The following is a 57,165-nucleotide window of genomic DNA, read 5'->3' on the forward strand; positions in this document are numbered from 1 at the left end:
CGAAGATCCTCAGCGCTTGCACGTTCGCTTCGCGGACAAGTCCCCTCCTGCCGGGTTGTGCAGGGCTCGGTAGGACCGGACTTGTCCGGGAAAGCATCGGGTCTGGTGACGAAGATCCTCAGCGCTTGCACGTCCGCTTCGGGGACTCGCTCCCACAGAAGATCTGTGTTTACCGTTCGACTTGCAGCATGATCCACATCACCCCCTATCCAGAACACCTTCAATGCTCGACCTGACCCAAACCCCCGCGCCGCGCAATCTTGAACAACTGCTCGCCAGTCTTGAACTGGTGGCGCCGTTGCTGGATGCGATTCCGGGGGTGGTGTTTTTCATCAAGGACACCCAGGCGCGGTATGCACTGGTCAATCACACGCTGGCGTTTCGCCTGGGCTTCAAGCACAAGAGTGATCTGGTCGGGCGCACCGCCGAAGAAGTGTTCCCCGCGCGCTTCGGCCCGCAGTACACCGAGCAGGACCGGCGCGTGCTGGCCGATGGCAGGCAGCTGACCGATCAACTGGAACTGCATCTTTATTATGGCAACCAGCCGGTCTGGTGCCTGACCCACAAACTGGCGTTGAGAGATCAGTCAGGGGCAATCATCGGCCTGGCGGGAACATCCCGTGACTTGCAGCTCCCGCAATCGACGCATCCGGCCTATCCCAAGCTGGTCGCGGTCGATGCCTATATTCGCGAGCATTTCGCCCGGCCCATCACCCTTGCCGAACTGACGACCATCGCTGGCCTGTCCATCGCGCAACTGGAGCGGCAATGCAAACGCATCTTCCAGCTCACGCCCCGGCAGATGATTCACAAAGCACGTCTGGGTGAGGCTTCGCGGCTGTTGCTGCAAGACATGTCCATCACCGAAATCGCCCTGCGCTGCGGTTACACCGACCACAGCGCGTTCAGCCGTCAGTTCCGCGCCCTGACCGGATTTTCCCCGAGCCAATACCGCGAGTCGCATGTGGGGTAGGAGGACGCCCCGCCACCTGTGCACCAATGAAGCACCCCGCCCACTATTTGCTCCCTTATGTAACAGCCATGTCCTGCCGAATTTCCCGGTAAACCGCTGAGACCGCTGCTTATAGCCAATCTGTTAAAACAGGCACAACCTGTGCATATCAAATATCGTATACGAAATTACTTATCCTGATTTCTTCACTCACATCACGAGGCGTTTATGAAAAATCCAGCTGTCGCTGCAGCCCTCTTTGCCGCAATGAGTGTTTCCCTGATCAGTACCGCCCAGGCCGACAAGCTCGATGACATCATCGACTCCGGCAAGCTGCGCTGTGCGGTGACGCTGGACTTCCCGCCCATGGGCCTGCGCGATGAAAAGAATGTCCCGGTCGGCTTCGATGTCGATTACTGCAACGACCTGGCGAAAGTACTGGGCGTGACCGCCGAGATTGTCGAGACACCATTCCCCGACCGGATTCCGGCGCTGGTCTCTGGCCGCGCCGACATCATCGTGGCGTCGACGTCAGACACCTTGGAGCGGGCCAAGACCGTGGCGATGAGCGTGCCGTATTTCGCGTTTTCCATGGTGGTGCTGACCCGCGAGAACACCTCAATCAACAGCTATGAAGACCTCAAGGGCAAACCCGTCGGCAATACCAGCGGCACCTTTGAAGCCATCGCCCTGGAAAAAGACCAGAAGAAATGGGGCAGCGGCAGCTTCCGCGCCTATCAGACCCAGAACGACACGATCCTCGCCGTGGCCCAGGGCCATATCGATGCGTCGGTGGTGACCAACACGGTGGCCGCCGCGACCATCAAGTCCGGCAAATACAAAGGCCTGAAAGTCGCGGGCAACGCGCCATATGTCATCGATTACGTGGCCCTGGCCGCCAAGCGCAATGAATACGGCCTGATCAACTATTTGAACCTGTTCGTCAACCAACAAGTGCGCACCGGGCGCTACGCTGAACTGTATGAAAAATGGGTCGGCGGCAAGCCGGTGGATTTGACGGTGCCGGGGGTTTATCGCTGATTGCTGCAACCCCTCGAGGCTTGCTGTAGGACCGGCTTTAGCCGGGAGGGCGATTGAGGCTCTCGCGACTAAAGTCGCTCCTACGGTCGCGCCTACAGCCAATTCGCGGGCAGGTCGGAACGCAGCACGCTCACGCCACCAGAAACCGTATTTTTCAGGAGCCAACCCATGCCGGATGTTTCACTCAACGCCCGCTGTCTGGTCAGCGGCTCAGCCCAGGGCAAGTTGCTGTGGGCCGAGGTTGGCTTGAGTTTTTGGGGCGGGGTCGATCCGTTCAGTGGTGAGGTGATTGACCGCCATCACCCGCTGAGCGGGCAGATCATCAGCGGCCGCATTCTGGCGATTCCCAGCGGTCGCGGCTCCTGCACCGGCAGCAGCGTGTTGCTGGAGCTGATCCTCAACGGCCATGCACCAGCGGCTCTGGTGTTCGAACAGGTCGACGACATCCTGACCCTGGGCGTAGTGATTGCCGAGCAGATGTTCGAACGCTCAATCCCGCTCATCAGCGTCGGGCACGACGGGTTCGCGGCACTGCGCGAACTGTCCTGGGTCCAGGTCGAAGCAGACCGGCTAAGCGGTTTTATCGAGCAGCCAGCCGTCGCGCTTGAATCAACCCAAACACCTGTCGAAATACATTGGCAGCCAAGCCTGAAGCTGAGCGAAACCGACCAGCATTTTCTCGACGGCAGGCATGGCAAAGCGGCGCAAGTGGCGATGGGCATCATCTTGCGCATGGCCGAACTGCAAGGCGCCCGCGAATTGCTGGACATCACTCAGGCACACATCGACGGCTGCATTTACACCGGCCCGGCGAGCCTGCGTTTTGCGCAACAACTGGTGCAATGGGGTGCCAACGTGCGCGTACCGACCACCCTGAATTCCATTTCCGTCGACAAGCGCCGCTGGCGGGAGCTGGGCATTGACAGCGCGCTCGGCGAACCCGCCAGTCAACTCGGCGATGCCTACCTGAACATGGGCGCGACACTGAGCTTTACTTGCGCGCCGTACCTGCTCGACAGCGCGCCCAAGGCCGGCGAACAGATCGTCTGGGCCGAATCCAACGCGGTGGTCTACGCCAACAGCGTGATCGGCGCTTACACCCTGAAATACCCGGATTACCTCGACATCTGCATCGCCCTCACCGGCCGCGCGCCGTTGACCGGCTGCCATCTGGCCGAGCAACGCCACGCTCGGGTACGCATCGAGTTGCCGCCGCTGGCCGATCTGGACGACAGCTTCTACCCGCTGCTGGGCTATCACGTCGGGCTGTTGTGCCGCAGCGAAATCCCGCTGGTGTGCGGTCTGGAACAGGCGCGGCCGAGTCTGGATGACCTGAAAGCTTTCGGTGCCGCGTTCGCTACCACCTCCGCAGCGCCCATGTTCCACATCGCGGGCGTGACGCCAGAAGCCAACACTGCCGAACTGGCCATGGGCGGGCATGCGCCGACACGCACGGAACACGTCACCCGCGCACAGCTACTGAATAGCTGGCGCGAACTGGACAGCGCGCCGGACCCGCAAGTCGATTTGATTTCCCTGGGCAATCCGCATTTTTCAGTCAGCGAATTCTCCGCGCTGGCCCGACTTTGCGCGGGCAAGCAGCGCCATCCGGACGTGCCGCTGGTGATTACCTGTGGCCGCGACGTGCTTGAAAAAGCCCGGCGCGCGGGCGATATCGCCGTGCTGGAAGCCTTCGGCGCGCAATTTGTCACCGATACCTGCTGGTGCATGCTTGGCGAACCAGTGGTCCCGGTCGCGGCGCGGACCTTGATGACCAACTCCGGCAAATACGCGCATTACGCCCCGGGTCTGGTGGGCCGCAAAGTGCATTTCGCCAGCCTTGCCGAATGTGTCGCGACGGCGTGCAGCGGCGTGGCCAGCGGTCACTTGCCCACCTGGCTCACCCAACCGGAAGCGCCAGCGGAGCTTGCTTATGTTTGATTACAACTTCCACTGGCGCGCGGCTTTCAAGGCTTTGCCGGACATGCTCGGCGGCGCATGGGTAACGTTCGAAACCGCTGCCCTGTCGATGATTCTCGGCGTATTGATCGCCTTGTGCCTGACCTTCATGCGCCAGGGCAAGAATCCGCTGCTGCGGGGCTTTTCCGCCACCTGGATTTCCATCGCGCGCAACACGCCGTCGCTGTTTCAGGTGTACATCCTGTATTTCGGCCTGGGTTCGTTCGGCCTGCATATCAGTTCCTGGGCGGCGTTGCTGGCGGGAATCACCATCAACAACGCGGGCTATCTGGCCGAGAATTTTCGCGGCGGGCTCAAGGCGGTGCCTGACACCCAACTGCGTGCTGCGCGGTCGCTGGGCATGAGCGCGCCGCAAGCCTATCGCTTGATCGTCATCCCGCAATTGCTGCGCATCGTGTTCTATCCGCTGACCAACCAAATGGTCTGGGCAGTGCTGATGACATCCATGGGCGTGATCGTCGGGCTCAACGATGACCTGACCGGCGTCACCCAGAACTACAACGTGATGACGTTCCGCACCTTCGAATTCTTCGCCATCGCGGCGGTGCTCTATTACCTGATCGCCAAGGCCATCGTGTTCCTCGCACGGCTGATGTCCTGGCGGCTGTTCCGGTATTAAGGGGAGATCGACATGTTCACTAGCAGCTTTACCTGGAACGACATGCTGTTCCTGCTGGACGGCGCGAAAGTGACGATCCTGCTGACCCTCGCGTCGATGGCCATCGGCACCCTCGCCGGGGTGATCTGCGGTTTCCTGCGAGCCCTGCTGCCTCGTTCGACGATCCCGCTGGCGTGGCTGCTGGACGTGTTTCGCAGCGTGCCGTTGCTGATTCAGTTCGTGCTGTTCAATGCCCTGAAAAGCATCGTCGGCCTGAACTGGTCGGCGTTTGCCGTGGCCTGTGTGGTGCTCGGCTTGTATGTCACCGCGTATTGCACCGAGGTCGTGCGCAGCGGCGTGCTGTCGGTGCCGTTGAGCGTGCGTCGCGCCAGCCGCTCGCTAGGTTTGACCTACTGGCAGGACTTGCGCCAGATCGTTTTGCCCATGGCGACGCGCGTGGCGTTTCCCGGCTGGGTCAACCTGCTGCTGGGCGTCATGAAGGACACGTCGCTGGTGATGTGGATCGGCATTGTCGAGTTGCTGCGCGCCTCGCAAACCATCGTTACCCGGATTCAGGAGCCGCTGCTGGTGTTGTGCATCGCCGGCGCGATTTATTACGTGATGAGCCTGGTGGTTGCCCGCCTCGGCGCCCGACTGGAAGCAAGGTGGCAGGAAAATGATTGAGATCGACAACGTACACAAATCGTTCGGCGAACTTGAAGTCATCAAGGGGGTGAGCCTGACCGTCAACAAAGGCGAAGTGGTGTCGATCATCGGCGGCTCGGGCTCGGGCAAATCTACCCTGCTGATGTGCATCAACGGCCTTGAATCGATCAAGAGCGGCAGCATTCGCGTCGATGGCACCGAGGTTCACGCCAAAGGCACCGACATCAACAAATTGCGGCAGAAGATCGGCATCGTCTTTCAGCAATGGAACGCCTTCCCGCACCTCACCGTGCTGGAAAACGTGATGCTGGCGCCGCGTACCGTGCTGGGCAAAAGCAAGGCCGAAGCCGAGGAGTTGGCGGTCCGGCAACTCACCCACGTCGGGCTGGCGGACAAGCTCAAAGTGTTCCCCGGCAAACTGTCCGGTGGCCAGCAACAGCGCATGGCCATTGCCCGCGCGCTGGCGATGTCGCCGGATTACATGCTGTTCGACGAAGCCACTTCGGCCCTCGACCCGCAACTGGTGGGCGAAGTGCTGGACACCATGCGCATGCTTGCCGAAGACGGCATGACCATGATTCTGGTGACCCATGAAATCCGTTTTGCCCGCGACGTGTCGGATCGCGTGGCGTTTTTCCGCAACGGCCTGGTGCATGAAATCGGCACGCCGGATCAGGTCATCGGCAACCCGCAGCGGCCGGAAACCGCTGATTTCCTCAAGTCCATCAACTAGCAGGAGGCCCGCCTGATGCGTTCATCGAAAGTCATTCATGTGGTCAGTTGTCACGCCGAAGGTGAAGTCGGCGATGTGATTGTCGGCGGCGTTGCGCCACCCCCCGGCGAGACGATCTGGGAACAGTCGCGCTGGATCGAACGCGACAATGTGCTGCGCAATTTCATGCTCAACGAGCCGCGTGGCGGCGTGTTCCGGCATGTGAATCTGCTGGTGCCGCCCAAGCATCCCAAGGCGCAGATGGGCTGGATCATCATGGAACCCGCCGACGTGCCGCCGATGTCCGGCTCCAATTCGCTGTGCGTCGCCACGGTGCTGCTGGACACCGGAATTCTGCCGATGACCGAGCCGGAAACCCGGCTGGTGTTGGAAGCGCCCGGTGGCTTGATCGAAGCCGTGGCGCAATGCAAGGACGGCAAAGTGCAAAGCGTCGAAGTGCGCAACCTGCCGTCGTTCGCCGACAAGCTCGGCGTCTGGATCGAGGTGCCGGGTATCGGCTCGGTCCAGGTCGACACCGCCTATGGCGGCGACAGTTTCGCGATTGTCGACTCGACCAGACTGGGTTTTGCCCTGACCGCTGACGAGGCGAAGGATCTGGTGGAAACCGGCCTGAAAATCACCCTCGCCGCCAACGAACAACTGGGCTTCGAGCACCCGTTGAATCCGGACTGGAAACACATTTCCTTTTGCCAGATCGCCGCACCGCTGCATTACGAACAAGGCGTCGCCACCGCCGCCAACGCCGTGGTGATTCGCCCTGGCAAGATCGACCGCTCGCCATGCGGTACCGGCTGTTCGGCGCGCATGGCGGTGTTGCATGCCAAAGGCGAGCTGGCGGTGGGCGAACGCTTTGTCGGACGTTCGATCATCGGTTCGCAATTCAACTGCCGCATCGACAGCCTCACCGACGTTGCCGGGCGCACAGCGATTGTGCCGGCGCTGTCCGGTCGGGCGTGGATCACCGGCACCCATCAACATTTGCTTGATCCGAGCGACCCTTGGCCCGAGGGCTATCAGTTGTCGGACACCTGGCCGGTGGGGTTGCAGCTTTGAATAAGAATGCTCTGTTGGAGCGAGGCTTGCCCGCGAAACGGTCGGAAAGACCGACGTCTTTGCGGATTTGACACAAAGCCTTCGCGGGCAAGCCTCGCTCCAACGGACAAAATTTGCTTAACCTTAAACGTATACGAAATACCATTCATCCAAAACGGAGTCACTCATGAGCCAACACGTATCCTGGAGCGGCGTTTTCCCTGCCGTCACCACTCAATTCAACGCCGACTTTTCCGTCAACCTGGAAGCTACTCATACGGTCATTGCCAACCTGGTCCGCGATGGCGTTTCGGGGCTGGTCATCTGCGGCACGGTCGGTGAAAACACCTCGCTGAGCGTGGCCGAGAAAATCAGTCTGGTGGAAGTCGCCAAGGACGCATCGGCCGGGCGTGTGCCGGTGATTTCCGGGATTGCCGAGTTCACCAGCGCCAACGCCTGCGATGTCGCCAGACAAGTCGCCAAGGCCGGTGCCGACGGGATCATGCTGATGCCGGCGCTGGTGTATTCGTCCAAACCGTTCGAAACCGCCGCGCACTTTCGCACCGTGGCCGCCGCCACCGATGTGCCGATGATGGTCTACAACAATCCGCCCATTTATAAGAACGATGTCACGCCGGACATCCTGATTTCCCTGGCCGACTGCGACAACATCGTCTGTTTCAAGGACTCGTCGGGCAACACCAATCGCTTCATCGACGTGCGCAACGAAGTCGGCGACCGCTTCATTCTGTTCGCTGGCCTGGATGATGTGCTGGTGGAAAGCGTTGCAGTAGGCGCAGTTGGCTGGGTGTCGGGCATGTCCAACGCCTTCCCGAAAGAAGGCGAAACCCTGTTCCGCCTGGCCAAAGCCGGGCGTTTCGCCGAGGCCATGGCGCTGTACGAATGGTTCATGCCGCTGCTGCACCTGGACGCCCGCCCGGATCTGGTCCAGTGCATCAAGCTGTGCGAAGCCATCATGGAACGCGGCAGTGCCCTGACCCGCCCACCTCGCCTGGCCCTGCCGGATGCGGATCGCAAATACGTCGAAGGCTTGATGGCCACGGCCATGGCCGATATGCCGGTGCTGCCTGAGGTGGGGTTGTAAAAGCGCCGCGAATCGGCCGTACGAGCGACTGTAGGAGCGACTGTAGGAGCGACTTCAGTCGCGAGCCGCTCAATTGCCCTCCCGGCTAAAGCCGGTCCTACGGCACGCTTCGCTTAGCTAGATATTGACGATGCTCACAAACCGCGACGCCGCCGTTTCGTCGATGCGCAGGTTGCTGAAGTCAAACAGGTTGCGGTCGGCCAGTTGTGAGGGTTGGACGTTCTGCAGGCTGCGGAAGATGCTGTCGACGCGGCCGGGGGTCTTGCGTTCCCAGTCCTGAAGCATGTCCTTGACCACTTGGCGCTGGAGGTTTTCCTGGGAGCCGCAGAGGTTGCACGGGATGATCGGGAAATTCTTGAGGTCGGAATAGGCCTGGATGTCTTTCTCATGGCAGTACGCCAGCGGGCGGATCACCACGTTACGGCCATCGTCGGCGCGCAGTTTCGGCGGCATGGCCTTGAGCGTGCCGTTGAAGAACATGTTGAGGAAGAAGGTTTCGACGATGTCATCGCGATGGTGACCGAGGGCCATCTTGGTCGCGCCAATTTCATCAGCGAAGGTGTACAGCGTGCCGCGACGCAGGCGGGAGCACAGCGAACAGGTGGTCTTGCCTTCCGGGATCAGTTCCTTGACCAGCGAGTAGGTGTCTTTTTCGACGATGTGATATTCGACGCCCAGGGTTTTCAGGTAGGTCGGCAGCACATGCTCGGGAAAGCCCGGCTGCTTCTGGTCCATGTTCACGGCGACGATATCAAAGCGCACCGGGGCGACTTTCTGAAAGTGCATCAGCACATCGAGCAATGTGTAGCTGTCCTTGCCGCCGGACAGGCAGACCATCACTTTGTCGCCCTCTTCAATCATCTTGTAGTCGGCCACGGCTTCACCGGCCTGGCGACGCAGGCGTTTCTGCAGTTTGTTCTGATTGACTGAAAGGGTGCCCATGGCGCTGATATCCGGTTGCTGTGACAAGGGGGAGGCTGGAAAGGCGGCTATTTTACGCATAAAGAATTCAGGCATAAAGAATGCTCGCAGTTAACGACTGATAGCAGGCAAAGGGCAATTCGGTACTCATCGGCTATTAACAGCGGGCCTGACATTGCCAATCACTCTAAGCAGCCCGGTTTTCCGGGTTCACGGCTTCCTATACTGCGTGAAGAGGTCGCATCCGTTGATCCATTCAGGCTGTGGCCTTTTACCTGCGGAGCTGTACCTGTAGGGCTTTGCCCCGCGCAGGCGCCCTTGTTGGGCACGGCATACACGAGCGGAAGGAGTGACACGCATGATCCATCACGTCTGGGGACTGTTCACGCATCCCGATCAAGAATGGCAACAGATACGTGGCGAAGAGGAAGAAAGCATCGGCCACATGTACCTCACCCACACCCTGATCCTTGCCGCGATCCCCGCGGTTTCGGCGTATATCGGCACGACCCAGATCGGCTGGGTGATTGGTGATCGAGCACCGGTGATGCTTACCCATGAAAGCGCGCTGTGGATGACGATCATGTCGTACATCGCCATGCTCGCCGGAGTCGCCGTCATGGGCGGTTTCATTCACTGGATGGCCCGCACCTACGACGCCACGCCGAGTCTGGCGCGCTGCATCGCTTTTGCGACCTACACCGCAACACCGCTGTTCCTCGGCGGGCTGGCTGCGCTGTATCCACACATGTGGCTGGGCATGCTGGTCGGCACGGCGGCCATTTGCTACACCGTTTACCTGCTGTACGTCGGGCTGCCGACCTTTATGGGCATACCGGCTGACGAAGGCTTCATGTTCTCAAGCTCAGTACTGGCCGTGGGATTGGTGGTGCTGGTGGCGATCATGGCCTTTACCGTCGTGCTGTGGGGGATTGGCGTAGGGCCGGAGTACACCAATTGATCTAATGAAAACATTGTGGGAGCCAACTTGTTGGCGAGGCGCTGTGTCAGGCCGCTTCGCGAGCAAGCTCGTTCCCACAAAGTTCGCGTATTCAAGAAGGACTATTCGTCTATCCACAACCATTCGGCAGCTCAGGTTTTCGGCTAGCCCCGGCTTTGCGGCATACTTGGCTTCTCTGGAGATCGAGAAAGCATGGCCGAGCAACTCAATACCCGTGTCGAAGTCTGTTATCAACAAGCCGAAGCTTTTTTCAAACGCCCTTTCAAACGCCCGGTGGTCAGCCTGAAGCTGCGCGGCCAGAAGGCTGGCGTCGCGCATTTGCACGAAAACCTGCTGCGTTTCAATCCGCAGCTGTACCGCGAGAACAGCGAAGATTTCCTGCGCCAGACCGTGCCTCACGAAGTCGCGCATTTGATTGCCCATCAACTGTTTGGCGATCGTATTCAGCCCCATGGCGAAGAATGGCAGCTGATCATGCGCGGTGTGTACGAACTGCCGCCCAATCGCTGCCATACCTACGCCATCAAGCGCCGCAGCGTAACCCGCTACATCTACCGCTGCCCCTGCGCCGGCAGCGATTTCCCGTTTTCCGCCCAGCGCCACCAGCTGGTCAGGAAAGGTCGGCGTTATCTATGTCGGAGTTGTCGGCAGACGCTGGTGTTCAGTGGGGAGACGCGGGTGGAGTAGCACTGCCTACGCTTTGTTGGAGCGAGGCTTGCCCGCGAAGAGGCCTTCGCGGGCAAGCCTCGCTCCAACGGGTCCCCACATTAAAGAACACTGCCATCTTCACGCATTGTCCTGATCTGCTCGGCAGAAAACCCCAACTCCACCAACACCTCTTCACTGTGCGCCCCCAGCTGCGGGCCGATATGGCGGGGGCCCGCCANATATGGCGGGGTCCCGCCAGTCCATCCGAGAACTTCAAGGGACAGGCGATTTGCGCCTGGGCAGTGCCATCCTCTCTCGGCACTTGGGTGACCAGCTCCCGCGCCTGCAATTGCGGATGCAGCACCGCTTCGGACAGGCTCAGCACCGGTTCGACACAGGCATCGATCTGTGCAAAACCTGCCTGTAACTCCGCGAAACTGCGCTTTTCGAACTCCATTCTCAGCTCGTTTTTCAGCGCGGCCTGGACCTCTGGCGAAGAAGACAAGCCTTGCGTCGCCAGCTCCGGCCTATCCAGCGCAGCGCACAAAGCCTGCATGAACGCCGGTTCCAGGCTGCCCACGGCAAACCAGCGCCCGTCGCGACTGCGGTAGTAGTCATAAAAGCTGCCACCGTTGAGCAGTTGATTCTCCCGTTCAGGTTCAACCCCACAGGCCAGATAACCCGCGCCGGCCATTGCGTTAAGGCTGAAAGCGCAGTCGGTCATGCTCACATCGACGTATTGCCCCAGCCCGGTTTGCTGGCGCGCGACCACGGCGGCCAGCAGACCGATCACGCCATGCAGCGAACCGCCCGCCACGTCTGCCGCCTGAATACCCAGCGGCACCGGTCCGCTCTCACGTCGCCCGGTGTAACTGGCAACGCCGGCCAGCGCCAGGTAATTGATGTCATGCCCTGCCCTGTCGCGGTACGGCCCTGTCTGGCCATAACCGGTGATCGCGACGTAGATCAAGCGCGGGTTGAGCGCCTTGAGGGCTTCGTAACCGATCCCCAACCGATCCATCACGCCGGGGCGGAATTGTTCCAGGACGATGTCGTAGTCCACCACCAGACGCTTGATCACCTCCAGCGCGGCAGGCTGCTTCAAGTCCAGCGCCAGGCTACGTTTGTTGCGGTTCAGATATGCGTGGCTGGCGGCCGTACCTTGGTCATGCGGCGGCAGGAGGCGCAACAGATCGGGACGGGTTGGCGATTCAATGCGCAGCACTTCGGCGCCCATGTCAGCCAGCAACAGCGAAGCGAACGGGCCCGGCAGCAGGGTTGAAAAATCCAGCACTTTGAGTGACGACAGCGGACCTTGCATGAACGCTCCTTGGCAAGACTGAGGTGCGTTCAGCGTAGCCCCGTTGAACAGCATGCCGGGCAATCGCAGGAATAAAAAAACCCATCCGAAGATGGGTTTTTGGTGCGACGCGTACCCTTAGATAGGTTTACGTGTCGGGATAGGGCGAGTCAGCGGCTCAGGCGCCAGTTCTGCTACGCCCAGATCGTCTACCGGACCGGTGTTGTCGATGCCACGGCCGCCGGAGATCAGCTCCGATTGCAGCTTGTCGTTGTCGAGTTCGCCGACCCACTTGGCAACCACCAGCGTGGCAACAGCGTTGCCCACCAGGTTGGTGAGTGCGCGCGCTTCAGACATGAAGCGGTCGATACCCAGGATCAGCGCCAGACCGGCAACCGGCAGGTGGCCAACAGCCGACAGGGTTGCAGCCAGTACGATAAAGCCGCTACCGGTCACGCCAGCAGCACCTTTGGACGACAGCAGCAATACCAGCAGCAGGGTGATCTGGTGCGTGATATCCATGTGGGTGTTGGTCGCTTGAGCGATGAACACGGCCGCCATGGTCAGGTAGATCGAAGTACCGTCCAGGTTGAACGAGTAGCCGGTCGGGATCACCAGACCCACCACCGATTTCTGTGCACCCAGGCGTTCCATCTTGATCAGCATGCGAGGCAGTGCCGATTCCGAAGAGGAAGTACCCAGCACGATCAGCAGCTCTTCACGGATATAGCGGATCAGCTTGATGATGCTGAAACCGTGAGCGCGAGCGATGCCGCCCAGTACGACCAGCACAAACACGACGCAGGTGATGTAGAAGCAGATCATCAACTGGCCCAGTTGCACCAGCGAGCTCACACCGTAGGCACCGATGGTGAACGCCATGGCGCCGAAAGCACCCAATGGCGCCAGCTTCATGATCATGTTGATGATGTTGAACATCACGTGAGCGAAGCGATCGATGAAGTCCAGGACCGGCTTGCCGTAGGCACCCAGGCGATGCAGCGCGAAGCCGAAGATCACCGAGAACATCAACACTTGCAGGATATCGCCGTTGGCGAAAGCACCGACAATGGTGTTCGGAATCACGTTAAGGATGAAGCCAACGATGCTCTGGTCTTTACCCGCTGTTACATAAGCGGCGATTTTCGAGGCATCAAGGGTGGTGACGTCGATGTTCATGCCGGCGCCCGGCTGAACAACGTTGACCACGACCAGACCGATCAGCAAGGCAATAGTAGAAACGATTTCGAAGTACAGCAGCGCGTAGCCGCCGGTCTTGCCGACCGACTTCATGTTCTGCATACCAGCGATACCGCTGACCACAGTGCAGAAGATGATTGGGGCAATGACCATCTTGATCAGTTTGATGAACCCGTCGCCCAGCGGCTTGAGGGCCTTGCCGGTTTCCGGATAGAAGTGGCCGATCAGAACGCCGATCACGATTGCTACGATCACCTGGAAGTACAGGGATTTATACAGGGGCTGACGAGTCGTCATGTTGAAGTCCTCAAGAGTGTCGTCGGCATCATCCAACTGACGCACGCGGCACCTAACGAGCTAACCCTCCTGCAACTGGAGGGATTTGTTTTGGCGAGCTGCACGGAGCAGACCTCTACCGCACATATCGCAAGGTGCGTGCCAGTTCTGCAAAAGCTCTGGATGTTCAATGGTTGCAGGGGGTTGCTGCTGAATGGACTTTCTGAGCCGCCATTAGCGTGGCGGTTTTCCGCCTATAAGCCGGAAATTATCAGCGACGGTGGCGGGTATCCGCCTCATAAGGCTTTTTTGCAGGGGCCAACTTGTTGACGAAGCAGTGGGCCAGGTGCACCGCTTCACGAGCAAGGTGGATCGCCACCCCGGTCGCTCCCACACACGTTCGCTTCTACGAAAGTCAGAAATGAATCCTGAACGCCGCGCCGCCCAAAGACGAATCCTCCAGAGTCAGGCGCGCGCCATAGCTTTCGATGATGTCCTTGACCACCGCCAGACCGATGCCCTGGCCAGGGTTCTGGCGATCCAGTCGTTCGCCCCGTTGCAGAATGCGTTCGCGCTGGCTTGCGGGTACGCCTGGGCCGTCGTCTTCGACACACAACTCATCGCCATCCTCACCCGAACGCAGGCTGACCCGCACTTCGCTGAGGCACAGGCGATAGGCGTTTTCCAGCAGATTGCCGAGCATTTCCAGCAGGGCGCCCTGCTCCATGGGCACCACGCACTCTTCAGGCAGATCCAGCGTGACTTTGACCTGCTTGTCGCGATAGACCTTTTCCAGCGTGTTGCACAGGCTTTCCACCACCGGCCGCAATGCCACGTGATGCCGCACCAGACCACTCTTGCGCAGGCTGGCGCGTTGCAATTGGTAACCGATCTGCTGACTCATGCGCTCGATCTGCGATTGCAGAATACGCGCCTGTTCCAGGTCTTCCGGGCGCTTGGCCATGGTTTCGCTGACACCCTGCAACACCGCCAACGGGGTTTTCAGGCTATGGGCCAGATCGCCGAGGGAATCGCGATAACGGATGCGTTGCTCGCGCTCGCTGAGCAGCAGACGGTTCAAGGAACCGGTAAGCCGCAACAGTTCGCTGGGATGATTTTCACTCAGGCTGTCCCGCGCGCCGGATTCCACCTGATCAAGCTCCTGACTCAAACCGCGCAACGCGCGCAAGCCCCAGGTCAAACCGATCCAGAGCAGCGCCAATAACACCAACAACGCAGCGCCGAAGCCCAGATAGAGTTTTTCCCGCAGCGCCGCCACGGTTTCCTGATACTCGCGCACCGGTTGCAAGGCAACGATGCTGAACGCGGCATTACGCCCGCCGAGCAGCTTGATTTCGACGTCATAGACGAAGAACTCTTCGCCATTAGGCTCTTTGATCTTGGCGAACTCGCTGCCATTGCCGTCATAACGCGGCTGGTAATCGATGAATTCGTCTTCAGTGGCCAGCGAACGCCAGACCAGTTCGCCCTGACGGTTATAGATGTAACCCAACAGGCGGCTGGACGGCAGGTTGAACTGCTCACCCGGCAGTACCGATGGCATCAGCAGGCGACCGTCTTCGACCCGCGCGGCGGAAATCAGCGTTGTGACGTCCGACGCAAGGCGCTGCTCGATGGAGCCGCGCAATGCCAGGCTGAAAGCGCCTTGCAGGGCAGGCAGCATCAGCAACATGAAAATCACCGCCAGGGTCGCGGCGCCGATCAGCAGCCGCAGGTGCAGCGAACGAATCATTTACAGCGCTCGGAAAACAGGTAACCCAGCCCGCGCACGGTTTCGATAGGTTTGAAGGCGTTGGCCCCTTCGATTTTGCGGCGCAGGCGGCCGACCAGCACCTCGATCACATTGGGATCGCGCTCTTCATCATCGGGGTACAACTGCTCCATCAGGCGCTCTTTGGGCACCACTTGCTGATGATGGCGCATCAGGTATTCGAGAATCCGGTATTCATAGGCGGTCAGCGCCAAGGGTTGCTCGTCCATGGACGCTTGCTTGCGGTTGAGATCGAGCAACAACGGCCCGGCGACAATCGTCGCTTGAATGAACCCGCTGGAGCGCCGCAGCAGCGCGTTAAGGCGTGCTTCCAGCTCTTCGAACTGGAACGGCTTGACCACGTAGTCATCCGCGCCCGCCGCCAGGCCTTCAACCTTGTCCTGCCAGTTGCCCCTCGCGGTCAGGATCAGGATCGGAAACGCCTTGCCCAGGGCGCGCAACTGGCGAATCAGGTCCAGACCGCCCATTCCGGGCAGACCAAGGTCAATCACTGCGAGGTCGTGATTGAACTGTCCAGCCTGGTAAAGCGCCTCCTCAGCATTGGCCACCGCCTCGACCACGTGACCGGACTCGGTCAGACGAGTCAGCAAGTGATGACGCAACAAGGCCTCATCCTCAACCACCAACAACTTCATGACGCTCTCCTGGGCATGCCAGCTCAATTTGATGAAATTCAGTTCGGGAGGATCGGTAGGAGGGGACTTGTCCCCGAAAACTTCACCCCGGACCGCGTTGACTTTCGGTTTCTCAATGCCTGATTGATTGCCATCGGGGACAAGTCCCCTCCTACCGGGTCTCCCGCAGGCCTGATCTGTGAATCACAACCGGTACTGTGTCGGCAGCCAGTCTTGCGGGCTGCTGGTCAAACTCGTCGACGCCTGGACCGAATCGCCTGGGCCGATTGTGCCTGCCCTGAACAGATTAGTGCTGCCAACCTGCACCAGACCCACATCGTAATACCCCGACAGGCTTTCCCGTGCCACCGGCATGCCATTATGCGTGCCGGAAAGATTTTGATAACCGACCGAATAATACGGCTGGCTTGCATGCGGATGATCGGCATTCTGCTGGCTCAAGCCCTGGCTCCACACATTGCTCGTCCCGTGGCGGAGTTCGCTCTCGGTTCGGTCCATGCGCTCGCTGGTCTTGCCCGGCGGCAACGGCGTCAGTTCCAGCGCGCCATCGGCGGCCTGCGCAGCCGCACTGCCACCGAGAAAAGCCAGGGCCAGGAAAAACTTGTTGAATGTCAGCATAGTCACCTCCGCTCGCGCATCGCGCTGTCTGAGTACGGGTTCAGACTAATCCCGGCGCCCTGAACCGACCCTGAACACCCTCGCATAGGTTCTGTACGGCGGCTGAATAACTATCTACCGCATCCGCTGCCACACCGACGGGCACAATCGACTAGGCTTGCCCATCATCCCGCGCCACCGCGTTTATCAAGAGAAGGAGCTGATCATGCGTTTCTGGATTGCATTGCTGATGATGGGCCTGGCAAGCCTGGCCCAGGCGGAAATCAAGACCCGACAGGTGGACTATCAAAGCGCCGACGGCACCAAACTGGTGGGTTATTACGCTTACGACGACGCCATCAAAGGCCAGCGCCCCGGCATCATTGTCGTCCACGAATGGTGGGGCTGAACGACTACGCCAAGCACCGCGCCCGTCAACTGGCCGCGCTGGGTTACAGCGCCATGGCCATCGATAGGTATGGCGAAGGCAAGAACACCGAACACCCCAAAGACGCCATGGCCTTCATGCAGGCAGCGCTCAAGGACAGCAAGGCCGCCGCCCAGCGCTTCGATGCCGGGCTTGAGCAGTTGAAAAAACAGCCACAGACCAACCCGAACAAGGTCGCCGCCATCGGCTACTGCTTCGGCGGCAAGATCGTGCTCGACGCCGCCCGTCGCGGTGAAGCCCTGGCCGGCGTGGTCAGCTTCCACGGCGCGCTGGTCACCGACACGCCCGCCACACCCGGCAGCGTGAAAGTGCCAATGCTGGTGGAACATGGCGCCAAGGACAGCATGGTCACCCCGGAAAACGTCGCGGCATTCAAGAACGAAATGGACAAGGCCGGCGCCGACTATAAGTTCGTCAGCATAGAAGGCGCCAAACACGGCTTCACCAACCCCGACGCCGACCGCCTCAGCCACGGCGAACACGGCGGCCCGGACATCGGTTACAACAAGGCGGCCGATAAGAGCTCGTGGACGGACATGCAGGTGTTTTTGAAGCGGGTGTTTGGGGTTTAAAAACCGCGAAATCGTGGGAGCGAGCTTGCTCGCGAAAGGGCAAGTACATCCGGAAGATATTCCGGACCTCAACCACTGCCTTCGCGAGCAAGCTCGCTCCCACCGCGTATTCACCGCCCTTCCCCATTTCCCATTCCCCCGGCAAAATGCCGACCATGACTCAAACCACGACACTGCCCGCCTGCTGCCCCGCGCTGACTCATCATTGGCCATTGCCTCAAATCCTGGACGGCACGGTGTTGGTGAGCGGTCGTTTCAATCCTGCTCAACTGCTGGAAGGCGATTTCCAGCGCTGCCTGATCTCCCAGCCCGCCAGCATCCAACGCTCGGTCGCCAAGCGGCAGACCGAGTTTCTCGCCGGGCGGTTATGCGCCATGGAAGCCATGCGGCGACTGGATGGGCGGCAATTGGCGCCCGACATGGGTGAAGACCGGGCGCCGATCTGGCCTGCTGATATTTGCGGGTCGATCACCCACAGCACCGGCTGGGCCGCTGCCATCGTGGCCCACAAGCAGCAATGGCGCGGACTGGGGCTGGACACGGAAAATATGCTCAGCCCGGAACGTGCCACGCGACTGGCAGGGGAAATCCTCACACCTGAGGAAATGGCGCAAATGACCGCTGGCCGCGCCGAGCAGATCGCGTTACGGGTCACCCTGACGTTTTCCATCAAGGAAGCGCTGTTCAAGGCGCTGTATCCCATCGTGCAAAAGCGCTTTTACTTCGAACATGCGCAATTGCTGGAATGGTCCGACGACGGCCACGCCCGCCTGCGCCTGCTGACCGACCTGTCCAGCGAATGGCACAACGGCAAGGAGCTGGAGGGGCAATTCAGCGTGCAGGATGCGCATGTGTTGAGTCTGGTGAGTATTGCGGCTTGATAAGGGTTTCACCGATTCCTGACACCACGTTGTCGCGCAGCAGACAATGAACAGGTAGGAGGGGACTTGTCCCCGAAGGCGTCGTCAAATCCCCGACAGTCTCCTTGCCTGACCCATTGCAATCGGGGACAAGTCCCCTCCTACCCAGACTGTGTGAAAACTACTGCGCTCGGCAATACTGCGTTAAAAACAGGCGGAAAATGCTCATTTAGAACACCTAGACTCCGCTTTTCCGCCTGTTTTTGCCTTGTCTTGCCTTCGCTCGTGACGTTTTCACACAGTCTGTACCGATCTTGATCTACGTGCTGCTCGCCAAAAGCGGACAATGCTCACACCGCCCAACCCACTCCACCTGATAACTCAAGCAACAGCTGCGACGCTGACGGCGTGGCGGCTTGCCGATATAGCTCACGGCCTTGAATAACGGGTTAGGCCGTCCATCCGGTCGCTTTTTGAGATTGAGCAGCGCATAGCCGTCATCCAGTGATTGGTCGGTTAACGGGCGCAACTGGTGCAGGCAGGTTTCCAGATAATCCCCGGCGTTGCCCCACAGAACGCTGCTCGCCACACCGCCGTAATCCGCTAATGCCGCAATGAACGGCTGCAAATTGTCATCAAGCAATTCGGCAAAAGGCTCAGGACTTTCAAGTCGACAAACCCGGCCCGCACCGAGCCAGACCCCTGCGGGCAAGCCGCGCTCATCCAGCGCCAGCCTCACCTGTTCAAGCGCCAGCGGCCAGCGCCAGTCGCCCAGCAAACTGCCGACCAGCACCGGCGCAATCAACTGCATGAAGTAATACTTGGACCATTGGGACACCAACACCGGGAAATGGCTGGCGATCAATTCCGGGCCGTAGACCTTCAACAGCAGCGCATCCAGCACCTCGGGCCTGAGCAGTTCCGGCACGCCGTGCAACGGCTGTGCAGTGTCGGCGGCCAGCAGCGTGCGTCCGAAGGGTTGCAGCGCACCCACGAACTTCATTGCGGCTCCTGCGTGCGCGGCCAGGCCAGGCTGAAACATGCGCCGCCCAGGCTGGAACTGCGGCCGATCAAGGCCCGGCCGCCATGCCAATGGATGATGCGCCGAACGATCGACAGCCCCAAACCATGGCCGCCGGAGGCGCGGGTGCGGCTGTCGTCGAGGCGCATGAAGGGTGTGAAGATGCGGTCCCAGGCGCTTTCGGGAATGCCCGGCCCGTCGTCTTCGATATCGATTCGGCAACGCTCCGGCGACAGTTCGAAGCTGATCCGCACCTCGGATTCAGCATGACGCATCGCATTGCTCACCAGATTCTGCAGCGCCCGATGCAGGTAACGCGGCTCGGCCTCAACCCAGGCGGTCTCGCCCTCGGCAAGCTCGGCACAGACGCCGCGCGACACGCGCACATCGGCGCGCAATGGCGCCAGCTCGGCAATCACCTGATCAAGCAAACGCTGCAAATCAATGCTCTGGAAATTCAGGGTCGGCGCGCCCTGTTCCAGGCGCGCATAGGTCAGCATTTCATCAACCAGCTTGTCGAGGTCCTGGATATCGCTGTCCATGCCGACCATGTATTTATGCCGGGTTTCAGGAGTCGTGGCGTCGCCGATCATTTCCAGCCCGAAGCGCAGGCGCGCCACGGGCGTGCGCAGCTCATGGGAGACGGCGCGCACCAGTTCGCGCTGAATGGTCAGGGAGCGTTGCAAGTGCTCGGCCATGCCGTTGAACGCCACTGCCAGCCGACCGACCGAATCCGCGCCGGAGTCCGGCACTCGGGTTTCCAGGCTGCCCTGAGCGATCAACGTGGCGGCGGCCTCCAGCTCCAGCAGGCGTCGCTCAAGGCGACGCACCAGCAAATACACCACCAGACCGATCAAACACAGCCCAAGAAAAGCGATCAACACCAGCAACTCGGGCGGATACGGGCTCATCTGATACAGCGGACCGATTTCCAGCACCCAGGGCGTGTCGACGATGCCAGCAAACACCCGGATCGAATCGCCGCCCTTGCCCAGCGCCATGACCGTATCGCCCTCGTAAACCCGGCGGCGCTGATCATCATCCACGTCGGCCTTGTCCAGCGGGATCAGCTGCAGATCGAAACCGAAGCCTTTGCTCAGGCGCAGCGCTTCGAGGCGGGCCGGCTGCTCGGCGACCGGGAAACGCACCAGTTCATCGATCAATAAGAAAATCGTCGCCCGCGCCAGCTGCTCGGTGATCTGCTGCACTTCGCCGGTCAGCAGCAACGGCTCGCTGTTGCTGATCTGCCGGTAAACCTTGGCGGCGTGCGGGCCAGTCTGCTCCACCACCACTTGCCCGCGTTGCAGACGATTGCGCGTGCCGCCGCTCACGTGCGCCTGCTCGGCGGTTTGCAGGCTCAGCGGTATGCCCAGCAACCGCTCCCACACCGCCAGGGCACGATGACGTTCGATAGCATCCATCAGTTGCAGATTGTCGGCCATCAACGCAAACGTGCCGTGGGCCAGCTGATCACGGTACTGCTCGGTGCGGACCTGATTGAGCAGGTGCAGGCTCAACACGCCCAGCAGTGCGACCAGAACGAGCACGCCCAGCATGCCGCCGTAGATGCGCAGGAAGATTGAGTTCATAAGAAGATGATTTTCTGTGGGAGCGAACGTGTTCGCGAAAGCGGTGTGTCAGGCGACGATGCACTCACTGGTCGGGCCTCTTCGCGAATAAATTCGCTCCTACAATTTCGAAATCGGCGCGGCCCTGTAGGACCGGATTTATCCGGGAGGACGTCGGTGCAGTCAGCGAGACAGCCGGAGCCTGTCCCGGCCTCTTCGCGGGCAAGCCTCGCTCCAACGACGCGTTGCCCATCATGAAAGCGGCATCGCCTGCGCCGCTTCCGGCACGAATAGATAGCCCTTGCTGCGCACGGTCTTGATCAGGCGTGGATGGTCTGGATCGTCGCCAATCCTGGGGCGAATGCGCGAGATGCGTACGTCTATCGAGCGGTCCTGGCCGTCGTAACCGAAACCACGCAGCGCGGTGAAGATTTCTTCCCGGGACAGAATCCGCCCGGCATTGGCCACCAACAACCAAAGCAGATCGAACTCAGCGCTGGTCAGGTCGATACTGCGGCCCTGCAACCAGGCTTCACGCAATGCGTTGTCGACCACCAGCGGACCGAACACCAGCCGCCGCAATTCGCCAGCCGGAGCCTGCGGCGGTTCGCTGCGACGCAACAGCGCATGAATCCGCGCCAGCAGCACGCGCGGATGCACCGGCTTGCAGACAAAATCATCCGCGCCGGTGTCCAGTCCCTGGATTTGATCGGAATCGTCGGTACGCGCCGTGAGCATCAGGATCGGCCCGTCGAAGCGGTCGCGCACCTTGCGACAGATACTCAGGCCATCTTCGCCGGGCAGCATCAGGTCCAGAATCACCAGATCAGGCTGTTCCTCAAGGATCCGCGCAGCCGCCAGGGCGCCGTCACCTTCGATGCTGACCCGCAAACCGTTGTTCTCAAGGTAATCGCGGGTCAGCTCGGCCAGACGCCGGTCATCCTCGACAATCAATACGTGCCAGGCTTCTCGCTCCACAAGGGGCCTCTTGAGCTGTTGTTCTTATTAATGAGCTTTTGCCAGCCGAAATGGGCCAAACCGGAGCGCAATTGGCAGCGAGTGTAGCAACCGTCCGCACCAAGCACACCACATGCCAGATCGGGCTTGCGAGATGCATTTTTTGTGATAGGGTTCGCGCCCGCAAAAAACCCTCGGCAGCTGTAAAAAATCGTTAACAAGCATGACAAACGGTCAGGTCCAGTAGTTCTGCGGCCTACACGCAGTTTGGGCATTTCATACAGGATTTACACACAGCTTTATCCACAGATCATGCGTTGCAATTGATGTCCAAAACGCATTATCTTGTAGCCCGACGCGAAAAAAACCCTACATATAGGGTTTTGCGATAAAAACCCAACACAAGTAGAACGGGAATTTCAAGCATTTTTCTCAAGGTTTGTAGGGTGAACCAAAGGCCCGATTGGTGGCCAAAGCTTCTCCCGCCAGAGCCTGAGCTGCACGTCCCGTTGACTACGGCAGATCAGTACATTTGTTGCAATATAAAACGAGCACGCTTCCAGAGATTTCCCAGAGGTAACGAGCAACGATTCGTTACCTTTTTTGACTTCAAAGCCGGGACGGCGCGATCCGCCGTCCTTTATCCATTTTGAAGTCGTTACAGCCGACCTTTGTCGACTGAATGCCTTCAAGACGGAACGGTGGGTACGGACCAGTACCCAAACAAACTTAAAGAACGTGGAGACACCCATGCAAACAGACACAACTCGCGAGAACTCGCCGAACCCGGCGCCGCAGTCAGGCCAATCGCAACAGGACCTGTCCGCGACCGCTCCCGGCCAGCTGCGCGTGATCAAGCGTAACGGCACCGTCGTCCCGTACACAGATGACAAAATCACCGTCGCCATCACCAAAGCGTTTCTCGCAGTTGAGGGCGGTACCGCCGCTGCGTCTTCGCGTATCCACGACACCGTTGCGCGCCTGACCGAACAAGTCAGCGCTACCTTCAAGCGTCGCATGCCTTCGGGCGGCACCATCCACATCGAAGAAATCCAGGATCAGGTCGAACTGGCCCTGATGCGCGCCGGCGAGCAGAAAGTCGCCCGCGACTACGTGATCTACCGTGATTCCCGCGCCAAGGAACGTGCCGTCCGCACCAGCGAAGCACCGGTCCAGGCGCACCCATCGATCCGCATCACCCGCGCCGACGGCAGCGTTGCGCCGCTGGACATGGGTCGCCTGAACACCATCGTCACTGAAGCCTGCGAAGGGCTGGAAGAAGTCGATGCGAACCTGATCCAGAGCGAAACCCTGAAAAACCTGTACGACGGCGTGGCGCTCAAAGACGTCAACACCGCACTGGTGATGACCGCGCGTACCCTGGTCGAACGTGAGCCGAACTACTCGTTCGTCACCGCCCGCCTGCTGATGGACACCCTGCGTGCCGAAGGCCTGAGTTTCCTGGAAGTCGCCGACAGCGCCACTCACCACGAAATGGTCGACCTGTACGCCAAGGCCCTGCCTTCGTACATCGCCAAAGGCATTCAATACGAACTGCTCAACCCGATCCTGGCCAGCTTCGACCTTGAGAAACTGGGCAAGGCGATCAACCACGAGCGCGATCAGCAGTTCACGTACCTGGGCCTGCAAACCCTGTACGACCGTTACTTCATCCACAAGGATGGCGTGCGTTTCGAACTGCCGCAGATCTTCTTCATGCGTGTGGCCATGGGCCTGGCGATCGAAGAGAACGCCAGGGAAGATCGCGCCATCGAGTTCTACAACCTGTTGTCGTCCTTCGACTACATGTCCTCGACGCCGACCCTGTTCAACGCCGGTACTCTGCGTCCGCAGCTGTCCAGCTGCTACCTGACCACCGTGCCGGATGACCTGTCGGGCATCTACCACGCGATCCACGACAACGCCATGTTGTCCAAATTCGCAGGCGGCCTGGGCAACGACTGGACGCCGGTTCGTGCGCTGGGCTCTTACATCAAGGGCACCAACGGCAAATCCCAGGGCGTCGTGCCGTTCCTGAAAGTCGTCAACGACACCGCCGTAGCAGTCAACCAGGGCGGCAAGCGCAAAGGCGCTGTGTGTGCATACCTGGAAACCTGGCACATGGACATCGAAGAGTTCATCGAGCTGCGCAAGAACACCGGTGATGATCGCCGTCGTACCCACGACATGAACACCGCCAACTGGATCCCTGACCTGTTCATGAAGCGCGTCTTCGATGACGGCCCGTGGACCCTGTTCTCGCCATCGGAAGTGCCGGATCTGCACGACCTGACCGGCAAGGCGTTCCAGGAGCGTTACGAGTACTACGAAGCGCTGACCGAATACCCAGGCAAAGTGAAACTGTTCAAGACCATCCAGGCCAAGGATCTGTGGCGCAAGATGCTCTCGATGCTGTTCGAAACCGGCCACCCATGGTTGACCTTCAAAGACCCGTGCAACCTGCGCAGCCCGCAGCAGCACGTGGGCGTGGTCCACAGCTCGAACCTGTGCACCGAGATCACCCTGAACACCAACAAGGACGAGATTGCCGTCTGCAACCTGGGCTCGATCAACCTGCCGAACCACATCGTCGACGGCAAGCTGGACACCGACAAGCTCAAGCGCACCATCGACGTTGCCGTGCGCATGCTCGATAACGTGATCGACATCAACTACTACTCGGTGCCGCAAGCCAAGAACTCCAACCTGCGCCACCGTCCGGTTGGCCTGGGCATCATGGGCTTCCAGGACGCGCTGTACCTGCAACACATTCCTTACGGCTCCGATGCCGCTGTGGAATTCGCCGACCGTTCCATGGAAGCCGTCAGCTACTACGCGATCCAGGCTTCCTGCGATCTGGCCGACGAGCGCGGCGCTTACGAGACGTTCCAGGGTTCGCTGTGGTCCAAAGGCATCCTGCCGCTGGATTCGCAACAGATCCTGATCGAACAGCGTGGCCAGAAGTACATCGACGTTGACCTGAACGAAACCCTGGACTGGGCGCCGGTACGTGCCCGTGTGCAGAAAGGCATTCGTAACTCCAACATCATGGCCATCGCACCGACCGCGACCATCGCCAACATCACCGGCGTATCGCAGTCGATCGAACCGACCTACCAGAACCTGTACGTGAAATCGAACCTCTCCGGCGAGTTCACCGTGATCAACCCGTACCTGGTCCGCGACCTTAAAGCCCGCGACCTGTGGGATTCGGTCATGATCAACGACCTGAAGTACTACGATGGTTCCGTACAACAAATCGAACGCATCCCGCAGGAGCTCAAAGAGCTTTACGCGACCGCCTTCGAAGTGGACACCAAGTGGATCGTCGACGCGGCAAGCCGTCGTCAGAAGTGGATCGACCAGGCTCAGTCGCTGAACCTGTACATCGCTGGCGCATCGGGCAAGAAGCTGGACGTGACCTACCGCATGGCTTGGTACCGTGGTCTGAAAACCACTTACTACCTCCGTGCCCTGGCCGCGACCAGCACCGAGAAATCCACCGTCAACACCGGCAAGCTCAACGCAGTATCGAGCGGCGGCCTGGGTCCGGACGACACGGCGATCACCGCCCCGCACCCAACCGAAGCCGCCCCGGCCGGTCCAGCGCCAGTGCCTAAAGCCTGCGCTATCGACGAGCCGGATTGCGAGGCTTGCCAATAAGGCAAAGCCCAGCCCGCTCCCACACGCCCGTGGGAGCGAGCTTGCTCGCGAATAAGGCCAACCCCGCCCCCGTTGGAGCGAGGCTTGCCCGCGAATAAGGCCCGCACGATATAACTGTTGGTATACGCAAAACCCGGGAGCATCAAACCCTCCCGGCCTATCACCGCTCCACCATCCTTTCCGCTACACTGAGCTTCTTTCGAACCTGGAGGTCGCCACCATGCCCACCCCCTCCCTTGCCGCAAAAAAAGCCTATTGCGCTAAAACACGCAGATCAAACTACGCAGCAAGCCTGCGCCTGGAAGGCTTTGATACAACGCCACTAGACGCTGAACGCACACTCGCGTCCCGCGAAGAATTGTTGAAAACCTATCGCAACAAGCAGAGCTGATGCTCGACAAGTACGGCGTCGGTCAGGATCCTTATTGCTATCCCGGCACATCGGTCCTGCGAAATCTTCTTGATCTGACTGATGATCAAACGTTGTCAGAAGCTGAGCGTGCCCTTTCTGAGGTCGCTGCGGATGCCATCGAATTTGCACCACCTCCCTACGACCTTTCTTACCTGCAATCCGTGCATCGCAGATTGTTTGCTGACCTCTATGAATGGGCCGGAGAGCTGCGCACTGTCGACATATCCAAAGACTCAACCCACTTCTGCACGACCAGTCGCATCGAACCCGAAGCTAAAAAGCTATTCACTGACCTTGCCCAAGCTAACTGGTTCCAAGGGCTCGATCGCTCAGCCCTTGTCGCTGCAAGCGCAGAGTTGTTTGGTGACTTGAATGTTGTACATCCTTTCAGAGAAGGCAACGGCCGAGCACAACGCATCCTGTTCGAACACATCATCGTCAATGCGGGATACGAAATCAGCTGGTGGGCAGTGGATGCGCAGGTGTGGCTCCAAGCCAATATTGATGCGGTGGTTTGCGATTACAAAGCGCTGACGGGTGTGTTTGAGCGGTGTGTTGGACAACCAATCAGTAGTTAACTTTCATCATCGATCTGAAATACAGCGAAAACCGTCCGTCGTTTTTGAAGGTGGAATCCTCGGCTGAATCCTTGCGCAAAAACCTCCCATCCCCTGCGAAGCCCTTTATCCCCGGCCTCTCGGAATATTGACCTTAATCAAGCCAGGAATTCTTATCCGGAAACGTACGCAACAGCGATTGCCGTCGAATGGCTCACACTATATGCTGCGTTTCGAAATGTAAAAAAACACCACATAAGGGATTCCGCTTCGTTTTTCGCTCATTTCCCTGTAATTGGGAATGAATGCGCAAACGCGAAAGAAAAAGCGAAAGTCGCCTACCAAAACTCAGTCACGGATGAACAAGTGCCGGGCAAAATCTGTATAATCCCGCGCTCGCTCCAGGGTAATAAAATGACCAATTGCCACAGCAATATCGTCTTACCTGAAAGCATCCTCTACCCGCTTTGCTCGCCTGTGAGGCACCGCCGCCGCGGCAGCAAATCCAGTGAGCGACCGCCTGCTTAATAAGCCGGCCAATCACGAGACCCCGAGTGAATACTCGAAAATTCCGTTGCCAGCGTCATCAACACGACGCAGGCACTACATCCTTTCAAATTCAGGAGCTTCCACCATGCTGAGCTGGGACGAATTCGATAAAGAAGACGGCGAAGTAGTCGCCAAAGCGACCAACGCCGGTCACGCCAACGAAGCCAACATGGACCGCCTCGACAGCGCCGGTGGCGCCGCGGCGACCGAAGCACGCAACATCACCGACAAAGACTCCCCTGCCCTGATCCGCGCGAAAAAAGCGCTGGACGCACTGGACGTCGCTGAAGGCCTGGCCGAACTCGAAGGCGCCAGCGCTCGCGTTGCCGTTGACGAAAAAATGATGATCAACTGCCGCGCCGACCTTAACCAGCTCGTGCCCTTCAAGTACGACTGGGCCTGGCAGAAGTACCTGGACGGTTGCGCAAACCACTGGATGCCGCAAGAAGTCAACATGACCGCCGACATCGCCGTCTGGAAAGACCCGGAAGGCCTGACCGACGACGAGCGCCGCATCGTCATGCGCAACCTGGGCTTCTTCTCCACCGCCGACTCCCTGGTTGCCAACAACCTCGTGCTGGCCGTGTACCGCCTGATCACCAACCCGGAGTGCCGCCAGTACATCCTGCGCCAGGCCTTCGAAGAAGCGATCCACACCCACGCTTACCAGTACTGCATCGAATCGCTGGCCATGGATGAAGGCGAGATCTTCAACATGTACCACGAGATCCCATCGGTCGCGAAAAAAGCCGCCTGGGGTCTGAAATACACCCGTTCGATCTCCGATCCGAAGTTCGAAACCGGCACCGTCGACACCGACAAAGAACTGCTGCGCAACCTGATCGCCTACTACTGCGTTCTGGAAGGCATCTTCTTCTATTGCGGCTTCACCCAGATCCTCTCCATGGGCCGCCGCAACAAAATGACCGGCGTCGCCGAGCAGTTCCAATACATCCTGCGCGACGAATCCATGCACCTGAACTTCGGCATCGACGTGATCAACCAGATCAAAATCGAAAACCCACACCTGTGGGACGCCGAGATGAAGGAAGAAGCCAGCCAGATGATTCTGCAAGGCACCCAACTGGAAATCGAATACGCCCGCGACACCATGCCTCGCGGCGTACTGGGCATGAACGCAGCAATGATGGAGGACTACCTCAAATTCATCGCGAACCGTCGCCTTTCGCAAATCGGTTTGAAAGAAGAGTACCCAGGTACGACCAACCCGTTCCCATGGATGAGCGAAATCATGGACTTGAAGAAAGAGAAGAACTTCTTTGAGACTCGGGTTATTGAGTATCAGACGGGTGGGGCGTTGAGCTGGGATTGATCATCAGGGCTGCAAAGCCCTGAAGCGGTAACCAAAAAGCCAGAAGCGTGATGTGCTTCTGGCTTTTTTATGACCGGCGAAAAATGACCTGATCCTCAGCCCCCTGTAGGAGCGAACTTGTTCGCGATGCGATCTACAGCGCAAAAGCGACCTATCAGGCCTGACTAAGGTTGCCTTATGATTTTCGTCCGTTAATCCCTCGAGACTCCCTCGATGATCAAGCGCTGCACTTTACTTGACTACAACGGCTGGCTACCCCTACGCACAGCCCTGTGGCCCGACTCCGCCGCTGATAGTGATCACGACAAACAGACCATCCTTAGCGAACCAGAACGCTACCTTGTCCTCGTCTTCACGGAGGAAAATGACAACGTTCCAGGCTTTGCCGAAGCCTCAATCCGAGCCGACTACGTCAACGGCACCCACTCCTCGCCCGTGGCCTTTCTCGAAGGCTTGTACGTCCAGCCTGCCAGCCGAGGCCAAGGTATTGCGCGCAAACTCGTAGCAGGCGTTGAACAGTGGGCTGTAGAAATGGGATGCACAGAGTTGGCTTCCGATGCGTTAGTGGAGAATCAGGTGAGCCATTCGATGCATGAGGCTTTGGGGTTTGAGGAGACTGAGCGGGTTGTTTATTTTTTGAAGCGGTTGGGTCTGACCGGGAGAGGTGACAACTAGATAGACCAAAATCGAAAACCCACACCTGTGGGACGCCGAGATGAAAAAAGAAGCCAGCCAGATGATTTTGCAAGGCACCCAACTGGAAATCGAAATCGCCCGCGACACCATGCCGCGCGGCGTACTGGGCATCAACGCCGCAATGATGGAGGACTACCTCAAATTCATCGCGAACCGTCGTCTTTCGCAAATCGGTTTGAAAGAAGAATACCCAGGCACGACTAACCCGTTCCCATGGATGAGCGAAATCATGGACTTGAAGAAAGAGAAGAACTTCTTTGAGATACGGATTATTGAGTATCAGGCTGGTGGGGCGTTGAACTGGGATTAATGAATTAAGGTTTTATTGATTATATTAAAAAAGCCAAGAAGCGTTAGCCTCTTGGCTTTTTATTTAAATACAGCCCTATTTACAGCCAAGCCTAAACCGTCAAATCAGCTTTTAAGTAGAGCCAATAGGTATTTATTTCTCAATTGACGAGCCCTAGTACTGTTAACCGCCTCAGTTGCTGCTAATCGGTAATCATCAGGTAGCTCTTTCTCAAATTTATCTAAAGACTCTCTAACTTTGACAGCCTGCAAAATACCACCTTCGTTAGCGACAAGAACAAAGGCAACAATAAGTGAATAAAAATTCGCTTTATTGAGCCAATAGGACTTCCCTCGAAACCCGAGTTTTAGAAACAACTCAGCGGCAGCCTCTAAAGAATCTACGACAAGATCCTTTCCGTCAAACTTTAGAGCATAGTCATCTAGGTGCTGTATTGCTTTCTCATTTCGATTAGAGAACCCGCCAATAACGGCCGCCATGATATTTAAAACATGCATGAGATTTGTTTTTCTGGCAATTTCATGCGCATTGAAAACACCCTTTTCATTCATAAGCTTGGAAAAATTTTTGACTTTTTTAGAATTTGCCCAAGTAAAAAACTCCTCCGGTATATTCGGATCTTCTCTGAAATCATCTTCTCCACTACGCTCCAAAGAGATATGATCAGACAAGAACTTTGCGACAAGCATATAATCCGAAGTGGAGTATGCGGAAGCCAGCTTTTCGATAGAAGTCAATGAATTAGATGTTCGATTTATGCGCTGAAATATGTCTTGGACTTTAGGATCATCATTCTCTAAATCCAATTCAATCACGGCGACTTCATACTTCAAAAACTCAGCTTTTTGAGTTTCCGGCATTTCACTATATTTAAAACCGTCGACATCTAACTCGCCTAGAATAAAAGAAACAATTGCGTTACTTCTTTGCTGGCCATCCACGATGCATGACGTGGTCGACATTGTCTTGACATCAACCTTACCTTTAGATATGAAAATTTGTGGGAATGGAAAGCCCAGTAGAATCGTCCTGATAAATTCACGTTTATGCACGTCACGCCAAACCAAATTGCGCTGAAAATATGCATCCGGAATCAATCTACCGGAGCGAATATCATTAACCAAATTAAGAAGTGATACAGAACGAACACGATATTCAACCATTAGTAAATATCCTTATCCAAAAATAACTTTATAGTCGATCTTTGCTTTTTCTCGAAAAAAGAATGAGACAAATAAAATGCTACATTTATAGTGCTAAAAAGGCTTCCATGCAACGCAGACAGCTGGCCAAAAAAATCATTGACTTCAGCACGTTTATTACCAGAAGGCATCAAATCAGGTCTAAATATCCCCCTAGATAAATAGTCCAAATAGGTGTCAGATGTAGAGACTCCTCTACGAGAAGGAAAGCGCGTTAGATCTGTATAGTTTCTAGTTGTCGCGCAGACAAGCTCCATATACTTAATAAACAGTCCACTATCAATGATGGCGATATCAAGATCAGAAATGCCGGCCGTAAAACACGTTCCTTTGTGGAAGCTGTGACCCGTTTTCGCAGAGCCTGCCACTTGAACGGATGTTATAGGAATATTGAAAAACATTGAAATAGCATTAAATATACGATACTGCTCCTCCTCAGCGCCGACAAAGGCGTGTGTAGGGTAGCTCAAGTACAGTTTTCTAGCTATCTCATGATAAGGAAGGCCGTGTTTCTTACCTAGGCGAATAGCTTCGAGATAATCCATAATCACCATCCCTAACAAATTATAGTTACAGAGCCCATTTCAACTACAAAACTTCCTCTCAAACACATCTGACACTATAGAAGCAATTTTATACGCAAGTAATGGAGGCACCGCATTTCCCACCTGATGATATTGTTGAGATCGATTGCCATGAAAAAAATAGTTATCCGGAAAAGTCTGAAGTCTGGCAGCTTCGCGAACAGTTAAGCTACGGCACTGCTCAGCGTCGTAGTGGATAAAATAGTGTCCATCTTTCGAAATATGACTAGTTATCGTTGTCGAAGGGGCACTAGAGTACTGAACTCTAAATCGGTCACTAAATTTCCCAGACTCCCAATTTTTGTGAGCGGGAGCTAAACCTGGAAAATTGAACTCCTTATGACCTTTAGGTGAATAACCCTTTACTTTCGTAAATACCGCAGCATAGAGATACCGCCGCAAGTCCGAAACCATATGACCACGGGCGTCATGATTCATCCAACACTTCAATCTACGATCGAGATACCAGCGATCTAACTCTCTATTATTAGTTTTTCCATCCTTAGCAGCACGAGGCACTCGTAACCCGCCAACACTAAGACGAGCTTCAGAAAACCTTTCAAATGATGTTGTTAACGCTGAAAGAAGACTTCTAGTCTCAGATGGATAAGCCTTGAAACTAGCCGATAGAAAGTGATACTGAGAGTTAATAGCATGAACCCAATTTTCATCGGAGTCTGTCTGCTTAGTCAAACGACTTCTGATTTTCGGCAAACTCGAAATTATCTGGTCAACGGTGACAGGCTCTAACACATCAAGCTTTTGATAGACGGGTATCTCCTCATTGCTACCAATAGCGATCCCGAGCAATATAACTCTGTGACGAGCTTGCGGAATTCCATGATGTTCAGCACGGATAATGTAGTTACGTGGATCAATATCTAATACAGTAGACGATGAAAATTGTTGATCACTAACGAATGAGCAGATTTTGTATTTTCTGCCGCTGCCAGGCAAGCCAAGGGCCTTATCTGGATCAGACAAATCCTCAAGTATCTTCTTAAAAATACTTTCCCCGTTAACTTTCGAAGAAAGTATACCTTTTACATTTTCCATGACAAATACTGTAGGACTTCGCTCCTGAATAATCCGAAGATAATCTCGGTACAAAAAATGCCTATGATCATTCTCTGGAGTGTAGTTGGCTTTGCCCATATTCCTAGACCGGCCGGCTACAGAATATGCTTGGCAAGGGGGTCCACCAATTAATACCCATGGCTTTTTTTGATTTAGATTTCTATCAAGAACATTGTCTAGCTCGCTGTCTCCTAATTCAGTCCCAAGCGTAATGCAGTGAGCCTCATCTCCAGCTTCCTCCCACTCTGCTTCTGAATTTTCGGACCACGCCTTTTCGGACAGACCGTTACAGAAATTATAGTAGTCAGTAATCGCAGGACTATCTTTATTTTTTAGTATTCTATAAAAAGCACGGAGTCGGAGAGTCATATGGGCGACTGGATCCATTTCGGCTGACGCGATAATTTTAAAGCGACGCCCACCAAAAAAAGCAGAAAACCCCTCGCCCAGCCCACCCGGCCCTGCAAAAAGATCAACAATCTGGATAGGTTCAGAGGTTTTCATAAAGCCTTCAAAAAATGTATCGTTGGACATGAGAAATTTCTGGGTTCCTGCATAATGGACACCGTAAGCACTGAAGTGCGCTCGCGTATGATGGCGAACATTCAGGGGAGAGATACCCAACCTGAACTAAAAATCCGGAAAATTTTGCATGCTGCCGGATATCGTTTTCGCCTACACTATCGAAGACTTCCTGGCAAGCCTGACATCGTACTGCCACGCTACCGACTATGCATATTTGTTCATGGCTGTTTCTGGCACAGGCACGCTGGGTGTAAATATACAACCTTTCCTAAAACCAGAGTTGATTTTTGGGAAAAAAAATTCAATGACACTGTCGTCCGGGACGAAAAAAATGTAAGTAGCTTATTAGAAAAAGGTTGGCGGGTTTTCGAACTATGGGAATGTGGACTGAAAAATCCAACACTAGACCTTATGAATATAATAGATCAGATACCGGCAACTTCTAAAATACATTTAGTTTGGCCAAGCTACTGATTACGATCAGCTTATAATGCCCAAAGAGCGGCCACACGCTAGACCTTGCGCGAACCGCTCTTAGCATTCTATTCCGATGAGAGCCCCGGTGTTCCTATACGGCTGAAGTAACCGCCGAATCTTTCAACTAAGGAGGGCACGAACATTGGCGATAAAGATGCCAACCTATTAGGCAGGAGCTCTTCCAACGCTTCTTTTGCCGTTAACGCGCGAATATCATCGAACTGAACCAACCACGGCCCTCTTTTGTTGGAAGAAAGATCTCGCATAGGTAACAGAAAATGCTGCTTTAAAGATCCGTCGTGTTGAACAAGCTTCTTAAGTTTTTCTTGTGAGCTATTGGAGACAGAAGCGACCAAGGGATCCCATCGACCGGAAATGTCCTCGCATGCAGCAATTAGTATCGTCTTGACCTTCCCCTCATTGGCAAGATCGCATCTTGGGGAAACTACAACCCAGGTGCGCTGCATGTACTCTACTAAGTCACCAGTATCTAACCTAGATTTCATTGGGGGTATAAAGTACGCCTCCTCGGGGTGTGTACTATCGCCACCCGCGATTAAAAGGGCATCGTGCACATGAGCAATCATGTGCCGCGCAACTACTTCAGTAAGATCCCCGCCAGCTGAAGACCAGTTTTGCCACCTTGGCCAAATAGATTTATAGAATATCTTAGCCGTCTCTCGGTTATAGGTAGCTTTGACGCCTCTCAACTTTATAAACACATCAAGATTTGCGTTCAACCACTCAAATATCTGGTCAAACCCATCCCCTTTATCCATGACTTTTACTTGAGGACTGTCATAACTTTCGACTTCAGCATCAGCACTCTGGCCGGTATAAACCGCAACCCCCATGGGCTGGATTTCAATTAGATGGCGGACTATGATATTGCCATCGCTATTATTCCCCGCAACCCCGGCTTCCTTCTGTAAACGGAGATCTACAACTGCCGCATCAAAACGATGCGAGCTCAGAAGTATTTTTGCATTTTTCACTGTTTTTGAACTTACAAACTCAAGCGCATAACCCTGCTTTTCTGCGTCAGCGTTGTGAGACTCAATAGCGTCACTCCATTCATCGAGCTTAGAATCCTCATCTTCGACAACTAAAATCTTCAAGACAGGTAGGTTGTTTGTCATTAAATTGGCGCTCGCTGCATCTCGATTACAAAAGTCGTTTGATCGGCATCAGGATCAAATCCGACGTCTCCCTTACTGGTTCTCATAGCTTCCCTTGCGATTGCCAATCCTATTCCCGACCCTTCTGTCTTCAATGTAAAGCTTGGATTAAACAGCCGCTCATGAAAATTTTCAGGAATTAGCATCCCATTATTGGAAACCGTCACTCTTACATATTTTTTCGATCTGGATATGGCAAACTCTAAAACTTTTTCAGGCTCTGGACTCACACTTAGCCAATGCACGGCATTGTCTATAATATTGATTAGAGCAGCCATCAAATCCGACTCGTACCCCAAGACCAACGCGTCTTCTTCAACATCCGGAATTATCACTTCGACGGATGCTTCTGACAGGTTATCACTGAACAATCCTAAACAGCGACTAACTACCTCAAGAACCTTAAACTGCTTCGGGCGCCCACGTTTTTTGCCCGATATAGGATCCAAAGATTTGAACAACTTACTTAATTGACCTGAGGAATGATTAATTGAATGAGCTTCTTTTCCAAAGATTGATCGAAAATGAGTACCAAAATTCGATTCTTCATGCAGCCTTGGAGCTCCGTCTGAAAGGCGTTTGGACCGGGTAGCTATATCTGACAAAAAACGCCTTCCATCATGGAGGATCTGAGCCACCACTAAACCTAAAGTTGAACGAGATGACAGGGCCTGTTGATATGTTTCAAGTTCTGCGATAGAAGTCTTTAAGGCAAGACTATCAACCTTCATGGCTCGTTCAATTTTGTTTCGATATTGTGCTGGTAAATTTGCAACTGCCCGGGTTGTGGCGCTAAGATTCGCTTTACTTTTTACCGTATCGGTATCTGTTAACGCTTTACGACTAAGTCCAGCTGTTTGACGAAAATCTTGCCTTATGGTTTCAACATGAGTTAAGAGTTCCATCATCTGCCTTTTAAGACGAACAAAAGCTCCATTATGCTCTAGCCCTTCTCGACTGCTGCGCTCAATCAGTCCGGAAAATTTCTCAGACTGAATCTCTACCATTCCCCATACTTGATTCAAACCAAGCTTTTTAGACGGATTTTGTACCCTCAATCGCTCCAACTCAAGCCAATCAGTTTCGGCATCACCATATGGTCGAATTCTAAATCCGCCTCGAAAGATACCTATACCGATATTCTCGTCTAAAACTTTTTTAGCTTGGAGTCTTCCAATGGCTCCTAATCCGAGCTTTTCAAAAAGCTCTATTACCGCACCTCCCTCCCGATCGTAGATATTTAGCCGTAAAGAAACGGGGCCACAGGACTGCTCTTCGGTTGTCAATGCCGTCGAAGAGACGGTTAAGTCTCGACGTTTTCCGTCCCCTCGATAATTTATGAAATGGCCTTTAAACAGGCCATCCTCATCAAAAGCACCTTCAACCATATAGTGAAAAATTTTATTTATTTCGAAAGGTCGGATCTCTGTTGGGTCAAATTTCTCGTCACTATCAACCGCTCCAAACACGCCAGAAACTATGGATTGCCCATCGAAACCATGCACGTCCTTTTGAAAGCCCGACAAGTTGAGAAAAATCTGAAACTCGTCTTCTCTATAATTTATCGGTGAGGTTAAACGTCGAAGCTCTCGAACCAACAACTCGAGCTGGCGCTTCGTCCACTTATCCCGGAGATTGGAGATTTCCAACGTCACGCCACATATATCGCTGGAGGATCCTGGCTGAGTACTAATATCTATATCAACTTCATCTAGATACAACGCCTTCTCGAACAATTCCCAGTCTACAGCGATATGGCTTACTTCCTTGAACCCAGAAGTCTCACTAACTGTACGGAGATTTAGCTGACTCCCCAGCCTTGCTGTAGCAAAGCGACCCACTCCTTTGGCGCCGAGCATTGTTCTTTTATATACGGGACTAGACCTTCGGTTCACTTTATCGCTTGTAGCCGGCTCAAACCATTTCCCCAACAAGTCATCTGAACTCATTCCATGACCACTATCAGCAACTTGAATATTGCCTTCCCCCGAAGCCCAGTTATTGTCACTCGGTGGAATTATCGAAATATGGACAGCGGGCGAATCTGCGTCGAAAGCATTTTTCACCAACTCAATCAGCGCAGCTTCAGGGCCGCTGATTAGCTGATCACCGATTGTTCTAACAATCCGGGCGCGCGGCCTGAGCTTTGGCATTCTATCTCCCTATTGGACAACGTTAATCCTAACAGCACATAAAGTCCGACAAGACACCGAGCCCAGCGCATGAATCACTAATGTACATGAAATGCCATCATCGACAAACCTTAAAGAATCACCGAGTTTTGATCGCGTCCATTTTGCTTGATCACGACGTGGCTCCTTCATCCATGCAACTTTAAGCACCCTCTGAGGGTGTGAGAGATCACTGATGAGTGATCAAGCTATAGACTTTCAGAAACGTCCTACAACCCTGCCCCTTGCCCGCCCCAGCAACGCGCCCTACCCTTGCACCGCGCCTAAGAAACGCCAGTGAAATCCAATGTAGCGGCCTGCCCGCCCCCGATAAAATGCGGCTTTTTTGTACCTGCGGCCTTCGGCTGCGCGTCCTAAAATTTCTACTATGTCGGGAGTGGACCAATACAAGACCCGCAAGGGAAATACGTCCGGCCTTTCTACATTGGGGTTTCTTAACTCCCGACGCCTTAGCTCTAGCAAGCTATTCAATGTAGAGAAAAAAATGAATAACCTCGATTCACCAAGCCCACGAAGGCAACCCACAACCGAAGCCCTCCAACCCACCACCTTCCTGCGCCACAACCGCCAACTACGCACGCTGCTCCTGGAATCCCAGGTCTGGTTCTGTGCTCGGGATTTCAGTCGTTTGATGGGTTGGCCGTTGAATGAGCGCACGACTCGCAAGCTGGATGTCGATCAGCGTCGGGTGATGGTGCTGAGTAATCATTACGGGCCTGAGGAGGAGTTGATGGTGAGTGAGTCGGGGATTTACGAGATGCTGGTGCATCACTGTCATGCAGAGAATCGGCATTTGCGGCGATGGGTTACCAATGAAGTGGTGCCTTGTTTGCGTGACGATCGGGCGCCGGGCAATGACGGTTCGCCGAGTTTGAGTGTGTTGCAGTGGCAGGAGTTGTCGGTGTGTTTGCTGCATTGGCAGAGCGAGCCGTGGATTCGGTTGCGGGATATGCCGAGGATGTTGCCCCATGGGCAGTTGTGCGGGGATTCGGTGCGGGGTAACGGGCGGTTGCCTTGGTGGCGGGCGGTTTGGCGGGGGGTTGGATTTGGTTGAGTCTGTTCGGCGGCGGGGTTGACGTGGAAGTGCCGACCTCTTCGCGAGCAAGCTCGCTCCCACAGATTAGTTGAAGTCCGTTGGAGCGAGCGGGCGCTGCGTTTGCCGTCCGTTACGACCTCTAAGCAGGTTCCTCTAAATCACAGCATGGCTTTAGGCCTTTACTTCAAGCGGGACAATTGCGCACCATTGCCGATTCGCACAGGAAGCTTCTGCTCAGTTCGCTAAAGGCAACGGACATGTCCCGCAAAAATTCGTCGAACCTCCCCGCTCTGCTCTTGGCCGCCAGCAAATTGCCTTGGTGGCTCGGCATCATTCTGGCTGTTGCATCGGGCTTGTATCTGCACTCGGTCGCCATTGAGCCGCTGCCGACTTATGCCGGTACCCGCCAGCTGAGTCCGATGCTGATCAACACAGTCTTTAAAAACATGGCGATGTTTGGCCAGTTTCTGCTGCCGATGATCTTCCTCGGCGGCGCGTTGGTTTCGGTGCTGGGGCGGCGTAAGCGCCGCGAGCTGCTGGATTCCGCCGCCACGCCCGGTGGCAATACGCTGCTGAGCATCAGCTGGCGCGAATTCGAATTATTGGTGGGCGAAGCACTGCGGCGTCAGGGTTTCAGCGTGCAGGAAGCGGGCGGCGCCGGACCGGATGGCGGGATTGATCTGGTGGCGCGCAAGGATGGCGAAAAGTACCTGGTGCAATGCAAGCAGTGGCGTTCGGTGCAGGTCGGCGTACCGGTGGTTCGCGAGCTGTATGGCGCGATGGCGGCTGAAGGTGCTGTAGGCGGTTTCGTGATCAGCAGCGGGCGATTTACCAAAGCGGCCAAGGAATTTGCCTCGGGGCGCAATCTGGAGTTGGTGGATGGCGAGTTATTGAATCGCTGGATTGCCGATGCCAAGCGCGTTGCACCCGCACCGATAACAGAGCCGGTCAACCTTGAGCCTCGGGTCGAACCAGCTGTCGAGCCGGAACTCAAAATCACCACGCCGCTAAGGGAACAACCCGTCGAGCCCGAAGCTCCGGCCTGCCCACATTGCCGCAAAGCGATGGTCATGCGAGTCGCCCGGACCGGGGCGAATGCCGGGGGTAATTTCTGGGGGTGTTCGGCCTATCCGAAGTGTCGGGGGATACGGGCGATATTTGCGCCGATGGTGGTTAAGTAGTCGTAGCAGCGCATTTGCTCCTACGCCAGCTGGCAATGCGGGATGTACATTTCGAGGGATCAAGATTCTTCTCTTGTCGGCTGCGCTCGACGTCCCTGTAGGCATGTTCTTGATAGCGTGTCTGACTCAACACGCGACACTGCTGTGAAGCGCGATCTAAAGCTGTTTGTAGGAAAAATCCCGATCGGAATTACACCGCAACCCTCTTTCTGACAGGCACTTTTGAAGGCCTCGACAGCCTGTATTTCACCGCCTATCTTGCGCCTCTTTTCGACCGGCCTGCGATGCATTCGCTCGCAGTTGCCCAGACGCAGGACATTCAAATGAGCCAGCAACTCTCCGTCGCTAACGAAACACTTGAAAGCGGTTTCGCCGAAGTCGCACTACTGATTAACCACGCTCGCCAAGCTACGCTACAGGCCGTCAACACCCAGCTGATCGAGTTGTATTGGCAAGTGGGTGCTTATATCAGCGAAAAAATCGACAAGGCGGAATGGGGTGAAGGGGTCGTGGCGCAACTGGCCATTTATCTCGCCAGAAGTCAGCCAGGGTTGCGTGGATTTACTCGGCCTAATCTCTTCCGCATGCGGCAGTTTTACGAGGCTTACCGCAATGACGAAATAGTCTCACCACTGGTGAGACAAATACCCTGGACCCATAACCTGATCATCCTCAGCCAGAGCAAGCGTGCTGAAGAGCGTGAGTTTTATCTGCGCATGGCCATCCAGGAAAAGTGGTCAAAGCGGGAGCTGGAGCGGCAGTTCAAAACCGCGCTGTTCGAACGAAGCGTTCTCAGTCCGGCAAAAGTGACACCAGTGGTGTCACAAACTCATCCCGAAGCTCTGAGCATCTTCAAAGATGCCTACATGCTTGAGTTTCTCGGCTTGCCGGGGACGCACGGCGAGGCTGATTTGCATCGTGGTTTGGTGCAACGTCTCAAGGACTTTCTCAGCGAACTGGGCCGGGACTTCTGCTTCGTGGGCTCACAGTATCCGGTGCAAGTTGGCAGTCGTGATTTTGCGCTGGATCTGCTGTTTTTCCACAGGGGCCTGAACTGTCTGGTGGCGTTCGAGCTCAAGGTCGGGCGCTTTGAGCCGGAATATCTCGGCAAATTGGGGTTTTATCTTGAAGCACTTGATCGTGACGAGCGCAAGCAGCATGAAAACCCTGCGATTGGCGTGCTGCTGTGCGCTAGCAAAGAAGATGAAGTGGTCGAGTACGCCCTGAACCGGTCGCTGTCGCCGGCACTGATTGCCGAATATCAGACTCGCTTGCCCGACAAGCAGCTGTTACAGGCCAAGCTTCACGAGTTCTACTTACTGAACACGCATGCGTCTGCGCAAAAGTAACTCCAACGTTCAATCGACGAGCGTTCGACATCCATCCCCCCATTCAGGCAGGATGCCAGCACTTGCTGGCCTGCCATCTGTCACGCCTATTCGAATGCTCTTCATGAGGAAACCCAATGCGGTTTTTCAGCTGTAAAACCGTTCTGTTCGTCGCCGCCATTACCCTCGGTCTGAGCAGCGCCAGCCTGTATGCCGCGACCAAGCATCATGCTGCGCAAAAGCAGCCAACGGGGCAGAAGGTTTCGATGTTGGGCGGCAAGTTTGTGTTTCGGTTGCCCAAGGAATACGTGAAGAGCCCGATGCCGGAGATCGACGCCAAGGCCAAGGCGGCTGGGGTGACGGGTTCGCTGTACATGAACAAGGCCGCCAAACGCGTGGTGATCGTGACCGAAACGCCACTTGAATCAGGCGAGAAGGTGTCGAGCAATGATGGCCCGACGCTGGATGGCGTCATCGCTGCCACCCGTGAGCAACAGAAGGCCAGTTACAAGGACTTCAAAGAACTGGGCGAGAAGAAGATGGTGCGCCGTGGTCTGGGCGTGCGGCAGCTGGATATTGCCGGCAGCGTCGAAGGCGGCAAGGTGTTGAGCACGACCGTGACGGCTGCGTCGGGTAAGCGCATGGCGATGGTCAATGTGATTTCTCTGCAGAAAGACGCCAAGGTTCATGGGGAATTGCTGAAGGCGATTACTGATAACAAGAAGTGAGGTTGCTCAGCGAACACCGGCCCGTTGGAGCGAGGCTTGCCCGCGAAGAACGATTACGCGGTGAATCTGGCCCACCGTGGTGCATGATTCGCGGGCAAGCCTCGCTCCAACGGGGGTTCAATTCGCTCCTGGTATGCGCTAACTCCGCCGCCCTTCCACCAACATCCGCACCGCCAACCCGAACATCACCGTACCCATCAGCCATTTCTGGACCACGGCCCAGGTCGGGCGCTGGGTGAGGAACACGGCGATGGAGCCTGCGCCCATGGCGATCAGGGCGTTGACGCTGAGGCTGACGGCGATCTGGCAGCTGCCGAGGATCAGCGACTGGCTCAGTACGCTGGCACCGTTATCCAGAGTGATGAACTGCGGCAACAGCGAAAGATAGAGCACGGCAACTTTCGGATTCAGCAGGTTGGTCATCAGGCCCATGAGGAACAGTTGTCGATTGCTGTCCTTGGGCAAGTCCTTGACCTGAAAAGGCGAGCGCCCGCCGGGTTTGACCGCTTGCCAGCCCAGGTACAACAAATACATTGCCCCGGCGTAACGCAGGGTGTCGTAGGCATAAGGCACGGCCATGACCAGCCCGGTGATGCCGAACGCCGCGCAGAGCATGTAAAACAGGAAACCCACACCCACTCCACCCAGGGAAATCAGGCCTGCCTTGCGTCCCTGTGAGATCGATCGCGAAATCAGGTAGATCATGTTCGGCCCGGGTGTCAGGACCATGCCCAGGCAAATGAGCGAAAACGCGATGAGGCTTGACAGCTCTGGCATAAAAGGTCCGGGCATGGCGACTTCCTGTTGCCGATAGTTGATGGACGGCGCGGCGTGTAGAACCCGCGAGCAGCATTGCAGCTTAAGGCTGCACGCGGGTCAATGTTCATTTCACGGGTCAGTCCACCCGCAACGACGCCGAAAGCCAGTCAACCAGCTTGTGAACCTTGGGCAGAGACTCGCGATTGCGCGGCCACGCCAGGTGCAGGTCCAGGCCTTCGGTGGCCAGGTGCGGGAGGATTTCCACCAGTTCGCCGCGCTGCAATTGTTCCGTGATCAGCCAGGTCGCCAGCTGTGCAACCCCGCTGCCCGCCACGACGGCTGCGACCTGGGCTTCGGCGTCGCCGACAATGATGCGGCCGTCCATCATGCGCATTTGAATCTGTCCGGCGGCATCGACGATAAGCCACGGGCTGGTGCTGCCATAAGACTTGCCATACAGAATGCACGCGTGATCGGCCAGGTCGTCAACGGTTTGCGGCGCGCCGTGCCGTTGCAGATAACTCGGGGCGGCACAAAAAATCACCCGTTCGGTGCCCAGATAACAATGGCCCAACGTTGAAGGCCAAGCCGACGGGCCGCCGATCCTGACCGCGAGGTCGACGCCCTCCTCCAGCAGATCTACAAAGCGGTCGGTGAAGGACACGTGCGGCCGCAGCTTCGGATGTTGTTCGGCAAATTGCAGAATCAGCGGCAAAACCTGCAGCCGCCCAAAGGATGCGGGCAGATCCACACGCAGATGGCCGGCCGGCTCGGAGCGCTGCGCAGCCAGTGCGGTCTCGGCATCTTCAAGCTCATCAAGGATGCGTCGGCAAACGGCGTAATACGCCGAACCCTCTTCGGTCAGGGAAAGGCTGCGGGTGGTGCGCTCGAACAAACGCATGCCCAAGCGACTCTCCAGACGCGCCACACTTTTGCTGACCGCTGAGTTGGTCAGGTTTAGGCGCTCTGCGGCACTGGTGAAGCTGCCGGCATTGGCCACGGCGACGAAGGTGACGATGCCCTTGAGGCGGTCGGTAGAGATCATGGCTGAGCATCAATTGATGAAATAGATTCCATAGTGCCCGGAAAAACCACCAAAGATAAGAAGTCGTTTCTCTAATAACCTAGCGGCATTCTTAATTTCGGGTCTTGTTTATGCCTTCTTTTGACACCACCGCCACTGGCACAGCCAGCGGCGAGAAATCCACGGGCGCTGGATTGTCCATTGCCATCCTGGCCTTGGCCGGTTTTGTGATCGTAACGACGGAGTTCCTGATCATCGGTTTGCTGCCATCAATGGCACGGGATCTGGGCATTTCCATCTCCGACGCCGGGCTGCTGGTGACGCTGTTTGCCTTTACGGTGATGCTGTTTGGCCCGCCGCTGACTGCGATGCTCTCGCACCTGGATCGCAAACGTACCTTTGTCATCATTTTGCTGATCTTCGCGGCGGCCAATGCCCTGGCGGCGGTCTCCAGCAATATTTGGGTGCTGGCTTTCGCCCGCTTCATTCCGGCGCTGGCTTTGCCGGTGTTCTGGGGCACCGCCAGTGAGACCGCCAGTTTGCTGGCCGGTCCCGAGCGCGCGGGCAAGGCGGTCGCCCAGGTGTATCTGGGTATTTCCGCTGCCATGCTGTTCGGCATTCCGCTGGGAACGTTGTTCGCCGATGCGGTGGGCTGGCGTGGCGCGTTCTGGGCGCTGACCGTGTTGTCGATGTTGATGGCGTTGCTGTTGTGGATCTCCATGCCGTCGCTGGCACCGACCGCGAAAGTCGGCTTGGCCAAACAAGCGAAAATCCTCAGCGACCCGCGCTTTATCGCCAATCTCGTGCTGTCGATCCTGCTGTTCACGGCGATGTTCGCGGCTTATACCTACCTCGCCGATACTCTGGAGCGCATAGCGCTGGTGCCTTCCGCTCACGTGGGTTGGTGGCTGATGGGCTTTGGTGCGGTCGGCCTGATTGGTAACGGCCTTGGCGGGCGCTACGTTGATCGCAGCCCGCTGGGTTCGACCATCGTTTTCGCCGTGCTGCTGGCTCTGGGCATGACCGCCAGCGTTCCTGCGGCAGGTTCGTTGCCGCTGTTGTGCGCGGTGCTGTTTGTCTGGGGCGTTGCCCACACCGCGCTGTTCCCGATCTGCCAGATTCGCGTCATGAAAGCTGCACCGCAAGCTCAGGCTCTCGCCGGCACGCTTAACGTTTCAGCGGCCAATGCAGGGATTGGTCTGGGTTCGGTCATCGGTGGCGTGACCATCGAACACCTCGGTTTGCATGATGTAGGTTATGTCGCAGCAGCGATTGCCGTTCTCGCAATCATTACGGCCGTGCTGACCATGCGGATGAAATCCAACTAAGCACGTCGACCCCCCCTCTAACCGTCGCAAATCACTATGTTTTGTGACGGTTTATTTAATTATGGCAAAAGGCCCTTCCCATAACCGACGCCGGAGGCTCAAACTCCGGTCTTTCGGTCTTGTTCAAGGTTTCAGGCCGGTCAACATTACACCGGTGAACGTGATGAAGAATTACGAAGGCAAAGGATTGTCATTTGCCGAGCGCATCTATTGGTCACGCAGCGTCGGTGTAAGCATCGGTTGCTTCTGCGTCGCGGCCAATCTTTATCCCTTGCACCCGCCGACTTGGATCTGGGTGTTGATGGCGTGCAACGTTCTGGCCTGGCCCCACATTGCGCTGAGGTTGGCAAAACGCTCCGCGCAGCCGTATTCCGCGGAACACCGCAACATTCTTTGCGACTCTATCGCGGGCGGCTTCTGGGCTGCGGCCATGGGCTTCAGCCCGCTGCCTACCGTCACCGTCCTGGCGATGATGGGGATGCACAACATGGCGGCAGGCGGTCAACGCCTGTTTCTGCTGGGCTGCGTCGCCCAGGCCTTCGGCGCACTGATCGCCACACTGCTGGTTTCAACCTCGTTTGTACCTGAAAGCACCGCCCTGCAAATCTACGCCTGCTTGCCGGTACTGGTGATTTATCCGTTGTTCGTCGGGTATTCCAGCTACCGGCTCGCGGTCAAACTGAGCGAACACAAACATATCCTTGGCAAACTCAGCCGCACCGATAGCCTGACAGGTTTGATCAACCACGGTTCGTGGAAGGATCTGCTGCAGATCGAGTTCGGTAATTGTCAGACGCTGGCACGCCAGACCACCGTCGCGCTGATCGATGTCGACCATTTCAAGTCAATCAACGATACCCACGGCCACATCACTGGCGACGCGGTCCTCAAGCAGATGAGCGCCGCACTGGTCGCCAACCTGCGCGAATGCGACCTGGCGGGCCGCTATGGTGGCGATGAATTCTGCGTGATCCTGCCCAACACCAGCGAAGTCCTGGCTCGGGAAATTCTGGAACGGCTCAATCACGAAGTCTCCAGCTACCGCGACAGCGTACTGCCGGACCTGCACATCAGTCTGAGCATCGGCATTGCGACTTATCAGCCCTACCTGATCGACGCCGCCGCCTGGCTCAACGAAGCCGACAAGGCACTGTACGTTGCCAAAACCACAGGCCGTAATCGAATCTGCGCCGCTGAACCCGCGTTAGCCGCCAATGACGAGCCAGAACTGGATATGGAAGCTTCAGTGTCCTGAGCCCGAAAGGGGCAAAATCTGTTGGAGCGAGGCTTGCCCGCGAATGGGCCGGTACTTCCTATCCATAACTTGTTTGAATCAGAAATTACGCCTTCGCGGGCAAGCCTCGCGCCAACAAGTATCATCGCTTCTTATATATCGCCGGACATCTATAGTTTTTCTACAAGAACTCAATCAGCCAGACCGTTTATTAACTGTAGATATATTCTCCAGCAGCCATTCCGGCGAGTGTTCTTCAAGAAGCTTGCTGACCGGTTTATCCAGTTCGAGCTTACCGTAGAGCGTTTCTTCCCGGTCCAGGTGTTTCTGCTGAACCTGACGATAATCGGGCGGGTAAATGCTCTGCTCGATAGGCAGCAAGTGATCAAAATGTTCAAGCAGCCCCTGGAATACAAAGCGTCGCTCGACGGTATTCACCGTAGTCGCGATGAGTCTGAAAAAGAACTGGGCGTCTTGCTGGCGCAGGGCTTCGGACGCGGCATAACGCTCGGCCAGGGTGTAGGGCGCGCCATCGTCGAAAACCACACAACACAGGAGCTCGCGTGTATTGCCGCTGAACGGGTTGTCGCAGGCGGTGCACCTGTCATGCTGGCCGAGAACGAAACGGACCGATTGTTCGGCCAACTCCATGCTTTCGCGATCCTCCAGTTCCAGTACGTCCTCCAGCAAAGGGGCCTGTCTACCGAGGCGCGCGATTTGTCGGCCGAAGTTCATCAGCAATCCCTGCGGCCCCAGCAGTTGCGCCTGCTGATCGCTCAGTTGGGCATTTGACAGCGCAGCTTGCCTGGCCGCCAGTTTATGGAATGCATGAAGATCTCCCCGGCCTTCATGCAGATAATGCCCGGACAGGCACCGTAACGAACCGTCTTCCTTGATAAACGAAACGCTCATGAATCACTCCCTAATCTAAACAGAACTTTTGTTATTGTGTTGTGCAGCGCTTATCGTCCCTGGACCGGGATCTATGGTGTACTTACACTCTTGTGCTACCCGAAGGTTTAAAACTTGCTGCGTATGGCCTCTTACCTCTGCAAAGCCATGAGTTCGACCCGACTGCGGACATTATTCTTTTTCAATAGCGAAGAAACATGATCCCGCGCGGTATAACCGCTTATCTGTAAGTGGCCGGCAATTTGTTTATTGGTAAGCCCCTGCAATAGCAGATTCAAGACTTCCCTCTCTCTACTCGTCATCTCCATGATGTACCTTTTTGCGATTAACTTATTCCACGACTGAAAGGTAGGATCAATCCGAAAAACAACGACTCACAGCGAATATTCCTACAACCAATGCAGAAAATTTAAACTCACGACTTACACCTTGAAGAACAAATTGGCTATCAGGCGTATAGACGGCGAGATTAAACGCGCGAAATAATAATTACAATCATCTGCAACAAATAAATTCAGCAATGAAATTTCTTACACGTCACACTACTAACTACATGTAAGAAACAGGAAGCAGCCCGCATCATGAATAGAAACGGGCTGACAGATATTAAATCTTAACTTTGCTTGAACATCTCTTCGGCGCGCTTGCGAATCTCATCAGGGCTTAGATCCTGCTTGTGAGTCGCAATGAACCAGCAGTGCCCGTAGGGATCTTTCAGGGTGCCGGTTCGGTCGCCGTAAAACATGTCGGCCACTGGCGTCAGTGATTCTGCACCCGCATCGACGGCGCGCTGGTACACGGCATCGGCGTCGTCGACATACAGATGCAGCCCGAACGGCGGTTTAGCGGTTTTATCCGGGCTGCCCAGCGCGCCCTGTTCGCAGGGCTCGGACAGCATCAACATGGAACTGCCGATGCGCAGGGCGGCATGACCGACGCGGCCGTCGGGGGTGTCGAGGCGAAAGTCCTCGGTAGCGCCGAACGCTTTTTTATAAAACTCGATGGCCTGCGCGGCTTCCTTGACGCCCAGATAAACCGTCAGGCTGTGGTAGCCCTCGGGGATGGCTTGAACACTCATTTTTGTTCTCCTCTGTGTTTGGCAAGGCGTCCATCAAGGCTTCAGATCGAACAGTGCCTTGCCGCTTTCCATATCAAACGGCGCTGAAAAATGCTCGTGTACCGCTTTCCATTCACCGTTGATGCGGCGATAACCCGCGCTCGCGCGCATCCAGGATGATTTCAGTTCTCCCTTGTCATCGGTTCCGCCGCAACTGCACAACCAGTGGGCGAAAGCGAGATCGTCATCCGCGTAAATCAGCAGATCCCGCGGTTCGAAGAGCATTGCCCCTTCGCACATGCCCAGACAGAACTCCCAATGTTTGCGGTAGGCCTCGGCGCCTTTGAACTGCAACTGAATGATGGCGTCATACGCGACGATGTCAGGCGCGTAATAGGCCATGATTCCATCCAGATTCTTGTCCCGCACCGCCGCGGTCCATTGTTTGATGAGCGCACCGATTGCTTCGGTGGCGCTCGGGGTATCCAGGTTGGTAGCAGCTTTCATGACGTTCTCCTGTGGTCGTTGCGCTCAGCGGCTTGCCGCCTGAGCAGACTGCTGCACATTCAGGGTTCGAACCGGGCGCACTTCGACGCTGCCCACACGTGCGGCAGGAATATGCGCCGCGATGTGTAGGGCGTCGTTGAGGTCCTTGGCATCGATCAGGTAAAAACCGGCCAACTGTTCCTTGGTCTCGGCAAATGGCCCATCGGTAATCCTCACTTTGCCGTTACGCATGCGCACGGTGGTTGCGGTCTGCACCGATTCCAACGGCTCGCCAGCCAGCATGTGGCCGCTGGCGTGGACGGCTTCGGCATAGGCGAAACACTCGTCATCACGAGGACTGTCCGGATGCGTATGCAGGATCTGTTCGTTGCTGTAGATCAGGCAAAGGTATTTCATGGCGTCCTCCGTTACGGGCTTTGTGCCCTATGCACAGGATTAGTCGTACAACGCCAGCGGAAATCGACAGGATCAGCAGCTGATTTTTCGGCGCCGATAAACGGTTACCGGCGACTCAGGCCTGGGACTCAAGTTCGTGCAGACGCCCTTCGAGAAACTGCCGGTCGACGCTTTGCCGGGATTTTTCGATGGCCATGCGATACGCCGTGCGCGCTTCATCGAGGTGACCTGCACGCCGACACAAGTCAGCCTTCGCCGACCAGGCCAAGTGGTAGTCGCGTAACTCGTCCCTGGTCAGCAGCGCATTGATCAGCGCCAGCCCGGCCTGCGGGCCGCGCAGCATGGCAATCGCAACCGCTCGATTAAGCTCCACCACCACCGAGTCGGTGAGGCGCAGCAATACATCATAAAGTCCGACGATTTGCGCCCAGTCAGTGAGGTCGGCACTGGTGGCCTCCGCATGCACTGCGGCGATTGCCGCCTGCACGCTGTAGACGCCGTGCCGCCCGGAACGCAGGGCTTGCTCGACCAGCGCTTCGCCCTCTTCAATCATTGCCCGATCCCACAGGCTGCGATCCTGCTGCTCCAACATCACCGGTTCGCCGCTGGCCGTCGTTCGTGCAGGGCGCCGGGATTCGTTGAGCAGCATCAACGCCAGTAACCCGGCGACTTCCGGCTCCGGCAGCAGATCCAGCAACAGCCGGCCCAGGCGAATCGCTTCGCTGGACAGGTCATTGCGGGTCAATTGATCGCCGGACGAGGCGAAATACCCTTCGTTGAACACCAGATAGACCACGCGCAGCACAGCGTCCAGGCGTTCGGGCAGCTCGGCGAAAGAAGGCACTTCATAGGGAATGTGGGCGTCAAGAATCTTGTTTTTGGCTCGCACAATGCGTTGCGCGACAGTGGACGGCTTGGTCAGGAAAGCCCGGGCGATTTCTTCAGTGGTCAGGTCGCAGACTTCACGCAAGGTCAGCGCGACTTGGGCGTCGTCGGTCAAGGCTGGATGGCAACAGATAAAGATCAAGCGCAGCCGGTCGTCTTCGACGCTGTCCAGATCGGGTGTCTGCACTTGATCTTCCAGCTCCCGGGCCATCTGGATCAAGGAGGCATTGAAACGCGAGCGACGGCGCAGGCTGTCGATGGCCTTGAAGCGCCCCGCCGATATCAGCCAGGCCCGGGGACTTTGTGGCACGCCGGTTTGTGGCCACTGTTCGACCGCCGCGATGAATGCGTCCTGCAAAGCTTCCTCGGCCAGTTCGAAACTGCCCAGCAGGCGAATCAGCGTGGCCAGAACCCGACGTGACTCCTGGCGGTAGAGACTCTCGACTTCGGCGCTGATGGTTCGCGTGTTTTTATTATTGTGCTCACGATGCTGCTTCATGCCTGACTCTCGCTTGGCGTACGAGAGAGCGTAGCCTGCGCGGCATCAGCGTGACTGCCGCTCCAGACCAAATGCACAAACCAGGCTTAACGCCCCGCCAGCACCGCGTCGACCTGCACGCCTCGGCGCAGGCCGTACACGGCTGCGGTCAACACGCCTACCGTGCCCATCACCGCGCAGTAGACGACACACACCCATGGGCTCCACGGCATCAGCGCGATCAGCATCAAAGGCGTGGTGCTGGCCCAAAGCGCATAGGCAATGTTGTAGGTAAACGAGATACCGGAGACGCGAATTTTCACCGGGAACAGCCCGACCATGACCGAAGGCACCACACCGACGATGCCGCAGGCCAGACCGGCGATGGCATAGGCTATGCCCGGCGTAAGCCACTCACCGATCAGGCTGGCGTACAACGAACCGATGCCCAGCGGCAGCAACAGGCTGTAAAGCATCACGCCGCGCCAGGCGCCAATTCGGTCCACCAGCAGCCCCGCCAGCACGCAACCGATATTGAGAAACACGATGCCTAGGCTGCTCAGCGCGAAGGTGTGGCTGGCGCTCATGCCAAACCGCTGCTGCATGACCGTGGGCGTGATGACCACCAGCACGACTACGGCGGAGGTCAGCACGCAGGTCAGCAAGACCGCCGGAAGCAGAGACTGGCGATGCTCGCGCAATACCGCCTTGAGCGGGAATTCCGCCATTTCGCTCCGCTGCGCGTGCAGGGCCATGAATACTGGCGTTTCACTCAACCAGCGACGCAACCACACGCCAAAGATGCCGAACACGCCGCCCAGCAGGAACGGGATCCGCCAGGCGTAATCGAGGATTTCCGCAGGTGTGAACACTTTCGCCAGCCAGGTGGCGACCAGTGCCCCCAACAGATAACCAAAGGTCAGCCCCGCTTGCAGCACGCCGAGGGCATAACCGCGATGACCCGGCGGCGCATGTTCGGCAACAAATACCCAGGCGCTGGGCACTTCGCCGCCCACTGCCGCGCCTTGCAGGATGCGAAAACCGAGCAGAATCAAGGGCGCCCAATAGCCGATGTGCGCGTAGGTAGGCATCATGCCGATCAACAGGCACGGCAGCGCCATCATCAGAATGCTCAGGCTGAACACTCGTTTGCGTCCGAGCTTGTCCGCAAAGTGGGCCATCAGAATGCCACCCAACGGCCGGGCCAGATATCCGGTCACGAAAATGCCGAAGCTTTGCAGCAGACGCAGCCATTCGGGCATTTCCGGCGGGAAAAACAGTTGGCTGAGGGTCAGCGCGAAGAACACGAAGATAATGAAGTCATAAATTTCCAGCGCCCCGCCCAAAGCCGCAAGGCCCAGGGTTTTGTAGTCAGCGCGCGACAGCGGCTGGGGACGTGATCGGACAATGGCCGTCATAAAGAACCCGAAACGGTGGAAGACAAGGGGGCGACATCAGGTCGCAGGGCGCGAAGAATAGCAAACTCGAGCGCGATGAGTTTGTCACTGCACCGCGCTTGAGCTCAGTGGCCGCGATGACCGCCCTGAGCCTGACTCAATTGCGTCCGGCGCGGCGTTCGGCCACCTGACCCAGGACGGCCAGATCCATGTGACCTTCATCATTGGCCTGAGCATCGAGCAGGCTGCCGTACACCACGTTGGCCACGGGCAACGGCACCGCCACGTGCTCGGCGGCCGCCAGTGCCAGGCCGATGTCCTTGAGCCCCAATGAAGCCTTGAACAAGGCCGGTTCGTAACGACGCTCGGCGATCATGCCGCCATAGCCTTGATAGACCGGACCGGGGAAGATGCTGCCGGAAATCAGCTCGATCAACGTACCGGGTTCGATCCCGTAAGCATCCACCAGAACCGCCGCTTCACCCATGGTTTCGATGGCGGACGCGAGCATGAAATTGACCGCCAGTTTCAGCACGTTGGCCCGCGATGCCTGTTCGCCGAGGGGCCAGGTTTTCTTGCCGATCAGGTTGAACAGCGGTTGCACGGTCTTGATTGCCGCGCCGGGGCCAGCAGCCAGGATGTTCAGCGCGCCAGCGGCAGCGACGTCCGGACGGCCCATTACCGGCGCCGCGATATAAGCAACGCCACGTTCAGCATGCAGGGCCGCCAGTTCCTCGGCGAAGGCGACGGCAATAGTCGCCATGTTGATGTGAATCAGCGGCGCCTTGAGCGTGTCGAGCAGGCCGGATTCGAGCAACACATCACGCAGCGCGCGATCATCGGCGAGCATGCTGAATACCACGTCATTGCCAAAGGCCTGGGCCGGATCGGCGGCGGCCTTGGCACCCAGCGCAACCATCGCCTGTACCGGCTCTGGCGAGCGATTCCAGACCCAGACTTCATGGCCGCCTTTCAATAGATTGGTCGCCATGGCCTGCCCCATGTTGCCGAGTCCTACGAAACCGATTTTCATGAATGTGCTCTCTCCAGGTCAAAGCAAGTGCCCTAGAGTGCGCTTTTGCCGGCCTGAAAAAAATAGTTGTTGGTCTGGCGGGTAGTGAACGCAACAAACAGAGGAGCCGTTGGAGCGAGGCTTGCCCGCGATTGTTTTTCCGGCGAAGAATGCGTTGACTGACCCGACGCCTTCGCGGGCAAGCCTCGCTCCAACGATGCAATTAAACTCAGGACCGGCCGGACTGAAAAAAATAGTTGTTGGTCTGGCGGGTAGTAAACGTAACAAACAGCGGAGCCGTTGGAGCGAGGCTTGCCCGCGATTGTTTTTCCGGCGAAGAATGCGTTGACTGACCCGACGCCTTCGCGGGCAAGCCTCCAACGGATGCCTTTTGAATCAGATGGTGATTTGCAACTTGAGCCACCCCAGAAACTCGCGGACCGGCGACTGCCGCTCGCGACCGGGAGCGCAAACAGCCACGTAGCTTGGGCCCGGCAAGCTGATGTCGGGCCGATAAGGCACGAGCAGGCCTTTGGCCAGACTGTCCGCCACCAGCACATTGCTGGCCAGCACCAGGCCATGACCGGCGATGGCGGCATTCAGAGCGAAATGCTCGTCGTCATACTCACGCAACACGGCTTGAGTCAGCCAATCGGTATGACCAGAGGCCGCGCACCAGGTAGGCCAATCCACCCTGAAACCGCCGGGTATCTGCCAGCGCAGGTTGATCAGCTCAACCCGCGTCTGCTGCGTTGGGTCGGTGTAGCCAGGTGCAACGTAAGCGCCGAAACGCTCATCCATCAAGGGCTGGCTGATCAACCCCGGATCATCGCGTGATGAAGTACGAATCGCCAGGTCGATACTCGAATCACGCAGCAGATCCACCAGCTCGTTACTGGTTTCAACCCGCACATTGATGTGCGGCCAGGCGCGATAGAAATCGCCCAGTCTGGGGATCAGCCATGCCGATGCCAATGCGGGTGTGGTCGAGAGCACCAGCGTGTGCAAGTCCGGTTGCGGACGAAACCCTGCCAGGCTATTGCGGATGTCCAGCAGCGCACGATGGGCGTCGCGATAGAGGCGTTCGCCTTCCGGTGTCAGTTGCACGCCTTTGCCGGTCCGCTCGAACAGCAAAGCGCCCACCCAGGCTTCCAGCGCCTTGACCTGATAGGAAACCGCCGCCGGCGTGACGAAAAGCTCGTCGGCCGCCGCCTTGAAACTTCCTGATCGCGCAGCAGCCTCAAACGTGCGAAACGCGGTAAGCGGTATTTTCGAAAACAAGGGCGGCCCCGTCGTGAACGTCAATTGAATTGATCGGACCTTAATTTATCTCATTTTCCCCGGCTTCGGCCCGACGTCAGGATTGACCTATCGCTATGAACCTGGAGACCACCATGCAAGGCCCGACACGCAAGATTGTGCAGGCAACGCTTTACGAACTGATCGCCATTGGCGTGCTATCCCCGGCATTGTCATGGCTGTACGACGAGAGCCTGGCCTATTCCGGCGCGTTATCGGTAATGCTTTCGGCCTCGGCTCTGCTGTGGAACATGCTCTTCAACTATTGCTTTGAATACTGGGAAGCGCGGCAGGCCCAGCGCAGCAGAACCTGGCAACGGCGCTTGCTGCATTCCCTGGGATTCGAAGGCGGCCTGACGTTGCTCCTGTTGCCGCTGATTGCCTGGTGGCTGGCGATTTCCTGGTGGCAGGCGCTGGCGACCAATCTGGCGTTGTTTGTATTCTTCTTCTTTTACGCACTGATTTTTCAGTGGGCGTTTGATCGGGTGTTCGATGTTCCAGAGTCGGCTAAACAACCGCTGCCAACTGAATGTTCGGTGTGAACGCAGAATTAAGGGTGAATTAAGTCTGGTTGATTAATCTGGCTTCAACCAGACAGCTGAACGTTCCAGCTGCTGATGAATCTACTCCATCAGATAAAACCAGAAGGAAGACCCGATGAAAACTTTACCTGCCCTGTTCGCCGCCCTTGCCCTCACCGCCGCTGCGGGTGTTGCCCAAGCCGATATCGGCCCTGATGAAGTGGTACGCCTGCATAAAGCCGGTACCGTCATGGACTTCGAAAAGCTGAACAAACTGGCGCTGGACAAGCACCCTGGCTTCACAGTGCATGACACCGAGCTGGAAAACCAGGCCGGACGGTATGTTTACCAGGTTGAACTGCGCGATGCCAAAAATGTGGAATGGGATGTAGACCTGGACGCCAAGACCGGTGAAGTATTGAAAGACAAGCAAGATAAGTAATGCAGGAATGCATTACGTAGGACTGGCTTTAGCCAGGAGGAGGCCAGTGCATACGCAGAAGATGCGTTGTCAGAACTCTGGCCCTCCCGGCTGAAGCCGGTCCGATCCTGCAATTGACGTTACTTCAGCCCAACCTTCAATAACTGCCCGTTATCATCATTGAAAGACGAGCAAGATAAGTAATGCAGGAATGCATTACGTAGGACTGGCTTTAGCCAGGAGGAGGCCAGTGCATACGCAGAAGATGCGTTGTTAGAACTCTGGTCCTCCCGGCTGAAGCCGGTCCGATCCTGCAATTGACGTTACTTCAGCCCAATCTTCAATAACTGCCCGTTATCATCATCGGTCAGTACATAAAGATAACCGTCCGGCCCTTGGCGGACGTCGCGAATTCGCTGTTTCAGATCGCCCAGCAGTCGTTCTTCATGAACGATCTTGTCGCCGTCGAATTGCAACCGAATCAACTCTTCCGACGCCAGTGCGCCAATGAACAGGTTGTGGTCCCAGGCCTTGAAGCGTGACGCGTCGTAAAAGGTCATGCCGCTGATGGCCGGGGATTTTTCCCAGACATGGAATGGCCGGATCGTACCTTCGACCACTTTGCCTTTCGCTTCAGGGATAGGCTCGCCGGAGTAATTGATCCCGTCAGTCGCCAGCGGCCAGCCATAATTGCCGCCGCGTTCGACAATGTTCACCTCATCCCCGCCGCGTGGCCCGTGTTCGTTGGTCCACAGTGTGCCGGTCCATGGGTTGAGCGTTGCGCCCTGTTGGTTGCGATGCCCATAGGACCAGATCTCGGGACGCACATTTTTCTGGCCGACAAAGGGATTGTCTGGCGGCACTTTGCCGTCCGGGAACAGGCGCACGACTTTGCCTTGCAACTTGTCGAGATCCTGCGAGGTCGGGCGATTATTGTTTTCGCCCAGCGCGATGAACAGGTACCCGTCACGATCAAACACCATTCTTGAACCGAAATGATTACCCACGGACAACTTCGGTTGCTGGCGGAAGATCACCGTAAAATTTTCCAGTTTGCTCATGTCAGCGGACAGACGACCGCGTCCGGCGGCAGTGCCTGCTTTACCGTCCTTGCCCACTTCGGAGTACGTCAGGTAAACCAGACGGTCATTGGCGAAGTCCGGGGACAGCACCACGTCGAGAAGCCCGCCCTGGCCGCTGGCCCACACCTGTGGCACGCCGGAAATGGGTTGCGACAGCTTGCCATCCGCCGCCACTACCCGCAGATTGCCGGGACGCTCGGTCACCAGCATGCCTTGTTTATCCGGCAGAAACGCCAGCGCCCATGGGTGCGCCAGGCCTTTGGTCACTTGCTCGACAGTGATGCTGCCCTGCTCGCTTTTGAATTCCTGGACATCCGCAGCGTAGGTCGTCAGCGGTAGACTCAGGAAAGCCGTGGCACACAGCGTTGCAATCAAGGTTTTGCGGAACATGAACAATTCCTTATGCAGAGGGATAAGCCCCGTTTGCGGGGTGGCAAGGGATCAGTCGGTGGTCTTGCGGTCGCGATTGGTGTCGTTGGTCGAAGGTCGGGCAGGCTGTTGCCGGGTCGGATAGCCGTTGCCGATGCCGCCATTTTCCAGGGTGGGTGGACGAGGATTGGGCACGGTGTTCGGCCCCCGCAGCGGTGGAATACTCGATTCGGTGCCCTGGCGGCTGTTCGGATTCGCCCGATGGATGGGGCTGTTGTGGGGATTGCTGTTGTTCAGGGTGCTGTTGGGCAAGGTTTGCGCGTGGGAAACACTGACAAGGCCGGCCATCACCAGACCGCCGAGCAAAGGAATTGCAACGCTACGCAAGAAAATGTTCATCGGTTACCTTCTGTTCAGAAACGGTAAGGCCTCAGGCCTTTGATGGCGGTTGCCGACCTAGGTTCGGCGCTAGGCCATTGATGAGCAACGATTGCGGCATCAGGTTTGTAACAAGGATGGTCAGGATGGATAAACGGGCTGGGGTTTTCACCAAATCTCATTGTAGGAGGGGACTTGTCCCCGAAGGCGGCAGTCGATCCGGCACGGCGATGAAGTTATATCCGGCAGATCAAGGTCGGCTGGGCGGGCCTCTTCGGGGACAAGTCCCCTCCTACCGATTGCTTTACGAATCCCATTCATACTTACGCCAGAGACCCACACGACATGACCGAAGTTACCCAGGCCGCACCGGCCTTGAAGGAAATCTTCAACCGGGCACGCCTCCAGCACATCGCCGAACAGACCGCTGCGGTCTACCCCGCATTCGACGTCCCGGCGTTTCTGACCCATGTCAGCGAGGATCTGGACAATCTGTCGCTGATGCAGCGCCTGAACCGCGTCAGCCGTGGCCTGCATGCGTGTTTGCCAGACGATTACGTCGCGACGCTGGACATCCTTTACAAGCTTGCGCCACGCCTGAACAGTGGTTTTGTCACCCTTGTTCTGCCTGAATACGTGGCGCTGTATGGTCAGCATGATTTCGAACGATCCATGCAGGCGTTGAAATACTTCACGCCTTTCGGCTCGTCGGAATTTGCCGTGCGACACTTTCTGCGTCTGGACTTCGGGCGGGCGCTGCAACTGATGCAGGAGTGGGCGCAGGACGATAACGAGCATGTTCGGCGTCTGGCCAGCGAAGGCAGTCGGCCGCGGCTGCCCTGGTCGTTTCGCATCGAAACGCTGATGCGCGATCCGTCGCCGGTATTGCCGATTCTTGATGCGCTCAAGGCTGACAGCAGCCTGTACGTGCGCAAATCGGTGGCCAATCACTTCAATGACATCACCAAGGACAACCCTGACTGGGTGCTGGATCAGATTGAAAGCTGGTCGCTGGACAACCCTCATACGGCGTGGATTGCCCGGCATGCCCTGCGTTCGCTGATCAAGAAAGGCGACCGCCGCGCCCTGACCATCATGGGTGCCGGCCATGCAGCCCAGGTGCGCATCGAACAGCTGAGCGTCAGCCCCGAGCAGGTGCGCCTGGGTGATCGGATCAACCTGTCATTCCGCCTGACTTCCATCGCCGGACACAGC

At 56.7% G+C, this 57,165-nt stretch carries 52 protein-coding genes and 3 pseudogenes (1 of these 55 only partly in view); 28 read left to right on the forward strand and 27 right to left on the reverse strand.

Going from position 1 to position 57,165, the window contains the following annotated elements:
* The first annotated feature begins 223 nt into the window (after positions 1–223).
* From AFK24_RS21060 to AFK24_RS21095, 8 genes are all read left to right on the forward strand, one after another.
* Entirely contained in the window at positions 224–973 is a 750-nt protein-coding gene (locus AFK24_RS21060; protein ID WP_065835070.1) for an AraC family transcriptional regulator, read from the forward strand.
* 207 nt (positions 974–1,180) lie between these two features.
* On the forward strand, positions 1,181–1,993 hold the full coding sequence (locus AFK24_RS21065) for a transporter substrate-binding domain-containing protein (RefSeq protein ID WP_065835071.1): 813 nt from the start codon (positions 1,181–1,183) through the stop codon (positions 1,991–1,993).
* 168 nt (positions 1,994–2,161) lie between these two features.
* Complete coding sequence (locus AFK24_RS21070; RefSeq protein WP_065835072.1) at positions 2,162–3,934, forward strand: aconitase X; 1,773 nt, start codon at positions 2,162–2,164, stop codon at positions 3,932–3,934.
* Positions 3,927–4,592, forward strand: a complete 666-nt coding sequence (locus tag AFK24_RS21075) for an amino acid ABC transporter permease (protein ID WP_065835073.1) — start codon at positions 3,927–3,929, stop codon at positions 4,590–4,592. The genes AFK24_RS21070 and AFK24_RS21075 overlap by 8 nt, the downstream gene beginning before the upstream one ends.
* Before the next feature lie 12 nt (positions 4,593–4,604).
* Positions 4,605–5,255 carry an amino acid ABC transporter permease gene (locus AFK24_RS21080; RefSeq protein WP_065835074.1) on the forward strand — a complete coding sequence of 217 codons (651 nt, stop codon included), beginning with the start codon at positions 4,605–4,607 and terminating at the stop codon, positions 5,253–5,255.
* Positions 5,248–5,970 (forward strand): amino acid ABC transporter ATP-binding protein, encoded by a 723-nt coding sequence (locus AFK24_RS21085; protein WP_020289096.1) that lies wholly within the window; start codon positions 5,248–5,250, stop codon positions 5,968–5,970. Before AFK24_RS21080 ends, AFK24_RS21085 begins: the two co-directional genes overlap by 8 nt.
* A 15-nt stretch (positions 5,971–5,985) precedes the next feature.
* Positions 5,986–7,023 carry a trans-3-hydroxy-L-proline dehydratase gene (locus tag AFK24_RS21090; protein ID WP_065835075.1) on the forward strand — a complete coding sequence of 346 codons (1,038 nt, stop codon included), beginning with the start codon at positions 5,986–5,988 and terminating at the stop codon, positions 7,021–7,023.
* A 166-nt stretch (positions 7,024–7,189) separates the two neighbouring features.
* Positions 7,190–8,107, forward strand: a complete 918-nt coding sequence (locus AFK24_RS21095; RefSeq protein ID WP_065835076.1) for a dihydrodipicolinate synthase family protein — start codon at positions 7,190–7,192, stop codon at positions 8,105–8,107.
* A gap of 117 nt (positions 8,108–8,224) precedes the next feature.
* On the opposite strand, the gene ttcA is transcribed toward AFK24_RS21095, so the two are convergent.
* Positions 8,225–9,049 (reverse strand): tRNA 2-thiocytidine(32) synthetase TtcA, encoded by an 825-nt coding sequence (gene ttcA / locus AFK24_RS21100; protein WP_065835077.1) that lies wholly within the window; start codon positions 9,047–9,049, stop codon positions 8,225–8,227.
* A 337-nt stretch (positions 9,050–9,386) separates the two neighbouring features.
* On the opposite strand from ttcA, the gene AFK24_RS21105 reads away from it, so the two are divergent.
* Entirely contained in the window at positions 9,387–9,989 is a 603-nt protein-coding gene (locus AFK24_RS21105; protein ID WP_065835078.1) for a Yip1 family protein, read from the forward strand.
* Between the two features lie 192 nt (positions 9,990–10,181).
* Positions 10,182–10,676 carry a SprT family zinc-dependent metalloprotease gene (locus tag AFK24_RS21110; RefSeq protein ID WP_065835079.1) on the forward strand — a complete coding sequence of 165 codons (495 nt, stop codon included), beginning with the start codon at positions 10,182–10,184 and terminating at the stop codon, positions 10,674–10,676.
* 80 nt (positions 10,677–10,756) lie between these two features.
* Here the strand turns inward: AFK24_RS21110 and AFK24_RS21115 are convergent.
* The 5 genes and pseudogenes from AFK24_RS21115 to AFK24_RS21135 all read right to left on the reverse strand — a co-directional run bounded on the left by AFK24_RS21115 (position 10,757) and on the right by AFK24_RS21135 (position 16,458).
* Positions 10,757–11,958, reverse strand: a pseudogene (locus AFK24_RS21115) (CaiB/BaiF CoA transferase family protein).
* 117 nt (positions 11,959–12,075) lie between these two features.
* Entirely contained in the window at positions 12,076–13,434 is a 1,359-nt protein-coding gene (locus AFK24_RS21120) for a dicarboxylate/amino acid:cation symporter (protein ID WP_065835124.1), read from the reverse strand.
* Between the two features lie 394 nt (positions 13,435–13,828).
* Entirely contained in the window at positions 13,829–15,166 is a 1,338-nt protein-coding gene (locus AFK24_RS21125; RefSeq protein ID WP_065835080.1) for an ATP-binding protein, read from the reverse strand.
* Positions 15,163–15,840, reverse strand: a complete 678-nt coding sequence (locus tag AFK24_RS21130) for a response regulator transcription factor (RefSeq protein WP_065835081.1) — start codon at positions 15,838–15,840, stop codon at positions 15,163–15,165. Before AFK24_RS21130 ends, AFK24_RS21125 begins: the two co-directional genes overlap by 4 nt.
* Before the next feature lie 183 nt (positions 15,841–16,023).
* On the reverse strand, positions 16,024–16,458 hold the full coding sequence (locus AFK24_RS21135; RefSeq protein WP_065835082.1) for a hypothetical protein: 435 nt from the start codon (positions 16,456–16,458) through the stop codon (positions 16,024–16,026).
* A gap of 205 nt (positions 16,459–16,663) precedes the next feature.
* Between AFK24_RS21135 and AFK24_RS21140 the strand changes: the two are divergent.
* Together AFK24_RS21140 and AFK24_RS21145 are read left to right on the forward strand one after the other, a co-directional pair.
* Positions 16,664–17,457 (forward strand): annotated as a pseudogene (locus AFK24_RS21140) (dienelactone hydrolase family protein).
* A gap of 155 nt (positions 17,458–17,612) precedes the next feature.
* The gene (locus AFK24_RS21145) at positions 17,613–18,338 is read left to right on the forward strand and encodes a 4'-phosphopantetheinyl transferase family protein (protein ID WP_205884877.1); all 726 of its coding nucleotides are present in this window, start codon (positions 17,613–17,615) and stop codon (positions 18,336–18,338) included.
* Positions 18,339–18,636: 298 nt separating this feature from the next.
* Here the strand turns inward: AFK24_RS21145 and fhuF are convergent, their stop codons facing one another.
* The 3 genes from fhuF to AFK24_RS21160 form a co-directional block, all read right to left on the reverse strand.
* Positions 18,637–19,359, reverse strand: a complete 723-nt coding sequence (gene fhuF / locus AFK24_RS21150) for a siderophore-iron reductase FhuF (RefSeq protein WP_065835084.1) — start codon at positions 19,357–19,359, stop codon at positions 18,637–18,639.
* Positions 19,317–20,927 carry an ATP-binding protein gene (locus AFK24_RS21155; protein ID WP_065835085.1) on the reverse strand — a complete coding sequence of 537 codons (1,611 nt, stop codon included), beginning with the start codon at positions 20,925–20,927 and terminating at the stop codon, positions 19,317–19,319. The genes fhuF and AFK24_RS21155 overlap by 43 nt, the downstream gene beginning before the upstream one ends.
* A 231-nt stretch (positions 20,928–21,158) precedes the next feature.
* Positions 21,159–21,884 carry a response regulator transcription factor gene (locus tag AFK24_RS21160; RefSeq protein ID WP_065835086.1) on the reverse strand — a complete coding sequence of 242 codons (726 nt, stop codon included), beginning with the start codon at positions 21,882–21,884 and terminating at the stop codon, positions 21,159–21,161.
* Between the two features lie 729 nt (positions 21,885–22,613).
* On the opposite strand from AFK24_RS21160, the gene AFK24_RS21165 reads away from it, so the two are divergent.
* From AFK24_RS21165 to AFK24_RS21185, 6 genes and pseudogenes are all read left to right on the forward strand, one after another.
* The gene (locus AFK24_RS21165) at positions 22,614–25,526 is read left to right on the forward strand and encodes a ribonucleoside-diphosphate reductase subunit alpha (RefSeq protein ID WP_065835087.1); all 2,913 of its coding nucleotides are present in this window, start codon (positions 22,614–22,616) and stop codon (positions 25,524–25,526) included.
* Between the two features lie 220 nt (positions 25,527–25,746).
* Positions 25,747–25,917 (forward strand): YhfG family protein, encoded by a 171-nt coding sequence (locus AFK24_RS30910; protein ID WP_139110554.1) that lies wholly within the window; start codon positions 25,747–25,749, stop codon positions 25,915–25,917.
* Entirely contained in the window at positions 25,917–26,516 is a 600-nt protein-coding gene (locus AFK24_RS21170) for a putative adenosine monophosphate-protein transferase Fic (RefSeq protein WP_065835088.1), read from the forward strand. Before AFK24_RS30910 ends, AFK24_RS21170 begins: the two co-directional genes overlap by 1 nt.
* A 613-nt stretch (positions 26,517–27,129) precedes the next feature.
* The gene (locus tag AFK24_RS21175; RefSeq protein WP_065835089.1) at positions 27,130–28,377 is read left to right on the forward strand and encodes a ribonucleotide-diphosphate reductase subunit beta; all 1,248 of its coding nucleotides are present in this window, start codon (positions 27,130–27,132) and stop codon (positions 28,375–28,377) included.
* 213 nt (positions 28,378–28,590) lie between these two features.
* Entirely contained in the window at positions 28,591–29,052 is a 462-nt protein-coding gene (aac(6'), locus tag AFK24_RS21180) for an aminoglycoside 6'-N-acetyltransferase (RefSeq protein ID WP_065835090.1), read from the forward strand.
* A 7-nt stretch (positions 29,053–29,059) separates the two neighbouring features.
* A pseudogene (locus AFK24_RS21185) lies at positions 29,060–29,383 on the forward strand (ribonucleotide-diphosphate reductase subunit beta); the annotation flags it as partial.
* 104 nt (positions 29,384–29,487) lie between these two features.
* Here the strand turns inward: AFK24_RS21185 and AFK24_RS21190 are convergent.
* Genes AFK24_RS21190 through AFK24_RS30105 form a run of 3 tightly spaced genes read right to left on the reverse strand, consistent with a single transcriptional unit; the run spans position 29,488 to position 32,780 of the window.
* The gene (locus tag AFK24_RS21190; protein WP_065835092.1) at positions 29,488–30,546 is read right to left on the reverse strand and encodes a DUF262 domain-containing protein; all 1,059 of its coding nucleotides are present in this window, start codon (positions 30,544–30,546) and stop codon (positions 29,488–29,490) included.
* Complete coding sequence (locus tag AFK24_RS21195) at positions 30,546–31,130, reverse strand: hypothetical protein (RefSeq protein ID WP_065835093.1); 585 nt, start codon at positions 31,128–31,130, stop codon at positions 30,546–30,548. Before AFK24_RS21195 ends, AFK24_RS21190 begins: the two co-directional genes overlap by 1 nt.
* Before the next feature lie 39 nt (positions 31,131–31,169).
* Positions 31,170–32,780 (reverse strand): DNA cytosine methyltransferase, encoded by a 1,611-nt coding sequence (locus tag AFK24_RS30105; protein ID WP_240500421.1) that lies wholly within the window; start codon positions 32,778–32,780, stop codon positions 31,170–31,172.
* A gap of 60 nt (positions 32,781–32,840) precedes the next feature.
* Between AFK24_RS30105 and AFK24_RS30110 the strand changes: the two genes are divergently transcribed.
* Positions 32,841–33,245, forward strand: a complete 405-nt coding sequence (locus AFK24_RS30110) for a very short patch repair endonuclease (protein ID WP_346424282.1) — start codon at positions 32,841–32,843, stop codon at positions 33,243–33,245.
* 68 nt (positions 33,246–33,313) lie between these two features.
* On the opposite strand, the gene AFK24_RS21205 is transcribed toward AFK24_RS30110, so the two are convergent.
* Both AFK24_RS21205 and AFK24_RS21210 read right to left on the reverse strand, forming a co-directional pair.
* On the reverse strand, positions 33,314–34,387 hold the full coding sequence (locus AFK24_RS21205) for a histidine kinase (RefSeq protein ID WP_065835095.1): 1,074 nt from the start codon (positions 34,385–34,387) through the stop codon (positions 33,314–33,316).
* Positions 34,387–36,579: a sensor histidine kinase gene (locus AFK24_RS21210; RefSeq protein ID WP_065835096.1), complete on the reverse strand. Its 2,193-nt coding sequence runs from the start codon at positions 36,577–36,579 to the stop codon at positions 34,387–34,389. The genes AFK24_RS21205 and AFK24_RS21210 overlap by 1 nt, the downstream gene beginning before the upstream one ends.
* Positions 36,580–37,102: 523 nt before the next feature.
* Between AFK24_RS21210 and AFK24_RS21215 the strand changes: the two genes are divergently transcribed.
* The 4 genes from AFK24_RS21215 to AFK24_RS21230 all read left to right on the forward strand — a co-directional run bounded on the left by AFK24_RS21215 (position 37,103) and on the right by AFK24_RS21230 (position 40,891).
* Positions 37,103–37,672: a BRO-N domain-containing protein gene (locus AFK24_RS21215; protein ID WP_065835097.1), complete on the forward strand. Its 570-nt coding sequence runs from the start codon at positions 37,103–37,105 to the stop codon at positions 37,670–37,672.
* Positions 37,673–37,911: 239 nt separating this feature from the next.
* Positions 37,912–38,835: a restriction endonuclease gene (locus tag AFK24_RS21220; RefSeq protein ID WP_065835098.1), complete on the forward strand. Its 924-nt coding sequence runs from the start codon at positions 37,912–37,914 to the stop codon at positions 38,833–38,835.
* 323 nt (positions 38,836–39,158) lie between these two features.
* A complete protein-coding gene (locus AFK24_RS21225; protein WP_065835099.1) occupies positions 39,159–40,184 on the forward strand; it encodes a PDDEXK nuclease domain-containing protein in 1,026 nt (341 codons plus the stop codon).
* Between the two features lie 116 nt (positions 40,185–40,300).
* Positions 40,301–40,891: a hypothetical protein gene (locus AFK24_RS21230; protein WP_065835100.1), complete on the forward strand. Its 591-nt coding sequence runs from the start codon at positions 40,301–40,303 to the stop codon at positions 40,889–40,891.
* A gap of 138 nt (positions 40,892–41,029) precedes the next feature.
* Here AFK24_RS21230 and AFK24_RS21235 read toward each other — a convergent pair whose 3' ends face one another.
* On the reverse strand, positions 41,030–41,668 hold the full coding sequence (locus tag AFK24_RS21235; protein ID WP_065835125.1) for a LysE family translocator: 639 nt from the start codon (positions 41,666–41,668) through the stop codon (positions 41,030–41,032).
* Positions 41,669–41,786: 118 nt separating this feature from the next.
* Positions 41,787–42,695, reverse strand: coding sequence for a LysR family transcriptional regulator (locus tag AFK24_RS21240; RefSeq protein WP_065835101.1), 909 nt, complete (start codon positions 42,693–42,695; stop codon positions 41,787–41,789).
* A gap of 110 nt (positions 42,696–42,805) precedes the next feature.
* On the opposite strand from AFK24_RS21240, the gene AFK24_RS21245 reads away from it, so the two are divergent.
* Both AFK24_RS21245 and AFK24_RS21250 read left to right on the forward strand, forming a co-directional pair.
* Positions 42,806–44,002, forward strand: coding sequence for an MFS transporter (locus tag AFK24_RS21245; RefSeq protein WP_065835102.1), 1,197 nt, complete (start codon positions 42,806–42,808; stop codon positions 44,000–44,002).
* A gap of 163 nt (positions 44,003–44,165) precedes the next feature.
* On the forward strand, positions 44,166–45,257 hold the full coding sequence (locus tag AFK24_RS21250; protein ID WP_065835103.1) for a diguanylate cyclase: 1,092 nt from the start codon (positions 44,166–44,168) through the stop codon (positions 45,255–45,257).
* Positions 45,258–45,431: 174 nt separating this feature from the next.
* Here the strand turns inward: AFK24_RS21250 and AFK24_RS21255 are convergent, their stop codons facing one another.
* The 9 genes from AFK24_RS21255 to AFK24_RS21290 all read right to left on the reverse strand — a co-directional run bounded on the left by AFK24_RS21255 (position 45,432) and on the right by AFK24_RS21290 (position 53,161).
* Positions 45,432–46,148 (reverse strand): hypothetical protein, encoded by a 717-nt coding sequence (locus AFK24_RS21255; RefSeq protein ID WP_065835104.1) that lies wholly within the window; start codon positions 46,146–46,148, stop codon positions 45,432–45,434.
* A gap of 131 nt (positions 46,149–46,279) precedes the next feature.
* Entirely contained in the window at positions 46,280–46,456 is a 177-nt protein-coding gene (locus AFK24_RS30115) for a LuxR C-terminal-related transcriptional regulator (protein WP_080482234.1), read from the reverse strand.
* A 305-nt stretch (positions 46,457–46,761) separates the two neighbouring features.
* Positions 46,762–47,226 carry a VOC family protein gene (locus tag AFK24_RS21260; RefSeq protein ID WP_065835105.1) on the reverse strand — a complete coding sequence of 155 codons (465 nt, stop codon included), beginning with the start codon at positions 47,224–47,226 and terminating at the stop codon, positions 46,762–46,764.
* A 33-nt stretch (positions 47,227–47,259) separates the two neighbouring features.
* Positions 47,260–47,712, reverse strand: a complete 453-nt coding sequence (locus tag AFK24_RS21265) for a YybH family protein (RefSeq protein WP_065835106.1) — start codon at positions 47,710–47,712, stop codon at positions 47,260–47,262.
* Between the two features lie 24 nt (positions 47,713–47,736).
* Positions 47,737–48,108 carry a YciI family protein gene (locus AFK24_RS21270; RefSeq protein WP_065835107.1) on the reverse strand — a complete coding sequence of 124 codons (372 nt, stop codon included), beginning with the start codon at positions 48,106–48,108 and terminating at the stop codon, positions 47,737–47,739.
* 115 nt (positions 48,109–48,223) lie between these two features.
* On the reverse strand, positions 48,224–49,492 hold the full coding sequence (locus tag AFK24_RS21275; RefSeq protein ID WP_065835108.1) for an RNA polymerase sigma factor: 1,269 nt from the start codon (positions 49,490–49,492) through the stop codon (positions 48,224–48,226).
* Between the two features lie 86 nt (positions 49,493–49,578).
* On the reverse strand, positions 49,579–50,889 hold the full coding sequence (locus AFK24_RS21280) for an MFS transporter (RefSeq protein WP_065835109.1): 1,311 nt from the start codon (positions 50,887–50,889) through the stop codon (positions 49,579–49,581).
* A 136-nt stretch (positions 50,890–51,025) separates the two neighbouring features.
* On the reverse strand, positions 51,026–51,901 hold the full coding sequence (locus AFK24_RS21285) for an NAD(P)-dependent oxidoreductase (protein WP_065835110.1): 876 nt from the start codon (positions 51,899–51,901) through the stop codon (positions 51,026–51,028).
* 375 nt (positions 51,902–52,276) lie between these two features.
* A complete protein-coding gene (locus AFK24_RS21290) occupies positions 52,277–53,161 on the reverse strand; it encodes a LysR substrate-binding domain-containing protein (RefSeq protein WP_065835126.1) in 885 nt (294 codons plus the stop codon).
* 113 nt (positions 53,162–53,274) lie between these two features.
* Between AFK24_RS21290 and AFK24_RS21295 the strand changes: the two genes are divergently transcribed.
* Both AFK24_RS21295 and AFK24_RS21300 read left to right on the forward strand, forming a co-directional pair.
* Entirely contained in the window at positions 53,275–53,721 is a 447-nt protein-coding gene (locus AFK24_RS21295; RefSeq protein ID WP_065835127.1) for a PACE efflux transporter, read from the forward strand.
* Positions 53,722–53,836: 115 nt separating this feature from the next.
* Positions 53,837–54,142, forward strand: a complete 306-nt coding sequence (locus AFK24_RS21300; protein ID WP_065835111.1) for a PepSY domain-containing protein — start codon at positions 53,837–53,839, stop codon at positions 54,140–54,142.
* A 302-nt stretch (positions 54,143–54,444) separates the two neighbouring features.
* Here AFK24_RS21300 and AFK24_RS21305 read toward each other — a convergent pair whose 3' ends face one another.
* Both AFK24_RS21305 and AFK24_RS21310 read right to left on the reverse strand, forming a co-directional pair.
* Positions 54,445–55,593 carry a PQQ-dependent sugar dehydrogenase gene (locus tag AFK24_RS21305; protein WP_065835112.1) on the reverse strand — a complete coding sequence of 383 codons (1,149 nt, stop codon included), beginning with the start codon at positions 55,591–55,593 and terminating at the stop codon, positions 54,445–54,447.
* A 51-nt stretch (positions 55,594–55,644) separates the two neighbouring features.
* A complete protein-coding gene (locus tag AFK24_RS21310) occupies positions 55,645–55,971 on the reverse strand; it encodes a hypothetical protein (RefSeq protein WP_065835113.1) in 327 nt (108 codons plus the stop codon).
* 324 nt (positions 55,972–56,295) lie between these two features.
* Between AFK24_RS21310 and AFK24_RS21315 the strand changes: the two genes are divergently transcribed.
* A protein-coding gene (locus tag AFK24_RS21315) for a DNA alkylation repair protein (RefSeq protein ID WP_065835114.1) crosses the window boundary here: on the forward strand, positions 56,296–57,165 show its 5' portion. 234 nt of this gene lie beyond the right edge of the window; the window shows 870 of its 1,104 coding nt (coding positions 1–870); the start codon lies at positions 56,296–56,298; its stop codon lies beyond the right edge, outside the window.

Source organism: Pseudomonas syringae (assembly GCF_001698815.1).
Lineage (GTDB): Bacteria > Pseudomonadota > Gammaproteobacteria > Pseudomonadales > Pseudomonadaceae > Aquipseudomonas > Aquipseudomonas syringae_A.

Excerpts from the sequence above, each read along its gene's own strand:
- AFK24_RS21060 (WP_065835070.1), top strand. The coding sequence starts at position 224 with ATGCTCGACCTGACCCAAACCCCCGCGCCGCGCAATCTTGAACAACTG.
- AFK24_RS21065 (WP_065835071.1), top strand. The coding sequence starts at position 1,181 with ATGAAAAATCCAGCTGTCGCTGCAGCCCTCTTTGCCGCAATGAGTGTT.
- AFK24_RS21070 (WP_065835072.1), top strand. The coding sequence starts at position 2,162 with ATGCCGGATGTTTCACTCAACGCCCGCTGTCTGGTCAGCGGCTCAGCC.
- AFK24_RS21075 (WP_065835073.1), top strand. The coding sequence starts at position 3,927 with ATGTTTGATTACAACTTCCACTGGCGCGCGGCTTTCAAGGCTTTGCCG.
- AFK24_RS21080 (WP_065835074.1), top strand. The coding sequence starts at position 4,605 with ATGTTCACTAGCAGCTTTACCTGGAACGACATGCTGTTCCTGCTGGAC.
- AFK24_RS21085 (WP_020289096.1), top strand. The coding sequence starts at position 5,248 with ATGATTGAGATCGACAACGTACACAAATCGTTCGGCGAACTTGAAGTC.
- AFK24_RS21090 (WP_065835075.1), top strand. The coding sequence starts at position 5,986 with ATGCGTTCATCGAAAGTCATTCATGTGGTCAGTTGTCACGCCGAAGGT.
- AFK24_RS21095 (WP_065835076.1), top strand. The coding sequence starts at position 7,190 with ATGAGCCAACACGTATCCTGGAGCGGCGTTTTCCCTGCCGTCACCACT.
- ttcA (WP_065835077.1), bottom strand. The coding sequence starts at position 9,049 with ATGGGCACCCTTTCAGTCAATCAGAACAAACTGCAGAAACGCCTGCGT.
- AFK24_RS21105 (WP_065835078.1), top strand. The coding sequence starts at position 9,387 with ATGATCCATCACGTCTGGGGACTGTTCACGCATCCCGATCAAGAATGG.
- AFK24_RS21110 (WP_065835079.1), top strand. The coding sequence starts at position 10,182 with ATGGCCGAGCAACTCAATACCCGTGTCGAAGTCTGTTATCAACAAGCC.
- AFK24_RS21120 (WP_065835124.1), bottom strand. The coding sequence starts at position 13,434 with ATGACGACTCGTCAGCCCCTGTATAAATCCCTGTACTTCCAGGTGATC.
- AFK24_RS21125 (WP_065835080.1), bottom strand. The coding sequence starts at position 15,166 with ATGATTCGTTCGCTGCACCTGCGGCTGCTGATCGGCGCCGCGACCCTG.
- AFK24_RS21130 (WP_065835081.1), bottom strand. The coding sequence starts at position 15,840 with ATGAAGTTGTTGGTGGTTGAGGATGAGGCCTTGTTGCGTCATCACTTG.
- AFK24_RS21135 (WP_065835082.1), bottom strand. The coding sequence starts at position 16,458 with ATGCTGACATTCAACAAGTTTTTCCTGGCCCTGGCTTTTCTCGGTGGC.
- AFK24_RS21145 (WP_205884877.1), top strand. The coding sequence starts at position 17,613 with ATGACTCAAACCACGACACTGCCCGCCTGCTGCCCCGCGCTGACTCAT.
- fhuF (WP_065835084.1), bottom strand. The coding sequence starts at position 19,359 with ATGTTTCAGCCTGGCCTGGCCGCGCACGCAGGAGCCGCAATGAAGTTC.
- AFK24_RS21155 (WP_065835085.1), bottom strand. The coding sequence starts at position 20,927 with ATGAACTCAATCTTCCTGCGCATCTACGGCGGCATGCTGGGCGTGCTC.
- AFK24_RS21165 (WP_065835087.1), top strand. The coding sequence starts at position 22,614 with ATGCAAACAGACACAACTCGCGAGAACTCGCCGAACCCGGCGCCGCAG.
- AFK24_RS30910 (WP_139110554.1), top strand. The coding sequence starts at position 25,747 with ATGCCCACCCCCTCCCTTGCCGCAAAAAAAGCCTATTGCGCTAAAACA.
- AFK24_RS21170 (WP_065835088.1), top strand. The coding sequence starts at position 25,917 with ATGCTCGACAAGTACGGCGTCGGTCAGGATCCTTATTGCTATCCCGGC.
- AFK24_RS21175 (WP_065835089.1), top strand. The coding sequence starts at position 27,130 with ATGCTGAGCTGGGACGAATTCGATAAAGAAGACGGCGAAGTAGTCGCC.
- AFK24_RS21190 (WP_065835092.1), bottom strand. The coding sequence starts at position 30,546 with ATGGTTGAATATCGTGTTCGTTCTGTATCACTTCTTAATTTGGTTAAT.
- AFK24_RS21195 (WP_065835093.1), bottom strand. The coding sequence starts at position 31,130 with ATGGATTATCTCGAAGCTATTCGCCTAGGTAAGAAACACGGCCTTCCT.
- AFK24_RS30105 (WP_240500421.1), bottom strand. The coding sequence starts at position 32,780 with ATGTCCAACGATACATTTTTTGAAGGCTTTATGAAAACCTCTGAACCT.
- AFK24_RS30110 (WP_346424282.1), top strand. The coding sequence starts at position 32,841 with ATGGCGAACATTCAGGGGAGAGATACCCAACCTGAACTAAAAATCCGG.
- AFK24_RS21205 (WP_065835095.1), bottom strand. The coding sequence starts at position 34,387 with ATGACAAACAACCTACCTGTCTTGAAGATTTTAGTTGTCGAAGATGAG.
- AFK24_RS21210 (WP_065835096.1), bottom strand. The coding sequence starts at position 36,579 with ATGCCAAAGCTCAGGCCGCGCGCCCGGATTGTTAGAACAATCGGTGAT.
- AFK24_RS21215 (WP_065835097.1), top strand. The coding sequence starts at position 37,103 with ATGAATAACCTCGATTCACCAAGCCCACGAAGGCAACCCACAACCGAA.
- AFK24_RS21220 (WP_065835098.1), top strand. The coding sequence starts at position 37,912 with ATGTCCCGCAAAAATTCGTCGAACCTCCCCGCTCTGCTCTTGGCCGCC.
- AFK24_RS21225 (WP_065835099.1), top strand. The coding sequence starts at position 39,159 with ATGAGCCAGCAACTCTCCGTCGCTAACGAAACACTTGAAAGCGGTTTC.
- AFK24_RS21230 (WP_065835100.1), top strand. The coding sequence starts at position 40,301 with ATGCGGTTTTTCAGCTGTAAAACCGTTCTGTTCGTCGCCGCCATTACC.
- AFK24_RS21235 (WP_065835125.1), bottom strand. The coding sequence starts at position 41,668 with ATGCCAGAGCTGTCAAGCCTCATCGCGTTTTCGCTCATTTGCCTGGGC.
- AFK24_RS21240 (WP_065835101.1), bottom strand. The coding sequence starts at position 42,695 with ATGATCTCTACCGACCGCCTCAAGGGCATCGTCACCTTCGTCGCCGTG.
- AFK24_RS21245 (WP_065835102.1), top strand. The coding sequence starts at position 42,806 with ATGCCTTCTTTTGACACCACCGCCACTGGCACAGCCAGCGGCGAGAAA.
- AFK24_RS21250 (WP_065835103.1), top strand. The coding sequence starts at position 44,166 with ATGAAGAATTACGAAGGCAAAGGATTGTCATTTGCCGAGCGCATCTAT.
- AFK24_RS21255 (WP_065835104.1), bottom strand. The coding sequence starts at position 46,148 with ATGAGCGTTTCGTTTATCAAGGAAGACGGTTCGTTACGGTGCCTGTCC.
- AFK24_RS30115 (WP_080482234.1), bottom strand. The coding sequence starts at position 46,456 with ATGGAGATGACGAGTAGAGAGAGGGAAGTCTTGAATCTGCTATTGCAG.
- AFK24_RS21260 (WP_065835105.1), bottom strand. The coding sequence starts at position 47,226 with ATGAGTGTTCAAGCCATCCCCGAGGGCTACCACAGCCTGACGGTTTAT.
- AFK24_RS21265 (WP_065835106.1), bottom strand. The coding sequence starts at position 47,712 with ATGAAAGCTGCTACCAACCTGGATACCCCGAGCGCCACCGAAGCAATC.
- AFK24_RS21270 (WP_065835107.1), bottom strand. The coding sequence starts at position 48,108 with ATGAAATACCTTTGCCTGATCTACAGCAACGAACAGATCCTGCATACG.
- AFK24_RS21275 (WP_065835108.1), bottom strand. The coding sequence starts at position 49,492 with ATGAAGCAGCATCGTGAGCACAATAATAAAAACACGCGAACCATCAGC.
- AFK24_RS21280 (WP_065835109.1), bottom strand. The coding sequence starts at position 50,889 with ATGACGGCCATTGTCCGATCACGTCCCCAGCCGCTGTCGCGCGCTGAC.
- AFK24_RS21285 (WP_065835110.1), bottom strand. The coding sequence starts at position 51,901 with ATGAAAATCGGTTTCGTAGGACTCGGCAACATGGGGCAGGCCATGGCG.
- AFK24_RS21295 (WP_065835127.1), top strand. The coding sequence starts at position 53,275 with ATGCAAGGCCCGACACGCAAGATTGTGCAGGCAACGCTTTACGAACTG.
- AFK24_RS21300 (WP_065835111.1), top strand. The coding sequence starts at position 53,837 with ATGAAAACTTTACCTGCCCTGTTCGCCGCCCTTGCCCTCACCGCCGCT.
- AFK24_RS21305 (WP_065835112.1), bottom strand. The coding sequence starts at position 55,593 with ATGTTCCGCAAAACCTTGATTGCAACGCTGTGTGCCACGGCTTTCCTG.
- AFK24_RS21310 (WP_065835113.1), bottom strand. The coding sequence starts at position 55,971 with ATGAACATTTTCTTGCGTAGCGTTGCAATTCCTTTGCTCGGCGGTCTG.